The following is a 57671-nucleotide window of genomic DNA, read 5'->3' on the forward strand; positions in this document are numbered from 1 at the left end:
TCGGCGAGCTGCATCCGCGCTGGCTGCAGAAATATGACCTGCCGCAAGCGCCGGTACTGTTCGAGGTCGATGCGGCCGCCCTGTGCGAGCGCGTGGTCCCGCGTTACACCGAGATCTCGAAGTTCCCGGGCGCCACGCGCGACCTGGCGCTGGTGGTCAAGCAAGACGTTCCGGCCCAGCGCGTGATCGATGCGTTCAATGCCGAGATTGCCGCCAATCCTGCAGGCAAGATCGTGCAAGCCGTTGTTTTGTTTGATGAATATCGCGGCAAGGGCCTGGAGACGGATGAAAAAAGTCTTGCTTTCCGCTTTAGCTTGCAAGATACTCAATCGACGCTGCAGGACGAAGCGGTCGATGCCATCATGGCAGCGGTCGCCGAATCGGCGTCGACGAAACTGAACGCGCGGCTGCGCGCATGAGTAGCGAAACAAGCAGAGAAATCCGATAGCAGCTACAGTCCATGACGGGCAAGCCAGGCTTGTCCGTCATCCGAAACATCGTTCGACTTGAAGGCAGGGCTTCAAAATTAACAACAACGACCTTGATTCCGCCGTTTTCCAGGAGGCGCTGGCCGCCGACCTGGACCGCGCCATGCACGTGGCGCGGGTACGCAAGGAAGCTGAACAGTCATTGCCGACCTTGACCAAGGCCGAGCTGGCCGAGCTGCTGTTCGAGCAGGTTGGCCTGAACAAGCGCGAAGCCAAGGACATGGTCGAAACCTTTTTTGACGAAATCCGCAATGCGCTCGAGCGCGGCGAAGCGGTCAAGCTGTCCGGCTTCGGCAATTTCCAGTTGCGCGACAAGCCGCAGCGGCCCGGCCGCAATCCGAAAACGGGGGAAGAAATCCCCATCACGGCGCGCCGCGTCGTAACATTTCACGCCAGCCAGAAACTCAAGGGAATGGTCGAAGAGACCACACCAGGTAGTCCACCCGCGGGTTCCCTGGCGCGTGCAGCCTGAGGACACCCGATAAGCAATGAATGACCGACCGAACAAGATCGAACCGAACGTGCTGCCGCCAATTCCGGCCAAGCGATATTTCACGATTGGGGAAGTCAGTGACTTGTGCGGAGTCAAACCCCACGTTTTGCGCTACTGGGAGCAGGAATTTACTCAGCTTAAGCCGGTCAAACGTCGAGGAAACCGCCGATACTATCAGCACCACGAAGTCCTGCTGATCCGGCGCATCCGCGCGCTGCTGTACGAGCAGGGCTTTACCATCAGCGGCGCACGTAACCGCCTCGACGGTCGCGCCAGCGCGGCGGCCGAGTTCGAGCTGGACCTGCCCGACAGCCCGCCAGCGATCGACTGCGACAAGCTGCGCGCCGATCTGCTGGACATTCTCGACTTGCTTAAAAACGGCGCGCGGCCGGCGTAAAGCCCTGGGTTTTCCATCCGGCGTCGGCAGGGCCAGTCGTGATCAATGTGCCGCCCAGGATCTCGCGTTCGCCCGCCGCCGGGTCGTCCCCGGTTCAGTTGCCGGTGTTGCGCTGGTCAGAAGTCGGTCGCACGCGGCTTATGTATACTCAAGCATTCGTGCACCTGTTGAACGCGGCCCTCTGAGTGTTAAAATGTCACCCGCGCATATGCTGAATCTAACGCATGTAAACCGGGCGGTTCAGACCCGGCACTTTCCTGCGCAAGGAAAATTTAAGGGAAGACAATGATACGCGTTGCCATTTGTGACGATCACCAGATAGTTAGAGCAGGATTCAAGCAGATTTTCTCGTCGTCGGGCGATTTCGAAGTCGTCGCCGAAGGCGCCACCGGCCGCGAGGCCCTCGATATCGCACGCCGCGAGATCTGCGACGTGCTGCTGCTGGATATCGCGATGCCCGACCAGAGCGGCATCGACATCCTGCGCACCATCCGCCAGGGCCAGCCCAATCTGCCGGTGCTGATCCTGTCCGGCTACCCGGCGCAGCAGTATGCGCTCAACCTGTTCAAGATGGGCGCCAACGGCTATCTGAACAAGGAGTGCGAAGCCGACGAACTCAAGACCGCCGTGCGCACCGTCTATCAGGGCCGCCGCTATGTGTCGTCCACGGTCGGCGAACTGCTGGCCCAGAGTTTCGACCGCGACCCCAATACGGCGCTGCACACCGAGCTGTCCGATCGCGAGTTCCAGGTCTTCCTGCGCCTGGCGAAGGGCGCGACCGTGTCCGACATTGGCAACGCGCTGTCGCTGTCGATCAAGACGGTGTCCACCTACCGTACCCGCATCATGGAAAAAATGGGCCTGCAGTCGAATTCCGACCTGACCTATTACGCCATGAAGAACAATCTGCTCGATTAATCCTCTGCTGATTTTTTAGACAGATTCATCCGACAACGCGCCCACCAGGGCGCGTTCTCACGTCCGGACAGGTGTGTCACATCCTCAAGCGCAAATGCAACAAAAGGTTACGGCAGAGAATATCGCAGTGCAACATTGCGTCCATACGCCTATAATGAAGGGCCACATTCCTTGCGCGAAAGGAAGCCTGGATGTACTTTACTACCGCTGCGGACGAGAAAGCCATCCGTAGTCTCCCCCTTCACAAGACCCTGCTGTGCCTGATGTGCGTGGTGCTGCTGGTCGTCAATGGTGTGTTCCTGACGCGTAACCTCGACGATTTGCGGGCGGCCAACGCGCTGCAAGCGCAGACGGCCCAGGTGTCGGACGAGCTGCAATACCTGAACCTGATCATCACCGACGCGGAAAGCAGCCTGCGCGGCTACTTCCTGTCGGGCGACGAGGTGTACCTCGGCCCGCTGCGCAGCGCCTCGCAGCAGGTCGACAAGCAGATGGGGTCGCTGGGCGATCTGCTGCGCGACAATCCTTCCCAGGCAAAGAACTTGCAGCAGCTGCGCACGCTGGTCGACAAGAAATTTGGTCTGCTTCGGCAGTCGCTTGAGGTCTACCGCGAAGGCGGGCTGAACGATATCGTGGCGATCGCCGCCTCGCCCGACGACCGGGCGCAGATGGACGAGATCCGGCTGCAGGTCGTGATCATGACGCGCGAGCAGAACGAACTGCTCGCCACCCGCACCGCCGAGTTCTACCAGCAATACCGCCACGCCGTGGTATTTGGCGTTGGCATCAATGCCGCCGCCATCTTCGTGCTGCTGCTGTTCTACAAGATGATCAAGCGCGCCTTCCGCTTGCGCCTGTTGGCCGAGCGCGCCCTGCAACGGTCGAATGATGGCCTGGAAGAAGTCGTGGCCGAGCGCACCGCCCAGTTGTCGGTGCTGTCGCGCCACCTGATCAAGGTGTCGGAAGAAGAAAAATCGCGCCTGGCGCGCGAACTGCACGACGAGATGGGGGCCAACCTGACGGCGATCGGCATGGACCTGTCCACGGTCGGCGAACACCTGCGCGCCAGCCATCCGGAACTGGCGTCGAAGCTGGCACGCGCCAAGCGCACCCTGGTCGACACCGTGCAGCTGAAGCGCCGCATCATCGAGAATTTACGGCCGAGCCTGCTCGACAATATGGGGCTGTCGGCCGCGCTGCAAAGCTATTGCGCCGATTACGCACGCGTCACGTCGCTCGATTGCGATGCCCTGATCGATGCCGAGGCCGACGCCGCCGGCCCGATGCAGGCGATCGCACTGTTCCGTATCACGCAAGAGGCGTTGAACAATATTGCCAAGTACGCCAAGGCGAGCAACGTCATCGTCAACCTGACGCGCGAGCCCGACGGCTGGGGCCTCGAGATCACCGACGACGGCATCGGCATTCCGCTTGACGCCATGGCCAGGTCGAAATCGCATGGCTTGCTCGGCATGCGCGAACGCGCCTTGCTGCTGGGCGGTACGCTGGTGGTGGAGCGTGGTGTGAATGGGGTGGGAACTTGCGTGCGCGCCATGATTCCGGCGGCGGCCCCGGGGGGCAATGAGGAGGCGGGTGCTGCAGGGGGGATGACTGCCGCTGCGGTCGCCTTGTCGTACGTACAGGCCGAAGCGGTCTTGCTGGATCCGCCGGCCCCGGACGGGGCGGAGGCGAATCCGGTGTCACGTCATCTCAACGCGCCACATCCATGAGCAGGCGGTCGTATTCCGATTTCGCGACCTTGTAGCATTCGCCCGCATATTCTTCCAGGCCGGCGCGGTCCAGCACGGTGATGTTGCCGCGGCGGTACTGGATCAGGCCTTCGTCCTGCAGCTTGCCGGCGGCGGCGGTGATGCTTTCGCGGCGCACGCCCAGCATGATCGAGATCAGTTCTTGCGTCACTTTCAGCTCGTTGCTCGCCGAGCGGTCCAGGCGGTCGAGCAGCCAGCGGCACAGCTTCTGCTCGATCGAGCTGTGACGGCCGCCGACGGCGTTCTGGGCCATCTGAGCGAACAGCGCATTGGTGTAGCGCATCAGGAGCTGGGGCAGGGCGCCGCCGCGGTTGAAGGCGTCGCGCAGGTATTGGGTCTTGAGGCGGTAGCCGTAGCCGGCGCTCTGGACCACGGCGCTGCAGGTGGCGCGTTCGCCCATGAACAGCGACACGCCGACCGCGCCTTCGTGGCCGACCACGGCGATCTCGGTGGTGGCGCCGTCTTCCATCACGTACAGCAGCGACACGATTGCGGTGGTCGGGAAATACACGTATTCCAGTTTGCTGCCATACTCGAACAACTCTTTACCGAACGGCATCGGGACCAGTTCGAGATGGTCGAACATCTCTTCCAGGTCGGTACGGGGCAGGGCGGCCAGCAGTTCGTTCTGCTGGGTGCCGCTGTAGCTCACGACCGGTTTCGACGCGGACTTCATTGCCTCACTCGTGGCAGGGATCTGGTTCTTGGCTTTTTGGGTGAGACCACCAAACTGAGTGTTGTTCATCTTATGTCCTCTTATGTCTATCGTGCGTCGGGGGCGATGTCAGGAGGCTTGTCTTTCTTACCTCATCGCGATGGGTGTACTTTAAGGCTACGGTCTGTTGCCGCACATAAGACGAGTATCCGCCCCCATGTAGGCTCCAAGCATGATGTCGTGTCAGCCCAGTCCTACTGGGGAAGACAGTGCGCTGGCGCACCTTCCGCGCCAAAGTTTCGTTGAAGAACGCCGAAATGCCGCATAATTCGCCGGCGCGACCATAACGGGCGCATCACGGGACTGAGGATATGGGGTTGCGGGTATTGCTGGTGGAAGACGATGCGGTGCTGGCCGACGGCCTGCTGCGCGCGCTGCAGGCGCAGGACATGACGGTCACCCAGGTGGCCGACGGGCTGGCCGCCGACCGCGCGCTGCAGGAGTCCGGGACCGAGGTGGCGGTGCTCGACATCGGCCTGCCCGGCATCGACGGCTTCGAGGTGGTGCGCCGCCTGCGCGCGCGCGGCGCGGCCACGCCGGTGCTGCTGCTGACGGCGCGCGACGCGGTCGAAGACCGGGTGCGCGGCCTGGAGACCGGCGCCGACGACTACCTCGTGAAGCCCTTCGCCACCGCCGAACTGGTGGCCCGCATCCGCGCGCTGGCGCGGCGCCACGCCCCGGTCTCCACCCTGATGTCGCTCGCCGGGCTGTCGCTGGACCGCGCCACCCGCCGCGCCCGCGTCGCCGGCCATCCCATCGAGCTGTCGGTGCGCGAGTGGGGCGTGCTCGAATACCTGCTGCAGCATGCCGGGCGGGTGGTGTCCAAGCAGCAGATCATCGACGCCATCCTGCCCTGGGGCGAAGACGTGACCCAGAACGCGGTCGAGGTCTATGTGTCGCGCCTGCGCCTGAAACTCGACGGATCGGGCGTCGCGATCCGCACCATCCGCGGCTTCGGCTACCTGCTGGAGGCGGCCGAATGACGGTTGGCGTCATGCTGCGCGCCGCATGAGCAGCATCCGCCTGCGCCTGCTCAAGTGGCTGCTGGGCCCGATCCTGCTGGTCAACCTGGTGCTGGCCGCGCTGGTGGCCGGCCTGGCCTGGACCCCGGCCCAGGTCGCCTTCGACGCCGGCTTGCTGGACACCGCCAACGGCCTGGCCGCGCGGCTGGCCGCGGGCGCCACGCCGCAATTGCCGCCCGGCGCGCCGGATGCCGACCGCAACTGGTTCGTGGTGCGCGACGGGCATGGCCGCCATCTGGCTGGCGCCGCCGCCTTCCCGGCCTTGCGCCCCGGCGCCGCGCCGTATGACGCCGAGGTCGATGGCGAGCCGGTGCGGGTGGTCGCATTGGCGCTGGCGACGCCCGCCGGCGAGCGCCACCTGGGCGTGGCGCGCACCCTGCGCCAGCGCCTCGAGGTGCGTTCGGCCATCGTGCGCTCGCTGGTGGTGCTGGTCTCGACCGTGACCCTGACCCTGGCCGGCGTGGTCTGGCTGTCGGTCAGCAACGGCCTGCGCCCGCTGGCGCGCATCCGCGCCGAGCTGGCCGCGCGCGGGCCCGGCGACCTGGCGCCGATCCCGCAAGCCAGCGTGCCTTACGAGATCGCGCCGGTGGTCACTGGCTTCAACGAATTGCTCGACAAGGTCGAAGCCGGCGCGCGCGCCCAGCGCGACTTCCTGGCCGACATGGCGCACCAGCTGCGCACGCCGCTGGCCGGCATGCAGCTGCAGCTCGAGTGGCTGCGCGCGCGCCATGCGCGCGACCCAGACACCGTGCGTTCGCTGGGCATGATGGAACTGGCCAACGAGCGCATGATCCGCCAGGTCAACCAGCTGCTGGCGCTGGCGCGCGCCAGGGAAGGGCGGCCGGACGACCAGCACGCCGCGCTCGACCTGGCCCGGCTCGTGCAGGAAACCATCCAGTTCTTCGTCGGGCAGGCGGCCGCCAAGGACATCGACCTTGGCTTCGAGCTGGCGCCGGCGCTGGTCGAAGGGGACGCGTTCCAGCTGCGCGACCTGGTCGACAACCTGGTCGACAATGCCCTGCGCTACACGCCGGCCGGCGGGCGGGTGACCGTCGGCTGCGCGCGCGAGGGCGATGCCGTCCTGTTTACCGTGGAAGATTCCGGCCCCGGCATCCCGCCCGCGCGGCGCGCCGCCGTGTTCGAACGGTATGTGCGCCTGGACCACAAGACCACCGGCAGCGGCCTGGGGCTGGCCATCGTGCGCGATATCGCGCTGGCGCATGGCGCCACCGTGGTGCTGGACGACGCCGACGGCGGCGGCACCCGCGTGACGGTGCGTTTTGCTGCGGCTCCGACAAGATAGGGGCTTGCCGGCGTCGTATTTGCGTCGCTGTCAGGACTTTGTCAGCTTTTCCTCAGGGAAATGACAGGTTCCTGGGATATCATTCTCCATGGCAACATTATTGGCGGAGTCCGTCCGCCTTCAGGAGAATCCCATGCAGCAGCGCCAGTCCGGCTTCACGCTCGTCGAGCTCATGATCGTGGTCGCGATTATCGGCATCCTCAGCGCGATCGCCGTGCCTTCGTACAATAGCTACGTCATGCGCGCGCGCCTGGTCGAGGCGCATGGCGTGCTCGCGTCCACCCAGAACAAGCTGGAACAGTACTGGACCAACAACCACAAATACGAAGGTTTCGACGCGGAAGGCGCCGGCCTCATGCCCGAGCCCGGCCTGAATTTCGACTACAGCCTGGACGACGCCACCGTCTCGGCCTATACCTTGACCGCCACCGGCAAGAACGCCGCCGCCGGATTCGTGTATACCATCGACCAGTCCGGGCAGCGCGCCACCACCGGGGTGCCGGATGGCTGGCTCGACAACGATAGTTGCTGGGTCGACCGCAAGGAGGGCACGTGCTCCCAGTAGTTCGCCCAGCAGTTCGCCTAGTAATGCTGCCAGCAAGCGCGGCCCGCCAGAACGGCTTCACGGCGCTCGAGGCGCTGGTCGTGGTGGCGATCCTCGGCATCCTGCTGGCGGTCGGCATTCCCGGCATGCGCGGCTGGCTGGGCGGCACCACGGCCACCGGCGCGGCCGAGTTCTACGCCGAAGGTTTTCGCCTGGCGCGCAGCCAGGCGCGGGCCAACAACAGCCGCAGCCGCCTGGTGTTCACCGAGAACGCCGGCAGCGGTCAGCTGGACTGGCAGGTCGACGTCTGCTTCCCGGTCCCGGACGATGGCTGCGGCGCCGACAGCGAGCGCTGGTCGACCGTGGACGAGCCGGCCCCCGGTCCGGAAGACGGCAACGTCGAGACCAGTTCGGTGTTTCGCAGCGCCGCCGCGCTGCCGCGCACCACGGCCTTGAGCGTCGCGCCCGATTCCGAAGCGCGCTCGGTCTATTTCACCGAGCTGGGCTGGGTCGACGGCGGCAAACCGGCGCTGATGCGCTTCGACCTCGGGCCCGGCAGCGCCGACGCCGAGAACGTCTTCACCCCGACCGCCGTGGTGCTGACCCTGGCCGGGGCCGTGGTGACCTGCCGTCCCGACCTGATCGGCGCCGCCGCGGCGGGCGACGCGCGCAGGTGCCCATGATGCGTCGCCGCTTTTCTCCGCTCCGCCAGGCCCAGCGCGGCGTCGCGCTGCTCGAAGCGCTGATCGCCGTCCTGCTGCTGGGGATCGGCCTGATCGGCACCCTGGCCCTGCAGGTCAATTCCCAGGCCGCCCTGTCCGAGGCGGCCATGCGCGCCGAGGCGACCATCGCCGCCAACGAATTGATCGGCGTGATGAGCACCGACCTCGACCACCTGGACGAGTATGCGCTGGCCAGGGACGCGGAGCCGGGCGAGCGCCTCGAGACCTGGCATGCCGCGCTGGCCGGCCACCTGCCCAATGCGGCGGTCGAGATCAGCGTCACGCCGGCGGCGGACACCGAGCGCACCGCCGTCGTGATCGTCATCGGCTGGCGCCGCAGCGACGCGGCGCAGCAGAACACGCACCGCATCGTCACCTACATGGCGAGGTCGGCATGAGTTCCCGGGCGCAGGCGCGGCGCATGGCCGGCTTTTCGCTGGTCGAGCTGATGGTCAGCATCGTGATCGGCCTGCTGGCGGTGCTGTTCGCCACCCGCATGATGACCGATTCCGAAACCACCAAGCGCGGCGCGCTGGGCGGCTCGGATTCGATGCAGAACGGGATGATGGCGATGTTCTCGATCAGCGGCGACGCCGAGCAGGCCGGCTATGGCCTGAACGATCCGATCCTGAACGGCTGCGACACGCTGTTCACGGACAACAGCGGCTACGCGCTGGCTTCGGCCAGCCGCGACGGCGTCGGCGTGACGCCGCTGGCCGCCGCCGTGATCGTGCCGGGGGCCGACGGCAAGCCGGACCAGCTGACCATGTACGCGGGCAGCGCGCCGGGCGGCACCGGCACCACGCGCCTGCTCACCAACTACATCGGCGGCAACCAGCTGGTGGTCGACCGGCCGTTGTACGGCTTCGCGGTCGGCGACGTGATCGTGGTCGCGCCCGAGAACGGCGAAGGCAAGTGCGCGCTGGCCCAGGTCGCGGCGCTGACGGGCCAGGGCGCGGCGCCGGCGATCTCGATCGGCGACGTGCGCTACCGCTACAACGCCGGCGCCCTGGCGCGCAATTTCGACGGCAGCGCGAGCCGCATCTTCAACCTCGGAGGCGAAGCGAACCTGTCGTTCCACACCTGGCTGGTGCGGGACGGGGTGCTGCGCCTGCGCGCCACCAACCTCGGCGCGGATGGCGAGGCCGCGCATGCGGTGGCCGACAACATCGTCTCGCTCAAGGCGCAATACGGCTTCGACAAGCGCGCCGCCGCCGACTTCGATCCGGAACTGGGGATGCAGGTGGGCGAATGGTCGAGCGCGATGATCGACGCCGACGACGATGGCGTGACCGGCGGCCCGGGCGACTACCAGCGCGTCGCCGCGCTGCGCATCGCGGTCGTGGCGCGCGCCAAGACGCCCGAGCGGCCCGGCTCCGACGGCGTGTGCACGGCGCAGCCGCAGGCCATCAAGGTGTTCGGCAGCGCCCAGCCGCAGGGCGTCGACCCGGTGGAGGTCGAACTCGACGTGCGCGTGGCGGACGACCCGGTCGACTGGCGCTGCTACCGCTACCGCACTTTCGAGACCATCGTCCCGCTGCGCAATGCGGGCTGGAGGCCCACTGCATGACCCATCCACCGACAAGCACCCGCAGCCAGGACGGGGTCGCCTTGCCCGTCATGCTGATCATGATGCTGGTGATGCTGGTGACCAGCATCTACCTGCTGCGCTCCAGCAATTCGGCCACCCTGGCGGCCTCGAACCTGGCCTATGACGCCACCCTGAGCCGGGCGGTCGACCTGGGCCTGCACACGGGCTTCCAGTGGCTGAGCGACGCCGCGTCGGCCGACAAGGCCAGCCTCAACCAGGATGACCTCGCGCGCGGCTACCACGCCAGCCTCGATACCACGCTGACGCCGAAGGACAAGGCGTTCTGGGCCGACAGCTTTGCGGTGGAAGACGCCGACGGCAACCGGATCCAGTATGTCATCCACCGCATGTGCCGCAACCCGGGAAGCTTCAGCAGCGAAAACCAGGAGTGCGTGCTGACCTCCGCCAACACGGTCAAGATCGGCAACCGGGTGGCGATCGGCGAGAGCCTGGCGTCGGACGCGCCGGCCTACGCCAGCTCGCCCCAGATTCACTACGTGATCACGGCCCGCATCGACGGCGCGCGCGGCGGCAACGTGATCAACCAGATGGCTGTCCTGATCGGCGCCTGACGCCGGCCGGCACGAATGGAATGCGCATGAATTTTTCTCTCCTTACCACGCTGGCGCTGGCGCTGGCCATGACCCTGGCGTCGACGCCGGCCTGGGCCGGTCCGACCGGCCTGGCCTCGCTGCCCCTGATGAGCATCACCGGCAGCGGCACCGTCAAGCCGAACCTGATGCTGCTGTACGACGATTCCGGCTCGATGGCCTGGAACCATACGCCGGACTACGTCGACGACAACACCACCTGCCGCGCCAGCACGACGCTCGCGGCGCGCAACCCGCGCGGCTGCGTGATCGGCGATCCGCCCTATGCGGCGCCGCTGTTCAACCGCCAGTACTACGACCCGAAGGTGCGCTACCAGCCGCCGGTCCGGGCCGACCAGACCTCGTATCCGAGCCAGACCTCCAGCCAGACCGACGGCTGGAAGTCCGTGACCACCGACGGCTTCGGCATCGACAAGCGGAACATGCGCAATGCGAACGAGGAAACCACCAATCTGCTGACCGGCTACCCGGACCTGCAGTGGTGCAACAGCGACGGCGAGTGCCGCCGCAACATCGGCGGCTACGCCTATCCGAGCCTGACCTACAACAGCGCCGAGGCGGTCGGCGCCAATCCTTATTACTACACGATCAACGTCGCCGAATACTGCACCGACGCCAGCCTGAAGCGATGCGTGAGCACCGCGGTCAATGCCCCGGCGCCGCAGGGGTATCCGGTGCCGGCCCCGGTGCGCTGGTGCAACAGCACGGCGCTGACCGATTGCCAGGCCAAGTACGTCGGCAACTACAAGTACCCGCGCTACGGCGACCCGAACCGCTCGGCCAACTGGTACTCGACCATCACCATCAACGATTCGGGCGCCGCCAGCGCGGTCTCGATCACCGCCGTGCGCGCGGTCGGGGTGTCCGGCACCCAGACCATCACCCGCGACGCGGCCACGGCCTCGGGCGGCACCAACACCGCGGCCAAGCGCACCGCGCTGGCCACCGCGCTGGCGGCCTCGATCGTCAACAAGGCGGTATCGGACCGTCCGTTCACCGCCTGCGTGCCCCAGGCCAGCGCCGTGGTGCGCGCCTGTTCCGACTTCGGCATCACGCTCGAGTCGAGCGACATGCTGGCGGTGATCCCGATCAGCTGCGGCCGCAACGTCACCAACAAGAACAACTGCACGGTGGTGAGGGAGGGCGAGCGCACCGGCGACGAGATCGTGGTCGATTCCGGCACCGCCGCCACCGCGCTGCTGCAAGTGGGCGGACGCGCCGCCAACAGCAGCAACACCAACGGCCGCAGCCGCCTGGTCGGCCTGAAGCTGGGCAATACCACGCTGATCGACTCGCTGCGCTTCGGCCAGAACTACACGGCGGCCCAGGTCGCCTCGCAAATCGCCAGCGAGATCGGCACCCGCGGCACGATCAAGGCCTATGTGGGTCCGAACAACGTGACGCCGCAGTGCGCCGCGGCCACCAGTTCGATGGTGTGCATCGTGGCGCCGCTGAGCATGGCCGGCGCCAACCTGAGCTATACCCGGGTCGACAATCCCGCCAGCCTGAGCTGGGGAGGCGCGCCGGCGACCAGCGACGGCGCGCCGACCTCGGTCTCGGGTTTCGATACCGGCGTGTTCATCCGCACCGACATCGTACCGGCGCGCGACAACTACCCGAAATCGGCGCAGCGCACCGATTGCCAGGGCGCGGCCTGCACCTACGCCGAGGAGATGACCAACTTCGCCAACTGGTACGCCTACTACAAGACGCGCAACCAGATGATGAAGACGTCCGTCGGCCTGGCCTTCCAGCCGCTGGGCGAAGCCTACAAGGTCGGCCTGGTGGGCCTGCAGGATGCGGCCGCGGAAGGAACGATGAGCCGTCCGAAGCCGTTCACCGGCCAGAACCGGATCGACTGGTACGACGCGCTGTACGCGATGAACAGCGCGGGCGGCACCCCGGTGCGCCTGGCGCTGCACGCGATCGGCAAGATGTTCGCCAACCAGGCGCCCTACAGGCAGGAAGCGGGCTCGGAGACGGTGGAGTATGCGTGCCAGCAGAACTTCACGTTCGTGACCACCGACGGCTACTGGAACGGCAACAGCCCCAAGACGCTGGTCAAGGCGGCGACCCGCAATTCGCCCGCCGAATACGAGGAAACCGTCGTCAACAACGACAACACCGTCAACCCGGCGCGCTTCTGCACGCGCGAGAAGGGCTGCCTCGACACCCGCGCGCAAACGCTGCCGTCGCTGGCCGACGTCGCGCTGTACTGGTACAACGGCGGCTCGAGCACCGGCACCGTGTCGCTGCGTCCCGAGATCGACGACATGTCGAAGACCGGCCAGGTGCCGGGCGCCGGCAACAACCACCTGCACATGCGCACCTATGCCCTGGGCCTGGGCGTGGACGGCATCATGACCTATGAGCCTGACTACGACACCAAGCCGGTGGTCGGCGGCGACTTCTACAACCTGATCAACGGCGTACAGACCGGTTGCCCGTGGAACAACAACGGCGCCTACGTCTGGCCCGATCCGAACACCGGCACCACCGACCTGTCGACCGCGCTGCAGTCGCGCGTGGACGACCTGTGGCACGCCGCCATCAACGGCGGCGGCAAATATTTCCCGGCCTCCGATCCGCTGCAGGTGGTCGACAGCCTGAACCGGGTCCTGAACGACATCCAGGTCGCCACCGGCGCGGCCGCCGCGGCCGCCACCTCGACCCCCAACGTGGCGCAGGAAGACCGCGACATCTTCTCGGCCACCTTCACCACCGTGAAGTGGACCGGCAACCTCTCCAAGCGCGTGATCGACATCGTCACGGGCGAGGTCAGCCAGGACGTCGACTGGAAGACGTCCTGGAGCATGGGCCAGAAGGTGGGCGCCGACGCCGACACTCGCAGCATCTGGTGGCGCAACCCGGCCACCGGCGCGCGCGCCGACTTCGCCTACGACCAGTTGGGCGCCGACCAGGCCTGGTTCTCGAACAAGTGCGCGGCGCTGCCGCAATGCGCGCGCCTGTCGGCCGACCAGCGCGCCGTCGTCAACGACGGCCGGACCATCGTCGGCTGGCTGCGCGGCCAGCAACAGCATGCCGACAACGTCCTGCTGCGCGCCTACACCACCACCGGGCCGGAAGACACCGGCCCGAACGGCGCGCAGCTGGAGATCCTGGGCGACGTGGCGTCGTCCAAGCCGGCCTACCTGCGCGAACCGCGCAAGGCCTACGGCAGCGCCGACTATGCGGCCTTCCGCAGCGAGAACGCGAGCCGCGACCCGGTCGTCTTCATCGCCGCCAACGACGGCATGCTGCACGCCTTCGAAGCCGAGAAGGGGACCGAGCTGTGGGCCTACATGCCGCGCATCACGATGAAGAAGCTGTACCGCCAGGCCAGCGTCAACTACGCGTCGAGCCACCAGTTCAGCACCGACGGTTCGCCCGAGCTGGCGGACGTCAAGATCGGCGGCGAATGGCGCACGGTGCTGGTCGCCGGCCTGAACGCCGGCGGGCGCGGCTACTATGCGCTGGACGTCACCGATCCGGCCGATCCCAAGCCCTTGTGGGAAATCTGCGCCGACAGCACGGTGTGCGGCGGCGTGCACCACCAGCCCGACATGGGCTTCACCTTCGGCAATCCCCAGTTCGGCACCATCCGGGTGGGCGGCGCGGAGCGCTGGGTGGTGTTCCTGACCTCGGGCTACAACAATATTCCCGGCGCCGACGACATCCAGTCGGGCAGCGGCAAGGGCTACCTGTTCGTGATCGACGTCGCCACCGGCGAGGCGATCGCCAACCTGGGCGCCGGCGACGTGCTGGACAAGGGCATGCTCACCACCGGCAGCGGCGACGCCACGACGCCGTCCGGCCTGGCGAAGATCACGGCGATCACGGCCAACCCGAACACCGATCCGCTGGTGACCTACGTCTACGGCGGCGACAACCAGGGCCAGATGTGGCGCTTCGACTTCACCGGCGAGCGCGTCCAGCGGCTGCTGATGGCCAATGCCGGCCCCGACCAGCCGATCACCACCCGTCCCGACGTCGCCGTCTGCCAGGTCGGCTCTACCGGCGAGGGGACGGACGCCGCGCCGACCAGGCGCGTGGTGGCCTTCGGCACCGGTCGCATGCTCGACTTGCCGGACATTCAAAACACCAAGGTGCAAAGCGCCTACGTGCTCAAGGACGATGGCGCCGCCTTCGACGCCGCTGCCTGGCGCGACGACGAAACCTATGCCGAACGTACGCTGACCGAGACCCGGCCCTACGATGACGCCGCGCCCGACGTGCCGCGCTCGAACCAGTTCACGATCGGCGGGACGATCGCCGACCTGGGGCGCCAGCGCGGCTGGTTCGTCGACTTCGACAAGAACGCCGGCGAGCGGGTCAACCTGGATCCGAAGATCGTGGCCGGCACCCTGACCGTGGTGTCCAACCTGCCGCAATCCTCGACCGCCTGCGCGGTGGGCGGCATCAGCTACGCCTATTTCGTCGACGTGTGCAGCGGCGCCGCGGTCTCGAACGACATCGCCGGCGTGCTGCTGTCGGGCGACGCGGCGGCGGTGGGCACGACCATCGTGCGCCTGCCGTCGGGCGCGCTCAAGCTGATCACCACCACCGCCAAGGGCAACACCATCACCACCGAGGTGGCGCCGGCCAAGACCCAGGACGCGCGCCGCACCGGCTGGCGCCGGGTGCGCGACTAGGCGATGCACGCGCCGGGGGCGCCGTTTAGTTCACACGGCGCGCCCCGGAAACGGTAAAATCGAGGGTTTTCCGACAAGGGTCGCCCGCGGCCCGACAACAGGGCTCGATCCATGGCCAACGACACCGATATTTCCAGCGACGACCTCGACGTCGCCGCCCCCCGCCAGGCCGGCGCGATCGCGCGCGAAGTCGCGCGCCGCCGCACCTTCGGCATCATTTCCCACCCCGACGCGGGTAAAACCACGCTGACCGAGAAGCTGCTGCTGTTCTCGGGCGCGATCCAGCTGGCCGGCACCGTCAAGGGCCGCAAGAGCGGCCGCCACGCGACCTCGGACTGGATGGACATCGAGAAGCAGCGCGGCATCTCGGTCGCGTCCTCGGTGATGCAGTTCGAGTTCCGCGAGCACGTGATCAACCTGCTCGACACCCCGGGCCACCAGGACTTCTCGGAAGACACCTATCGCGTGCTGACCGCGGTCGACTCGGCGCTGATGGTGATCGACGCCGCCAAGGGCGTCGAGGAACAGACCATCAAGCTGCTCGACGTGTGCCGCATGCGCGACACCCCGATCGTCACCTTCATGAACAAGATGGACCGCGAGACCCGCGATCCGCTGGAGCTGCTCGACGAGGTCGAGTCGGTGCTCAAGATCGAGTGCGCGCCGGTGACCTGGCCGATCGGCATGGGCAAGAACTTCCGCGGCGTGTACCACCTGCTGCGCGACGAGATCATGCTGTTCAAGGCCGGCGAAGAGAAGGCCGACGGCGCCTTCGAGATCGTCAAGGGCATCGACAATCCGAAGCTGGCCGAGATGTTCCCGCTCGAGATCGAGCAACTCAAGATGGAAGTGGAACTGGTGCACGGCGCTTCGCACGTGTTCGACCTCGAGCGCTTCCTGTCGGGCGTGCAGACCCCGGTGTTCTTCGGCTCGGCGATCAACAACTTCGGCGTGCGCGAGATCCTGTCGGCCCTGGTCGACTGGGCCCCGGCGCCGCGCGAACGCGACGCCACCGTGCGCGCGGTCGCGCCGGTCGAACCCAAGTTCTCGGGCTTCGTGTTCAAGATCCAGGCCAATATGGACCCGGCCCACCGCGACCGCATCGCCTTCCTGCGCGTGTGCTCGGGACGCTTCGAGAAGGGCATGAAGGTCAAGCACCTGCGCCTCGGACGCGAAGTGAAGCTGTCGTCGGTCGTGACCTTCATGGCCTCGAGCCGCGAACAGGTCGAAGAAGCCTATGCCGGCGACATCATCGGCCTGCCGAACCACGGCAACATGCAGATCGGCGACAGCTTCTCGGAAGGCGAGATGCTGACCTTCACCGGCATTCCGTATTTTGCCCCGGACCTGTTCCGCACGGTGCGGATTCGCAACCCATTGAAAGTGAAGCAGCTGCACAAGGGCTTGCAGCAGCTGGGCGAAGAGGGCGCGGTGCAGGTGTTCAAGCCGGTGCTGGGCTCGGACCTGATCCTGGGCGCGGTCGGCGTGCTGCAGTTCGAGGTCGTGGCCAGCCGCCTGCTCAACGAGTACGGCGTGGATGCGGTGTTCGAGAGCAGCAGCATCAGCAGCGCGCGCTGGATTTCGAGCGACGACAAGAAATCCCTTGCCGACTTCGAGAACCAGCTCGGCCACCAGGTCGCCTACGACGCCGCCGGCAATATGGCCTTCCTGGCGACGTCGGGCGTGAACCTGCGCCTGACCCAGGAGCGCTGGCCCAAGCTGGTGTTCCACGCGACCCGCGAGCACGCGGCCAAGCTGGCCTGACGCAGCCCCCGCATCAAGGCCCGGCCGCGCTCTCGATCTCCATGTCGATCTCGAGCGCGTCCAGGGTCTGGGTGCGCACCGCGCCGTCGGGCAAGGTCAGGCGCAGCTGCACCGGCAGCCAGGCCTGGCCTGGCGCCAGCCACACTTCCAGCCGCGGCGCCCCCTCGGGCGCCAGCTGCGCCAGGCGCAGCGCTTTCACGGCGCCGATCCCGGTGTCGACCGTCTCCATTTCCATCACCTCGTAGCGCTCCTGGCGCGCCCCGCCAGCGGCGCCGATCCAGAACGCCAGCACGCCGCGCAGCTGGTCCGGATTGGCGCGTCCCATGCCCGCCAGCTGCAGCAGCAGCGAGGCGCGGTCCTGGGCGCCGCCCGCCAGCTGGTCGCGGCGCGCGCCGAGGTGCGAGACGATCACCCCGCGCGCGCGATCGAATTCGGTGCTCGCCCGGCCCAGGCCCGCCGGCTCGCTGGCGCGCAGCGGCGCCAGGCCGCCGTCGTCCAGGCCGCCCTCGCTGTCCAGCGCGCCCAGGACGCCGTCGAGCGCGAGCCGGTAGCTGCTGCCGTCGGTGCGCCATTCGAGGCGCGCCGCGCCCCCGCCGCTGACGCGGTAGTCGAGGCGCGCCGGCGGCGCCGGCGAGACGCGGAACTGGCCCGGCATCGCGCCCGGCAGCACCTCGCCTTGCCCGGCCGCCTGGAGCGGGGCGAGCGCCGGCAGCGGGGGCGATATGGCTTCCGGCCCGGCTTCCGGCGCGGCAGCGGGTGCCGGCGCGGGCTGCGGGGCGGATTCAGGGGCGGATTCGGGGGCGGGCCTGGAGGCGGGCGGCGGGCCGGGCGCCGGCCGGGGCGTTGCGCGCTCGGTCCCGGCGCGCGCGATGCGCAGCGTCAGCGGCGCAGGCTCGCGCACGCCCGGCGCGCGCTGGGCGGGGAATTCGAGCCAGGCAAGGGCGGCCAGGTGCAGCAACAGCGATGCCAGGCCGACGCCGAGCAGACGCCGGTGGCGCGCCAGGAAAGCGGGAAATCTCATGGGCGCTAGTGTAGCGCGCCCGTCCGCGAACGGGAGATCAGAAGCCGACGTTCAGGTTGGCCCTGACCCTGCTGCTGGAATTGCTCGCATTCTCGAAACGTTCGGCCGCGTGGCCGTGATTCTCGAAGGAACCGTCGAGCGTGACCCGTTCGCTCACCTTGTATTGCGCGCCGACGCCGGTGTACAGGCCGGTATCGATGCCCCTGCGTACGCCGCGGCGGTTCTGGCTGTGCGCCACGCCCAGCTTGCCGTAGGCCGACAGGCGTTCGCCGAGCGGTTGCGTGACCTTGACGGCCGCGTGCAGGTTGAAGCCGCGCAGGCCGATCGCGCCGGTCGTGTCTTCGGGATCGCGCTCGTTCAGCGGGCGAAAACCCTGGTCGAGCAGGTTGACGTAGCCGGCCTCGAAAGCCAGCCCCGGCGTCGTCGCGACGCCCATCAGCAGCCTGGGGTCGGTCTTGAACAGGCCGGCAAACAGGCGGTCGTTGGGGTTGACGTTCAGGTTCCCGCCATAGACCCGGGGGAAGGTCTGGAAACGGGGATCGCGCGGGGCCGAGAACACGCTGCGCGGACGGGTGTCGGCCAGCGCCACCGGCGCGGAGGCCTGTTCCACCAGTTGCGCCTGCGCCGGAGCGCCGGCGGCGACGGCCGCCGCCAGGATCAAGGCCGGTTGTTTCATGTCGCGTCCTTTCAGAAGCCCATCTTGAGGTTGCCCTTGACGCCGTCGCGCACGCGGTCGAATTTCTTCGCCGCGTCGCCGTGGCGCACGAAGTCGCCGCTCACCGTGGTGCGTTTGTCGACCTTGTAGCTGGCGCCGGCGCCGGTGTACAGGCCGGTATCGGACCCGGCCACGCCTTGTTCCTTCTTTTTTTCGGTATAGGCGATGCCGGCCTTGCCGTAGGCCGACAGCCGGTCGCCGGCCGGCAGCGAATATTTGGCGGCCAGGTGGTTGCTGGAACCTTTTTCGCCCAGCGGGATCGAGGCGTCGGCGGGCTTGCCCGGCTCGACCTTGTGCAAGTCTTTGTCCGGCAGATTGAGGTAACCGCCCTCGATGGCGACGTTGGGGGCCACCTCGACGCCGCCGATCAGGCGCGGATCGCGCCGCATGCCGGTGAACACGTGGTCGTTCGGCTGGGCCGCCACGTTGCCGCCATACACGCGCGGATAGGGCTGGTGGCTGCCGGCGAACGGGTCGGGCCTGGCGGCTGCGTTCCGCTCGAGCTGCGCCGGCTGGCGCGAGGACGGGTCGGGCAGCAGCTGGGCCTGGGCGGCGCAGGCCGCCAGCCATCCGAGCGTCAATACGAAGGCGCGTGCTTTCATTGGAGCTCCTCGAGCGGGGGATTTGGCAAGCATAGCGCGTTTAAGGGCGCTGTGCTCATGCGCGGCGCATGCCTTGGTAAGCGGTTGTTACCGGTATGCATACATTGACGATCGTGCCGGCCGGCGTGCTGTCGATGTCCAGGACGCCGCCGGCCAAGCGCGCCCGCTCGCGCATGCCGGGCAGGCCCCAGTGGCCTTCGCGCGCGCCGCTGGTCAGGATGTCGGCGGCGATGCCGTGGCCGTCGTCGCTGACCGCCAGGCGCAGGCGGTCGGCGCCGTAGTCGAGCGCCAGCGCGACCCGGGTCGCCCGCGCATGGTGGAAGGCGTTGGACAGCGCTTCGCGCCCGATGGTGAACAGCTCGTCCTCGATCTCCGGGTCGAGGGCGCGCGCGGCGCCCGTGACTTGCTGGGTAAAGGCCACGCCGGACGCCGCCGCCATGTCGCGCCCGGCGTCGGCCAGCGCCTGCAGCAGGCAGCCGTGGCGCACGCCCGGCACGCGCAGCTGGCGCACCCGCTGGCGGCCTTCCTCGATCACGTCCTCGGCGCGCGCCAGCACCTCCCCGACTTCGGCCCGCATCCCGCTATCCGCCGGCAGCCTGCCCATCAGCACGTGCATGCGCAGCACCAGCGCCTGCACGCTCTGCAGGAAGGTATCGTGGAGGGCACGCGCGATGCGCTCGCGTTCGCGGGTACGCACCAGCATCTTCTCGCGCAGGCCCGCCGCCACGCGCGCCAGGCGCCAGCGGTGCAGCAGCCAGGCTGCGGCCAGCAGGCCCAGCGCGCACGCCAGCCGGAACCACAGGGTCTGGGTCCAGGCGGCCTCGATGCGCAGCGCCGCCCGCGCCGGCTGCGGGCTCCAGACGCCATCCTCGTTGGCGGCGCCGACCTCGAACAGGTAGTCGCCCGGCGCGAGGTTGGTGTACACCGCCTGGCGCGGCCCGCTCGCCTCGCGCCAGTGCGCATCCTGGCCGACGAGGCGGTAACGGAAGCGCACGCGTTCCGGCATCGACAGCGCGGTGGCGGTGAAGTCGATCTCGAGCCGGGTGGTGCGCGCCGGCAGCACCAGGCCGGGCGCGGGCGCATGGCTGCCCCCGTCGGTGCGGATGGCGGTCACCATGACCGTCGGCGGGCGCGGATTGCGCACGATCCTGGCGGGATCGACGTGGCCCACGATGCTGGACGTGGCGAACCACAGGCGGCCGTCGCCGGCCTGGACCAGTGAGGGCAAGGGCTGCATCTGGGCCGGCATGCCGCGGTGGCCGTCCAGGTGGTCGAAGCGCTCGGCCGCCACGCCGGCGCCCGGCGCTTCCAGCGCCCGCGCCAGGTCGGCGGCCGTGACGCGCGCCAGGCCGCCGGTGTCGTGCAGCCACAGCTCGCCGTCGGCGCGCTCGACGATGCCGGAGACGCCGCGGAATCCCCGGCCGCCGCGCTCGTCGAGCGCCACGAAGCGCTCGCCGTCGAACCAGGCCAGGCCGCGGTCGCCGCCGATCCAGACCCCGGCGCGGCCGGGCACGATGGCCAGCGTGTTGCCGATCGCCAGACCCTGGCGCGGACCGTAGTGGCGCAGCGTGTCCCCATCGAGGATGGCGATATGGTTATCGGTGTAGCCGAACCAGGTCCGGCCCTGGCGGTCGGTCGCCAGGGTGACCGCGGTCGGACCGGCCAGCGCCGCGCGCCCGCCACCCTTGCTCCAGGCGCCGTCGCGAAAGGCATGCACGCCGTGGCCGATCACCGACACCCACAGCGCGCCGTCGGCGCCGGTCGTCATCGCCTGCACGCTGCGTCCCGCCAGCGCGGGCGGCAGCGGCCAGCGCCGGGTGGCCCCGTCGCGCACCCGCCACAGGCTGGCGTTGTTGCCGAACCACAGGGTGCCGTCGGGCGCGCGGTGGCTGGCGCTGACGTCCGTGATCGCCGTGGTGCGGCGGCGGCCGTCCGGCGCGAGCACGAAGCTGGCGAAATCGAAGGCGCCGGTGCGGTCGGTGTTGCCGATCCAGACCGCGCCGCTGTCGCCCGGCGTGACGCTCAGCGCGGGAACGAAGCCCGGCGGCAGCGCGACGGTCGACAGGCGGGCCTGGCGCACCCGGTCGACGCCGTTCGCCGTGGTGAACCAGAGATTGCCTTCGCGGTCGTGGAGGGTGGCGTTGACGATGCCGTCGGTGAAGCCGGCGGCCGTCGAGAACAGGCGCACCACCTTGCCTTGGCCATCGAGCAGTTGCACCGCATCGCCGGTGGAGACCCACAAGCCGCCGCGCGCGTCGCCTTCGTAGCCGAGCAGCGGGGCGCCGCCGTTGTGCAGCGCCAGCGGCGCCGCCCTGCCGCTGGCCGGGTCGAACAGCCGCAGGCCGCGCGCCCGGGGCTTGATCACGACCTTGCCGTCGGGACGTGGGTAGCCGTTTCCCAGCAGCGGCTGGTCGAGCACCTTGACGAAGCGGCGCCCGCCGGCGTCCGAAGCGGGCGCGCCGCGGTAGATCCCGTCGGCGCAGTAGACCAGCAGGCTGCCGTCGGCCAGCACGCTGAAGCCGTGGGGCCGGCCGTTCGGCAGCCCGGCGGACGGTCCCACGTCAACCCAGCGCTTGCCCTCGAGCCGGTGCATGCCGGTGCCGCTCGAGGCCCACATGACGCCGTCGGGCGTGCGCCCGAAGCGAAGCACCGTGGTGGGCGGGGAATCCGCGCCGACGTAGTGATGGACGGCGCCGCGTTCGAAGCGGCTGACGTCGCCAAACTGGTAGCTGACCCAGATGGCGTCGCCATCGGCGGCCACGGCCATCGTCAGCGGCGAGCGCAGCTTGTGGCCGAAGACCTCGTCGTTACGCACGAAGCGCACGCCGTCGAAGCTGTACAGGCCGTCGTTGGCGGCGAACCACAGCATGCCGGCGGCATCCTGGGTCATCGAATACACCGCGGACGGGGCGCCGTCCTCGCGCGTCCATGAGGTGTGCTGCAGGTCGCCGGTCCAGGGCGGCAGCGGGGCGGCGCCGGCCCGGCCGCACAGGGCGAGCGCCAGTATGGCGAGCAGGAGGCAATGCGAAAGGCGTGCACATGGCAGGCGCATGGGGAGTTTTCCGTGTGGCTCATTATTCTTGGGTAGAAGGATTCTTGCCCGAAATTCCCCTGCGCGGCAAGTCGCCGCCGCCGCCGCGGACGGACATGGGTCTTGCGCCGTGACAAGTGCGATGTCCGTCTCCGGCGTACATTGTTGTATGCGCTGAGGAAATAATGCACCAAGACGAGAGGACGTCATGACCACGCCGCCCGCCGACCGCGTTCCCGGGTTCTCCATGCTGTCCCGCCTGCTGTCCCGGTTGAAAATCGGTCCCAAGCTGCTGCTCGCTCCGGGCGCCGTGCTGGCCCTGCTGCTCGTGCTGTCCTGGGTCGCCTATTACGCGATGGTGCGCCAGAACGACTCGCTCGAATCGATCGTGGGCCAGCGCGCGGCCAGCATGCGCGCCGCCAGCAGCCTGGCGGCGCAGACGCAGAAGGCGCATGCCGACATCTACCGCCTGCTGAGCTGGATGGGCGGCAGCTTCCCGCTGGCGCGCACCGAGCCGCTGCGCCAGGACATCCTGGCCCAGCACCGGCGCATCGCGGCCGGCCTGGCTGCCCTGGGCAAGGCGACCCTGACCGAGGCCGAAGACCGCCACGTGCAGCAGGCCGCAGCGGCGCAGCTGCGCTACGCCGAGGCGGTGCGCGAGGTGATCGAGCTGGCGCCGCTGGACGGCTCGATCAGCGCGAATGCCATGCAGAAGGCCGAAAGCGCCTTCGCGCTGGTGGCGCAGCGCCTGGCCGACCTGGGCGCGCTCGAAGAAGCGCTGGCGCGCGAAGCCTCCGCCAGCGCGGAGGCCGACTTTCGCATGATCTCGGTGCTGATGCCGGCAGTGGTGCTGCTGGCAATCGGGCTGTCGCTGGCGATCACCTTCGCCGTGCGCCGCATCCTGCTGGACGAGATCCGCGGCATCGGGCTGGCCGCCAGCGGCCTGGCCAGCGGCGACCTGACGGCGCGCCCGCATCTCGACCACGACTATGGCGGCGACGAGATCGCCGACACGTCGCGCCAGCTGGACGCCAGCATCCGCAACCTGAACGGCACCCTGCGTTCGATCCTGGACTCGGCGCGCCTGATCGGCGCCGCCTCGCGCGACATCAAGCTCGGCAGCCTGAGCCTGGGCAGCCGCGCCGTGTTCCGCGCCAGCGCGCTGGCCCATACCGAAGGTGCGCTGCGCGAGCTGGCGGCCGACGTCAAGCTGGGCGCCGACCAGGCGCGCATCGCCCACCGGCTGGCCGCCGGCGCCGGCGAGGTGGCGCACGAAGGCAGCGACCTGGTCGAACGGCTGGTGGCGACGCTCGAGGGCAGCCGCCGCGGCGCGCAGCGGGTGGTCGAGATCGTCGACGGGCTCGACCTGGCGGCGAGCGAGACCGGCACGCTGGCGCTGAACGCGGCGCTGGACGCGGCGCGCACGCACCCGGACGCCGACATGGACGCCGGCGCGCAGTCGCCGGCGATGGCCGCGGTGGCCGGCGAGGTGCGGGCGCTGGCGCGCCGGGTGGCCGCCGCCAGCCGCGAGATCCGGACCGTGGCGGCGCAGTCGCTGGCCGAGATCGACGGCGGCGCGGCCTGGGCCCTGCACGCCGGCAGCAGCATGGAGCGGATCGCCGGCACAGTGCGCGAGGTGGAAGACCTGGCCGGGCGCATCGGTGCGGCTGGCGAAGGCCAGGCCACGCAACTGGCCGACGTGGGCCAGGCGATCGTGCAGATGGACCAGGTGACGCGCCAGAACTGCACGCTGGTGGAAGAAGCGGCGAGCGCGGCGCGCACCCTGCAGATGCAGGCGCTGGCGCTGTCGCGCACAGTGGCGGGGTTCAGGCTGGAAGAAGAGGGGGCGCGGGAGACGGCCCCGCAGGCGCAGGACGCCGGCCGCAAGGACGACGGCGGCGCTTCCTGGTCGAAGCCCTTCGATCCGGCGCGCGAACGCCGGGGAGGCACCAGGGAACGCCGCCGTCACCAGGCGTCGCACCTGCGGCTCGCCTCGAGCCGCAAGTGACGATCCCGGTCAGTGCGTCAACCGATCACTCGTAATCGCTGATCGGCGCGCAGCCGCAGAACAGGTTGCGGTCGCCGTACACATTGTCGGCGCGGCCGACCGGCGGCCAGTACTTCTTCTTGCGCAGGCCGGCGACCGGGAAGGCCGCCACTTCACGGGTGTAGCCGTGCTGCCAATCGTCGGAAGTCACGACTTCGGCGGTGTGCGGCGCGCCCTTGAGCGGGTTGTCCATGCGGTCGTACTCGCCGCGCTCGACCTTGACGATCTCGGCGTGGATGGTGATCATCGCCTCGATGAAGCGGTCGATCTCGGCCTTCGATTCCGACTCGGTCGGCTCGATCATCAGGGTGCCCGGCACCGGGAAGCTCATGGTCGGGGCGTGGAAGCCGAAGTCCATCAGGCGCTTGGCCACGTCTTCGTTGCTGATGCCGGTCTTGTCCTGCAGTGGACGCAGGTCGATGATGCACTCGTGCGCGACCAGGCCGTCGTGGCCGGCGTACAGCACCGGATAGTGCGGGGCCAGGCGGCGCGCGATGTAGTTGGCGTTCAGGATCGCCACTTCGGTGGCCGAAGTGAGGCCTGCGGCGCCCATCATCGCGATGTACATCCACGAGATCGGCAGGATCGAGGCCGAGCCGAAGGCGGCGGCGCTGACCGCGCCGATGCCGTTTTCGTCCCGCACATAGCCGGTCGACAGCTGGTTCGGCAGGAATTTCGCCAGGTGGGCGCCGACGCCGATCGGGCCGACGCCGGGGCCGCCGCCGCCGTGCGGGATGCAGAAGGTCTTGTGCAGGTTCAGGTGGCTGACGTCGCCGCCGAAGGCGCCCGGCGCGGCCAGGCCGACCAGCGCGTTCATGTTGGCGCCGTCGACGTAGACCTGGCCGCCGTGCGCGTGCACGATCTCGCACAGTTCCTTGATGCCTTCCTCGAACACGCCGTGGGTCGACGGGTAGGTGACCATCACGCAGGCCAGATCCTTGCTATATTGCTCGGCCTTGGCCTTCAGGTCGCTGAGATCGACGTTGCCGTTGTCGTCGCAGGCGGTGACCACGACCTTCATGCCGACCATGCTGGCCGAGGCCGGGTTGGTGCCGTGGGCCGACGACGGAATCAGGCACACGTTGCGGTGGCCTTCGCCGCGCGATTCATGGTATTTCTGGATCACCAGGAGGCCCGCGTACTCGCCCTGCGAGCCGGCGTTCGGCTGCAGCGAGATGGCGGCGTAGCCGGTGGCGGCGCACAGCATGGCTTCCAGCTGGGCGATCATCTCGCGGTAGCCGATGGTCTGCTCGTTCGGCGCCAGCGGGTGGACGTTCGAGAATTCGGGCCAGGTGACCGGCACCATCTCGGCGGTGGCGTTGAGCTTCATGGTGCACGAGCCGAGCGGGATCATGGTGCGGTCCAGCGCCAGGTCCTTGTCGGCCAGCGCGCGCAGGTAGCGCAGCATCTCGTGCTCGGCGTGGTAGCGGTTGAAGGTCGGGTGGGTCAGGTAGGCGCTGGTGCGGGCGAGGGCGGCCGGGAAGGCATCGGCGACGCCGGCGTCCAGCTGGTCCAGGTCAACCGTCTTGCCATTGCCGAACACCGCGAACAGGTTGGCCAGGTCGTCGCGGGTGACCGTTTCGTCGAGCGAGACGCCGACGCTGGTGGCGTCGATCTGGCGCAGGTTCAGGCCGCGCGCGGTGGCCTGCTGGTGGATCGCGCCGGCGTCCTGCACGCGCACGGTCAGGGTGTCGAAGAAGGTCTTGTTGGCCAGCTCGAAGCCCAGCTGCTGCAGGCCGGCGGCCAGGATGGTGGTCTGGCGGTGCACGCGGCGCGCGATGCGGGCCAGGCCTTGCGGGCCGTGGTAGACCGCGTACATGCCGGCCATCACGGCCAGCAGCACCTGCGCGGTGCAGATGTTCGAGGTCGCCTTTTCGCGGCGGATGTGCTGTTCGCGGGTCTGCAGCGCCAGGCGGTAGGCCGGGTTGCCCTGGGCGTCGACGGTGACTCCGACCAGGCGGCCCGACATGCTGCGCTTGAATTCGTCGCGGGTGGCGAGGTAGCCGGCGTGCGGGCCGCCGAAACCGAGCGGCACGCCGAAGCGCTGGCTGTTGCCGACCACGACGTCCGCGCCCCATTCGCCCGGCGGGGTCAGGACCGTGAGCGCCAGCAGGTCGGCGGCCACGATCACCATCGCGCCCGCGGCATGCAGGTGTTCACAAGCAGCGCGGTAATCGCGCACTTCGCCGTCGACGCCCGGGTATTGCAGCAGCACGCCGAAGCAGGTTTCTTCGAGTTTTTCGATGTCGGCCGGGGCGATGGTGCGCACTTCGACGCCGATCGGTTCGGCGCGGGTCTGGATGATCTCGCGGGTCTGCGGCAGCACGTCGTCGGCCACGTAGAACACCTTCGAGGCCGACTTGCCGACGCGCTGGATCAGGGTCATGGCTTCGGCGGCGGCGGTGCCCTCGTCCAGCATCGACGAGTTGGCGATGCCCATGCCGGTCAGGTCGGTGATCGCCTGCTGGAAGTTCAGGATGGCTTCCAGGCGGCCCTGCGAGATCTCGGGCTGGTAAGGGGTATAGGCGGTGTACCAGGCCGGGTTTTCGAAGATGTTGCGCAGGATGACCTTCGGCGTGTGGGTGCCGTAGTAGCCCTGGCCGATCAGCGACTTCAGCACCTTGTTCTTCGACGCCAGGCCCTTGAGCAGCGCCAGCGCTTCTTCTTCGGTGCGCGGTTCGGCGAACTGGCCCAGGTCCAGCTTGTCCTTGCGGCGGATGTTGGCCGGGACCACGGCGTCGATCAGGGCGGCGCGGGTGGCGTAGCCGAGGGTCGACAGCATGGCTGCCTGTTCGGATTCGGACGGGCCGATGTGGCGCGGGATGAACGAATCGCGTGCTTCAAGTTGGGTGAGGCTGGAGCGGGTCATGATAAGAAAAGAGTCCGGAAGGGTCTGGCGCCGATGCTGGCTGGATCAAGAAGGGGATGCGCAGGGCGGTGCGCCCGGGGACGGGCGCACCTTGGACCGTCAGTGGTCGGTGGTCTTGCCGTAGGCGTCGGCGTCGAGCAGCTTGTCGTAGGCGCCAGCGTCGCTGGGAGCCAGCTTGAACAGCCAGGCGCCGTAGGCATCCTGGTTGATCGAGTCGGGCGCGTCGGCGACCGGCTGGTTGACGGCGGTGACGGCGCCCGAGACCGGCGCGTAGATGTCGCTGGCGGCCTTGACCGATTCCACCACGGCGGCGTCGTCCCCCGCGGTGAATGCCTTGCCGACCTGCGGCAGTTCGACGAACACGATGTCGCCCAGCGCGTCCTGCGCGTATTCGGTGATGCCCACGGTCAGGCTGCCGTCTTCTTCGCGGCGCACCCATTCATGGGATTCGGTGTATTTCAGGTCGGTAGGGATGTTCATGGAAACTCCTGAGGATGGTGGGGTTATTAGTATAGGTGTTTGTTATCCGGTGCGGCGATTCAGGCGGCCAGCACTTTGCCGTTGCGCACGAACGGCAGCTTGACCACGCTGGCGGCCAGGTGCTTGTCGCGGATCGCGACCTGCACGGTGTCGCCGACCGCGACGTCCATCGGCACGCGCGCCAGGGCGATCGCCTGCTGCATGCTGGGGCTGAAGGTGCCGCTGGTGATCTCGCCGACATTGCCGGACGCGGCGATCACGCGCTGATGGGCGCGCAGGATGCCGCCTTTCTCGCGCAGGATCAGGCCGACGAACTGCGCCTGCTGGCCCTTGGCCTGCAGCGCGGCCTTGCCGATGAAGTCGCGTTCGGAGACCAGGTCGATGGTCCAGGCCAGGCCGGCGTCGAGCGGGTTGGTGGTTTCGTCCATGTCCTGGCCGTACAGGTTCATGCCGGCTTCCAGGCGCAGGGTGTCGCGCGCGCCGAGGCCGGCCGGCTTGACGCCGGCGGCGAGCAGGGCATTCCACAGCGCTTCGGCCTGGCTTGCCGGCACGCCGATCTCGAAGCCGTCTTCGCCGGTGTAGCCGGTGCGGGCGACCATGGCTTCGCCGAAGGCGGTGTCGCCGACGATGGCGGCGTTGAACGGCTTGAGGTTTTCGGTGGCGGCCTGGGTGGTCGGCAGCACCTGCCACACCTTGGCGCGGGCGTTCGGGCCCTGGACGGCGACGAGGGCGATCGGGTCGTTGCCGTCGCGGCGCTGGGTGATGCTCACGCCGCTGCTGGTGGCGGCATTCTGCCCGTTCATCCAGGCCACGTCCTTGTCGGCGGTGCCGGCGTTGACGACGATGCGGAACCAGTCCTCGGACAGAAAATAGACGATCAGGTCGTCGATGACGCCGCCTTCCGGATTGAGCATGCACGAGTACAGGGCCTTGCCCGGCGTTTGCAGCTTGTCGACGTTATTGGCCAGCAGGCCGCGCAGGAAGGCGCGGGCGTTGGCGCCCTTGACGTCCACGACGCACATATGGGACACGTCGAACATGCCGGCGTCGCTGCGTACCGCGTTGTGCTCTTCGATCTGGGAGCCGTAGTTGACCGGCATGTCCCAGCCGCCGAAATCGACCATCTTGGCGCCAAGGGCACGGTGAGCGGAATTGAGCGGGGTCGCTTTGAGCGTCATGGAATCCTCGGGCATGAATAGGGTGTCGGCACGATCGTCGTGCGCTATCGACCCCTCTGTCCTTGGTACCTGAGAGATAGCGGCTGGCGCCGCTTGCCCCTTCGGTGGACCGCATCGCGGCCGCTCTCCAGAGTTGACCGGCCGCGCCGTGCGCCGCCGTCCCTTGACCGGTCCTTTTGCCTGAGAGTTTATGGGTGAGTGCCCCTTCGGCGGCAGCGTCGCTGCGCTCTCCCGATCAAGACTGCGGAGGATATGCCAGCCCGCCAACCCTGTCAACCACGCAAGCCCCACATTAATTGCCATTGCCCCCTTACCCAATAAATAGGGTCAGAGTCGAATTCTTTGACAACTTTCGAAGTTGCTCGTTAATGCTACTCTGACCCTAATTAATTTGTGACTGCCGGGGAAACAAAAAGCATTCATCTGGAAAACTATTTGACGCTGAGAATCTAACGTCGATTTTGATAGCGCTAAGCGGTCCAAAATTAATGAGGGTCGGAGTTGAATTGTTTGATAACTTTGAGGAATTGCCCAATAAATCTACTCTGACCCTCATTGTAGAGTTCCATCGCAGAACTGCTTGAAAGCATTGCTGCGCACTATTGGTGCACGGGGTGTTTGTCGTGATTTGCTACACTTGTTCCACTTACTTTGTAGGCGGGAACAGACTATGAACGACGAAAAAACTTTGCAGGAGAAAGAGGGTTGGTACACGCTGTCGGGCGACGTCAACAGCGATATGGTGCACCGGATGTTCGATGCGGTGGCGGCGATGACCGAGGACGGGATCGATACCGCCCACGTGCTGCTGCAGTCGAATGGCGGCTATGTCAGCGATGGCTTGTGCCTGTATAACTTCATGGCCAGCTCGCCGATCAGGTTCGTGATGTATAACGCCGGGGCGGTGGCCTCGATCGCGGTGGTGCTGTACCTGGCCGGCTCGCGCCGCTACGCCAGCGAGACCGCGCGCTTCATGATCCACAAGTCGCATGCGACCGCCTCGCCCGGTTCGCGGCCGGATGCGCTCAACATCATCGTCGAAGGCCTGCGCGCCGACGATGCGCGCACCGAGGCCATCCTGCGCAAGGAAATCGAACTCTCGCCCGAGCAGTGGAGCGTGCACCAGTACGGCGACCTGCACCTGACCGCGCGCGACGCCAAGAAGGCGAAGATGATCCACGAGGTGCTGGACTTCGCGCCGCCGAAAGGCGCCATCCTGCGCAATATCTGAACCGGGACGTTCCGTTGGCCGTCGCGCCGGCGGCCGATGGCGCCCCGGCCGGGATGTGTTTGGTCATTGCTGAGAGGTAAGAATATGGCAGAATAGGGGCTTGCCTCACTTCGCCGAACCGTCATGGCCACCCCATCCGCCCAGACCTTTGCCGCGCGCAAGGCCGCACCCGCCCAGCAGGCGGCGCTGGCCGAGCTGGTCGACATTGCGCGCAGCCATGCCGAGTCCGGCCTGGCGGACATGGCGCGGCGCATGGTGTCGGCGCTGCTCGACCTGACTGCGGCCGGGCTCGACCCCGGCACCGTCATGCGGCGCGTCAAATCCGGCAATCTTCTCAAGGACAACGGTTACGCCTTCACCCACCTGGCGACGAGCGAGATCGAGGCGGCCCTGCGCCGGGAAGTCGCGCGCCTGCTCCCGCACGCCGCCAACGCCCCGGCCGAAGCCGCGTCCGCCCCGGTCGAACTGAGCCTGGTCCCGCTGGAACAGATCGACCAGCAGATGGCGCTGGGCGCCGTCAGCCGGCCCTTCGACCTGCAGCATTCCGAAGGCCTGGCCACGCTGGGCGTGCGTCTTGGCCTGCTGCTCGGGCGCGACCTGGTGCGCGCCGCCCACAACCCCTTCCGGCCCGACGTCTTCCTGGCCGCCGTGGACGCGGCCTGGCGCCAGTTCGAGCCCGATCCCGACGCCCACGGCCTGGTGGCGCCGCTGCTGCGTCCCGGCCTGATGTTCGATCTCGGGCCGCTGTACGACGCCCTGGTCGCCAAGCTCAAGTCGCGCAAGGGCGGCGACGCCGACACCCGCTTCAGCAAGACCGACGACCGCGCGTCGCGCCAGTCCGAACGTGCCCGGCGCGACGCCGCGCTGGCCCAGCAGCTGCGCCAGCTGTTCGACCCGGCCCTGGCCGTCCCTGAGATCCCGGACCTGCCGCAGGGCAGCGGCGGCTGGCGTCCGAGCGCGGCGTCCGGCTTCGCGGTGGCGCCGCTGGCGCCACCCATGCCTGCGGCGGGCGCGCTCCCGTCCGGCGCCGCGGCGGGCCCTGGCGCCCATCCCGGCCCTGTCTACGCGTCGGGTGGCGCCGGCAGCGCCGCATCGCCGGTGGCGTCCGTTCAACCCTTGATCGACCTGCTGGCGCGCGCCGGCGCCGCCGGCCCGGACGCCGCGCCCGGCGTGCCGGTCCTGCCAGGCCTGCGCGCCAGCCTGCCGCAGGGCGCCCTGTCGCGCGGCGACGAAACGACGCTCGACCTGCTGTCGCGCGTGTTCGGCAGCGTGCTGCAGGACGACGGCGTCGCCCCCGAGACGCGCGAACTGATCGGCCACCTGCAGCTGCCGGTCTTGCGCACCGCGTTGCGCGACCGCAGCTTCTTCTTTCAGGAGGCCCATCCGGCGCGGCGCCTGCTCGACCTGCTGTCGCAGGCCGGCTGGGAGCGTCCCCTGGACGCGGACGACCCGGTCTACCGCGCCATGCGTCGCAGCGTCGAGCGCGTGCGCGACCAGGTCGACCCCGAGTTCGCCGCGGCCGTGGCCGACATCGAGGCCGGCCTGGCCGCCCGCGACAGGGTGGAAGAGGCGGCCATGGCGGCGCCCATCGCCCAGGCCATGCGCAATGAGAAGCGCGCCGCCGCCGAACGTTCGGCCCGGCGCGCGGTGGCGCTGCGTCTGGCCGGGGAACGCTTGACCCCGGCCGTCACCGGTTTTCTCGAAGGCCGCTGGAGCGCCGCGCTGGCGCTGGCCTACACGATCGAGGACCGCCGTCCGGGCGCCATCGACAATGCCACGCGCACGATGGACGACCTGATCTGGAGCGTCAAGCCGAAGGCGACCCAGGAGCAGAGGAAGGCCCTGATCGCGCGCCTGCCGGCGCTGCTGGCAAGCCTGAACAACTGGCTCGACGCCACCCGCTGGCAGGACGCCGAGCGCCTGCAGTTCTTCGCCGAGCTGGCCGAATGCCACGCCTCGATCGTGCGCGCGCCGATCGAGCTGCCGCCCGAGCGCCAGCTCGAGCTGGCGCTCGAGGCGGCCCAGCAGGATGCGCTGCGCCGAGTCGCATACGAGCAGGCGCAGGAGCAGGAAGAGGAGCGGGAGCAGGCCCGCATCCAGGCCGAGGAAGCGCAGGCCGCGGCAAGCGATCCGGCGGCGGCCATCCTGGCCGGCCTGGAGCGCGGCATGCGGCTCGAGCTGCACGAGGCGCACATCGTGCGCCGGGTGCGCCTGGCCTGGGTCAGCCCGCTGCGCACGCTGTACATCTTCTCGGGCGCCGGACGCCAGGAAGCGTTTTCGCTGCCGGCCGCGCGCCTGATCGATCTGCTGCGCGAAGGCGCGCTGCGGGTGGTGGCGCCCGAAGGCGTGGTCGGCCGCATCCTGAGCGCTGCGGTCAAGCCCATGCCCGCAATGGTATGATGCGCGCTTTACCTCTACAGCAATAGCCGATCCACGTGCGCCTCTCTTCCATCAAATTGTCGGGATTTAAGTCGTTCGTCGATCCCACCAATTTCCAGGTGCCGGGTCAGCTGGTCGGCGTGGTCGGCCCCAACGGCTGCGGCAAATCCAATATCATCGACGCGGTGCGCTGGGTGCTGGGCGAGTCGAAAGCCTCCGAACTGCGCGGCGAGTCGATGCAGGACGTGATCTTCAACGGTTCCACCCACCGCAAGAGCGCCGGGCGCGCCTCGGTCGAACTGGTGTTCGACAACAGCGCCGGCAAGGCCGCCGGCCAGTGGGGCCAGTACGCCGAGATCGCGGTCAAGCGCACGCTCACGCGCGACGGCACGTCCACCTATTACATCAACGGCCAGCCGGTGCGCCGGCGCGACATCCAGGACATCTTCCTCGGCACCGGCCTCGGTCCGCGCGCCTACGCCATCATCGGCCAGGGCATGATCGCGCGCATCATCGAATCGCGCCCGGAAGAACTGCGGGTCTTCCTCGAAGAAGCGGCCGGCGTCTCGAAGTACAAGGAACGGCGCCGCGAGACCGAGAACCGCCTGTCGGATACGCGCGAAAACCTGCTGCGGGTCGAGGACATCCTGCGTGAACTTAACGCCAACCTCGAAAAACTCGAAGCCCAGGCGGCGGTCGCCAACCGCTTCCGCCAGCTGCAGGCCGACCAGGAAGAAAAGCAGAAGCTGCTCTGGCTGATGCGCAAGAACGAGGCCAAGGCCGAACAGGTGAAGTTCTTCCGCGAGATGGAAGAAGCGCAGACCAGCCTGGAAGCGCAGACCGCCAGGCTGCGCAACGTCGAGGTCGACCTCGAACACCTGCGCCAGGCCCACTTCGCCGCCGGCGACCGCCTGCACACGGCCCAGGGCGCCCTGTACCAGATCAATTCCGAGATCGGCAGCCTGGAGGCGCAGATCAAGTTCGTGGTCGAGTCGCGCACCCGCCTGCAGAACCAGATCGTCACGCTCACCGCGCAGCGAGACGGATGGCTGGCGCAGGAACAGGAACACCGCGAGGGCCAGGAAGAAGCCGAGATGCAGCTGGAGGAACTGGCCGCGCGCGCCGAAGGCGCCCAGATCGCGGTCGAGGTCCACCACGAGCGCCTGCCCGAGCTGGAAGCGGCCTGGCGCGCCGGCCAGGAACGCCAGGCCGCCTCGCGCGCGCGCGCCATGCAGGTCCAGCAGCGCATCGAGCTGGCATCGGCCCACGGCCGCAACGCCGCCGGCATCCTGGGCAACCTGGCGGCGCGGCGCGAACGCCTGCAGCAGGAGAGGAACGGCCTCAACCTGCCCGACAGCGCGACCCTCGACAACCTGCGCCTGCAGCTCGAAGAACAGCAGCAGTCGCTGGAAGAACAGACCATGCTGCTCGAGGAAGCGACCGGACGGCAAGAGGCGGTCGAACTCGAGCGCAAGGAAGCGCATGCGCAGGTGCAGGTCGAGAGCGCCGCCAACGCCCAGTTGGAGGCGCGCCTGAATGCGCTGCGCCAGATGCAGGAGCGCGTGCAGACCCAGGGCAAGGTCCAGCCCTGGCTCGAGAAGCACGAGCTGGCCGGCTTGCCGCGCCTGTGGCAAAAGCTGGACGTCGAAGCGGGCTGGGAGGCCGCGCTCGAAGCCGTGCTGCGCGAGCGCTCCGGCGCGCTGGAGGTGTCGAACATCGACTGGGCCAAGGCCTTCGTGCTTGACGCGCCGCCGGCCCGCCTGGCGCTGTACGCGCCGCAGGCGGGCGGCCACGCGGCGCCGCCCGACGGCTTGAAGCCGTTCTCCAGCCTGCTGCGCGTGAACGACGCCGGCGTGCGCGGCGTGCTCGAGGACTGGCTGCACGGCGTGTACGTGGCCGGTGACGCGGCCCAGGCCTTCGCCGAGCGCGCGCGCCTGCCGCAGGGCGCCGCCTTCGTCACGCGCGAGGGCCACATGGTGACCCGCTCCAGCGTGCGCTTCCACGCGCCGGACGCCGAGCAGGACGGCATGCTGGCGCGCCAGCACGAGATCGAGAACATCGGTAAACAGCTCAAGGCCCAGGCCTTGCTGGCCGACGAGGCGCGTGCGCGCGCCGTGCGCGCCGACGCCGCCGTGACCGACCTGGCGCGCCGGCTGCAGGATGCGCGCGGCCGCGTGGCCACCTTGCAGCGCGAGGCGCACGCGCTGCAGATCGAGGTGCTCAAGCAGAGCGAGATCGAGGCCCGCTTCAACCAGCGCAGCGGCCAGATCGCGGCCGACCTGTCCGAGATCGCGGCCCAGGAGGCCGAGCAGCGCCAGGCCCAGGCGGAAAGCGAACAGGAATTCGAGCAGCTCGACCTGGAACTGGCCGAGCTGCAGGAGGCGCACGAAAACGGCCAGACCGCCTTCCTCGAGCAGGAGCAGGCGCTTGGCCGCGCGCGCGAGCACCTGCGCGAACTGGAACGCAGCGCGCAAGAGGCGCAGTTCGCCGAACGCGCCCAGCGCAGCCGCATCGACGAATTGCGCCGCACGATGGCGACCGCCGCCACCCAGGCCGAGCAGGTCGGCGCCAGCCTGGCCCAGGCGCGCCTGGAGCTGGAAGCCCTCGAGAGCGGCACCGCCCACGAGGGCTTGCAAGAGCTGCTGGACCGCCGCACGAAGCAAGAGGTAGCGCTGTCCGACGCCCGCCACGAGCTGGACCAGGTCGCCCAGCAGCTGCGCGCGGCGGAAGAGTCCCGCATGCAGTCCGAGCGCAGCCTGCAGCCGCAACGCGACCGCATCACCGAGATGCAGTTGAAGGAGCAGGCCGCGCGCCTGAACCAGGAACAGTTCGCCGAGGCGCTGGCCGCCACCGGCGCCGACGAGGCGGCGCTGTCCGAGAAGCTCGACCCCGAACTCAAGCCCCAGTACCTGCAGGGCGAAGTCACCCGACTGACGAACGCCATCAACGGCCTGGGCGCGGTCAACCTGGCGGCGGTCGACGAGCTGGCCCAGGCCACCGAGCGCAAGCGCTTCCTGGATTCGCAGAACGCCGACCTGGACGAGGCCATCACCACGCTCGAAGACGCGATCGGCCGCATCGACCGCGAGACGCGCGACCTGTTGCAGGACACCTTCGACCGCGTCAACGGCCACTTCTCGGAACTGTTCCCGATCCTGTTCGGCGGCGGCAACGCCAGGCTGGTCATGACCGGCGACGAGATCCTGGACGCCGGCGTGCAGGTCATGGCCCAGCCGCCGGGCAAGAAGAACGCCACCATCCACCTGCTGTCGGGCGGCGAGAAGGCGCTGACCGCGACCGCGCTGGTGTTCTCGATGTTCCGCCTGAACCCGGCGCCATTCTGCCTGCTGGACGAGGTCGACGCGCCGCTGGACGACGCCAATACCGAGCGCTTCTGCCGCATGGTCAAGCGCATGTCGGACCACACCCAGTTCCTGTTCATCTCGCACAACAAGATCGCGATGGAGATGGCCAGCCAGCTGATCGGGGTGACGATGCAGGAGCAGGGCGTCTCGCGCATCGTGGCGGTGGACATGGAGTCGGCCGCCGACCTGGCCGCCGCCTGAACGGACGCGGCCTTCGCGGGCCGCCGTGCTACACTGGCCCGGCTCTGCCAGGGCGCGTCCCACCGTACGATTGCTTGCAATGACCGACTACTCCAGATCACCGCAGCCCGCCCCCATCCCTTCAGCACTGGAGCAGGGCGTGCGGCTGATCGGCGCGTCGCCGGCGCCGATGTTCATCGTGCGCCGCGACAGCCGGATTGGCGGCGTCATGGCCGCAGCCAATCCGGCCTTCACGGCGCTGCTGGAAGGCGCTCGGACCGCATCTCCCGATGCCTGGACGCCGCTCGCGGCGCTGCTGCCGGGCGCCATCGATCCGGTTGCGCGCATCCTCGACGGCAGCCTGGCCCAGGCCGGCGCCGAGCTGGAACTGCCCACGCGGGTCAAGCTCGCTCTGTCGCCGGTGTGCGAAGCCGATGGCGCCATTGTGGGCGTGCTGGGCGTGGCCGCGGCGCTGCCGCCGCAAGTCGACCAGGCCGCGCGCGAACTGGGGCGGCTGGTCGAACTCAGTCCGGTCGGCGTGGTGCGCTACACCGTCGACGGCGAGATCCTCGACTGCAACGACGCGTTTCTCTCCATGCTGGGACTGAGCCAGGAAGACCGCCGCCGCGGCCTGTCCTGGCGCGCGCTGACGCCGCCCGAGTGGCGCGAGGTCGACGACGCCGGCCTTGCGCGCCTGCAGGCGCACGGGGTGATGCCGCTGATCGAGAAGGAATTCCTGCACCGCGACGGCCGCCGCATTCCGGTGCTGGTCGGCGCCGGCAACCTGCTGGCCGATGGCCGCCAGGGCTTCGGCGTGGTGATCGACATCTCGGCGACCCGCGCCGCCGAACGCGCGCTGGCCGAGAGCGAGGCGCGCTTTCGCGCGATCACGAACGCGATGCCGCAGATGGTGTGGTCGACCCTTCCCGACGGCTTCCACGATTACTACAACGACCAGTGGTACGCCTTCACCGGCGTGCCGCCCGGCTCGACCGACGGCGAGGCCTGGAACGGCATGTTCCATCCGGACGACCAGGACGTCGCCTGGGCCAGGTGGCGCCATTCGCTGGCCACCGGCGAACCCTACGAGATCGAATACCGGCTGCGCCACCATAGCGGCGCCTACCGCTGGGTGCTGGGCCGCGCCTTGCCGGTGCACGACGCGCGAGGGGTGATACAGCGCTGGATGGGCACCTGCACCGACATCCACGAACACAAGCTGACCGAGGATGCGCTGCGCGAGGCCGACCAGCGCAAGGACGAGTTCCTCGCCATGCTCGGCCACGAGCTGCGCAATCCGCTGGCGCCGATCCGCAGCGCGGCGGCGCTGCTGCCCCTGGCCAAGGCCGATGCGGCCAAGGTCGAGCACATCGGCCAGGTGATCGCGCGCCAGGTCACCCACATGACCGGCCTGATCGACGACCTGCTGGACGTGTCGCGCGTGACGCGCGGACTGATCGCGCTGGTCCAGGAAGACGTGGCGGCGCGCCTGCTGGTCGACGAGGCCGTCGAGCAGGCGCGCCCCCTCATCGAGGCGCGCGCGCACGCGCTGTCGGTGGCCGACCACGCCGGCGGGGCCTGCATCCATGGCGACCGCAAGCGCCTGGTCCAGGTGCTGGCGAACCTGTTGTCGAACGCGGCCAAGTACACGCCGCCGGGCGGGCGCATCGTCGTCGCGCTGGCGCGGGTGGACGGCATGGTCGAGATCGCGGTCAGCGACAACGGCATCGGCATGGCGCCGGAGCTGGTCGACGGCGTGTTCGAACTGTTCCGCCAGGGGCAGCGCACCCCGGACCGCTCGCAGGGCGGCCTGGGCATCGGGCTGGCCCTGGTCAAGCGGCTGGTGCACCTGCATGGCGGCCGGGTCGGCGCGTCGAGCCCGGGAGAGGGGCAGGGCAGCGAAGTCGTGGTCGCCCTGCCGGCCTGCCGTGCGCCGGACGCGCCGGCGCCCGCATGATGATCGCGGTGGCGCGCCGGCTATCCATGGCGTCCGCGCGGGGGAGTTGGTATGATTGCACGAATTTCCGTGGGGAGAGCGCCCGCACGGATGCATTTCGATCGAATTAACCATTTCGCAGAACAACAGGACCGCGTGGCCCGCAAGGCTGGCGGATTCGGCGCGAATTTCGCTATTGAGGCACAAGCAGCATGACTGATTTCCAAATGAGCCTGATCGCAGCCGGCGGCGTCTTCGTCGTCGGCGTCATCACCTACAACAAGTGGCAGGAATACAAGGCCAGGAAGAGCGTCGAACGCGCCTTCGCCTCCGACCACGACGACGTCCTGATGCGCGACGGCGAGCAGGTGCCGGCCGTGGACCGTCACGAGCCGGTGCTCGAGGCCGGCCTCGACGACAAGGCGCCGGTGCTCGCCAAGGAACCGGTGCTCGACGCCGACGCCTTCGCGCCGGCCGACGTCAAGCCCGAGCCGCAGCTGGACACGCCGACGCCGGCCGCCGCGCCAGCCCCGGCCCCGGCCCCGGCCCCTGCGGCGCCGGTCACGCCGCCCGCCACCAGCTACCGCGCCGCCGGCGCCAGCGCCGCCCAGGATGCGGTGGCCGCCTCGCTGCCCGGCACCCGCCCGGGAATGCCGGCCGCCGAACTGGCCGAATGCCTGGTCGATCCGCTGATCGACTGCCTGATCCCCCTCTCGCTCGAAACGCCTGTGCGCGGCGACAAGATCTTGCCGGCCCTGCAAACGCTGCGCCGCGTCGGCAACAAGCCGATCCACTACATCGGCTTCGCCGTCAGCGGCGAATGGGAGCCGATCGTCCATGGCGGCGTGTACACCAAGCTGCAGGCCGGCGTGCAGATGGCGACCCGCACCACGGCGCTGAACGAACTCGAATACTCCGAGCTGGTCACCCGCCTGCGCGCGGTGGCCGACGAGATCGGGGCCGAGCCGGAAGTGCCGGACATGATCGAGGTGATGGCCGAGGCGCGCATCCTGCACCGCTTCGTGGCCGGCCACGACGCCCAGCTGGGCGTCAACCTGGCCGCGAATGGCGCGCCATGGGCGATGTCGACCCTGATCGGCGCCCTCGAGAACGCCGGCTTCGACGTGCGTCCGGACGGCCGCTTCGCGATGCCGGACAAGGAAAGCGCGGGCGGCGGCGTGCTGTTCACGCTGTCGACCAACGTCACCCTGGGCGCCGACACCACCTCGCGCCTGACCCTCCTGCTGGACGTGCCGTGCGTCGCCCCCGCGCGCGACGGCTTCGGCCGCATGGTCGAGACCGCGCGCGGCCTGACCCAGCGCCTGGACGCGACCATCGTCGACGATTTCGACCAGCCGCTGGTGGACGAGGCCCTCGACGAGATCAAGAGCCAGGTGGGCGAGTTCTACCAGGAGATGGACGCGGCCGACATCCCGGCCGGCTCGACCCGCGCGCTGCGCCTGTTCAGCTGAGGATTCCCGGTGACCGAGCAAGAGCTACAGAACGACCGCCAGCGGCGCATTGAACGAATGCGTTGGCTGGTCGCGGAACTGAACCGCGCCAGCTACAACTACCATGTGCTGGACGCGCCGACGATTCCCGACGCCGAGTACGACAAGCTGTACCACGAGCTGCTGGCGCTGGAGACCAGCCACCCGGAGGCCGTCGACCCCGACTCGCCGACCCGGCGGGTGGGCGACGCGCCTATTCCCGAGTTCGGCCAGGTCAACCATGCGGTGCCGATGCTGTCGCTGAACAACGGCTTCACCGACGACGACATCGACAATTTCGACCGCAAGGCGCGCGAGGGGCTGGAAGTGCGCCAGGTCGTCTACAACGCCGAACTGAAGTTCGACGGCCTGGCCATCAGCCTGCGCTACGAGGATGGGCGCCTGGTGCAGGCGGCGACCCGCGGCGACGGCTACACGGGCGAGGACGTCACCGCCAATATCCGCACCGTGCGCGTGATCCCGATGCGGCTGCATGGCGGCGACGTGCCGGCGGTGCTCGAGGTGCGCGGCGAAGTGCTGATGTTCAAGCGCGACTTCGAGGCCCTGAACGAGCGCCAGCGCGCCGGCGGCCAGAAGGAATTCGCCAACCCGCGCAATGCCGCCGCCGGCAGCCTGCGCCAGCTGGACGCGCGCATCACCAATGAGCGCAGGCTGCGCTTCTTCGCCTATGGCGTGGGCCAGGTGGAAGGCGCCGACTTGCCCGACACCCATTCCGGATTGCTCGACTGGTTCGAGGCGCTCGGGCTGCCGGTGGCGAAGGAACGCAAGGTGGTCGCGGGCCGCGACGGCCTGCTCGACTTCTACCGCGACGTCGGCGAACGCCGCAAGTCGCTCCCTTACGAAATCGACGGCGTGGTGTACAAGGTCGACCGCATCGAGGACCAGCGCGCGCTGGGCTTCGTCTCGCGCGCGCCGCGTTTCGCGCTGGCCCATAAATTCCCGGCCGAGGAAGCGCTGACCACGGTCCAGGCGATCGAGGTGCAGGTCGGCCGCACCGGCGCCATCACGCCGGTGGCGCGCCTGGTGCCGGTCTCGGTCGGCGGCGTCACCGTCACCAACGCGACCCTGCACAACGAGGACGAAGTGCGGCGCAAGGACGTGCGCGTGGGGGACACCGTGATCGTGCGCCGCGCCGGCGACGTGATCCCCGAGGTGCTGGCGGTGGTGCTGGAGCGCCGCCCGAGCCCGGAACCGGCCATCTATGAACTGCCGAAGCAGTGCCCGGTGTGCGGCTCGCACGTGGTGCGCGAAGCAGACGAAGCGGTCGCGCGCTGCTCCGGCGGGCTGACCTGCGCGGCCCAGCGCAAGGAAGCGATCCGCCACTTCGCCGGCCGCCGCATGATGGACATCGAAGGCCTGGGCGACCGCTACATCGACAGCCTGGTGGAGGCGAACCTGGTCAAGGGCGTGGCGGATCTCTACAAGCTCACGCTCGACGACCTGCTCAAGATGAAGCGCCTGGCCGACGAGCGCGACGGCACGACCCCGGAAACCGTCAAGCAGGGCAAGGTCGCGACCAAGTGGGCCGACAACCTGCTGGCCGCGATCGCCGCCAGCAGGCAGCCGCCGCTGGAGCGCCTGCTGTTCGCGCTCGGCATCCGCCACGTGGGCGAGTCGACCGCCAAGACGCTGGCCGACTGGCTCGGCAGCCTGGCCCTGGTGCGGCGCGCGCCGGCCGCGCTGCTGCGCGTGCTGCCCGACATCGGCGGCACGGTGGCCGAGTCGATCGCCGAATTCTTCGCCGAAGAAAAGAACCAGATCGCCCTGAACGCCTTGCTGGACGCCGGCGTGGCGCCGAAGGGCGAGCATGCGCCGAAGGCGCAGCTGCGCGAAAAGCTCGACGAGATCAAGCTGCTGGCCGCGCTCGACATCCCGAAACTGACCGAGCCGCGCGCGCGCCAGGTGGTGGGCGCCGGCCAGACGCTGGAAGACATCGGCGTGCGCACCGACTTCGGCATCTTCGGCCTGCCGGCAACGGTCGCGGCCGCGCTCGAGGAATGGATGGCGGTGCGCGCGAACCGCGAACTAGTGCAGTCGCTGGCGGCCCTGCGCCGCTCGCTGCTGGAATCCCTGCCCGAAGCATCGGCCGCCGCCGCGCCCGAGGGACCGCTGGCCGGCAAGACCTTCGTCCTGACCGGCACCTTGCCGACCCTGAGCCGCGACGCGGCCGGCGCGCTGATCGAGGAGGCCGGCGGCAAGGTGTCGGGCTCGGTGTCGAAGAAGACGTCCTACGTGGTGGCCGGCGCCGAAGCAGGCAGCAAGCTGGCCAAGGCCGAGGAACTCGGCGTCACGATCCTGGACGAGGCGGCGCTGCTGGCGCTGCTGGCGCAGTCATAACAATGCAATAACAACCCTCCATACTGGAACACATGAACCTGATCCGCAAAGCCGTATTCCCCGTCGCCGGCCTGGGCAGCCGCTTCCTGCCGGCGACCAAGGCGCAGCCGAAAGAGATGCTGCCGATCGTCGACAAGCCGCTGATCCAGTACGCGGTCGAAGAGGCGGTGGCCGCCGGCGTCACCGAACTGATCTTCATCACGGGCCGCAACAAGCGCGCCATCGAAGACCATTTCGACAAGGCCTACGAGCTCGAATCCGAACTCGAGGCGGCCGGCAAGCAGGCCCTGCTCGAGACCGTGCGCGGGGTGATCCCGAAGAACGTCAACTGCATCTACATCCGCCAGTCCTCGCCCCTGGGCCTGGGCCATGCGGTGCTGTGCGCGCGGCCGGTGGTGGGTATTGAACCCTTCGCCGTGCTGCTGGCGGACGATTTCATGGACACCGCCGACGGCCAGAAACCGGTGCTGGCCCAGATGGCCGACGTCTACGCCTATGAGCGCAGCAGCATCCTGGCGGTGCAGGACGTGCCGCGCGAGCACACCCGCCAGTACGGCATCGTCAGCGCCTCGGCCTACCGCCAGGACCTCGAGCTGGTGTCCGGCATCGTCGAGAAGCCGCAGCCCGCGGACGCGCCCTCGACCCTGGCCGTGGTCGGCCGCTACGTGCTGTCGCCGTCGATCTTCGACTACCTGGAAAACATCGGCAAGGGCGCCGGCGGCGAGATCCAGCTCACCGACGGCATCGCGGCCCTGATGCGCGACGAGCGCGTGCTGGCCTACCGCTACGCCGGCCAGCGCTACGATTGCGGCTCCAAGCTGGGGTATCTGCAGGCCACCGCCGCGATCGGCCTGAAGCACCCGGAAACGGCCGAGGGCTTCCGTGCCTCGCTGGCCGGTTTGCTGGAAGGAAGAGGCCCGGCATGACGGTGCGCGAGATCCTCAGGATGGGCGACCCGCGCCTGCTGCGGGTCGCGCAGCCGGTCACCGAGTTCGATACGCCCGGGCTGCACGCCCTGATCGCCGACATGTTCGAGACCATGCATGCCGCCAACGGCGCCGGCCTGGCCGCGCCGCAGATCGGCGTCGACCTGCAGCTGGTGATCTTCGGCTTTGGCAGCAACCAGCGCTATCCCGACGCGCCGCCGGTGCCCGAGACGGTGCTGATCAATCCCGTGCTCACGCCCTTGTCCGACGAGATGGAAGAGGGCGTCGAGGGCTGCCTGTCGGTGCCCGGCCTGCGCGGCAGCGTGCCGCGCTACACGCGCCTGCACTACGAGGGCTTCGACCAGTTCGGCAAGCGCATCGTGCGTGACGCGGAAGGTTTCCACGCGCGCGTGGTGCAGCATGAAGTGGATCACCTGCTGGGCATCCTGTATCCGATGCGGATCCGCGACTTTTCCCGCTTCGGCTTCACCGAAGTCATGTTTCCCCACCTCGATCCCGGAGCCGACGATTGAGCCGCGCCGTATATTCCCTGGCGCTGCTGGGCGCCGCCTGTCTTGCCGCACCCGCGGCACTCGCCGCCGACTTCTTCACGAAGATCGACCCGTCGCCGACCAGCGAACTGTGGATCGACACCGGCTTCTACACCGCCCACTTCGATGGCGACAAGGACCTGAACGACAACAACAAGGGCCTGGCTTTGGAGTACCGCTTCAAGGGCACGATGACGGCCACCGCCGGACGCTTCTACAACAGCGACCGCGCCTGGTCGAACTACGCGGGCGTGATCTGGCAGCCGTATGCGGTCGGCCCGGTGCGCGTGGGCCTGGCGCTGGCCGCCTTCGACGGCTATCCGAAGACGCGCGACGGTGGCTGGTTCCCGGGCGCGATCCCGACCCTGACCTATGAATACAAGCGCGTCGGCGTGAACGTCGGGATCATCCCGAACTACAAGGACCGGCTGTATGGGGGCATTTCGTTCCAGCTGAAGTTCAAGCTGTTCGACCGATGAAAAAAGGGCCGCGCGATGCGGCCCTTTTGTCATGAAACGATCAGCTTTCTTTCGGATACGGACTCGGTCCGCCATCCGCGATGAACTGGTCGATGCGCTGCTGCAGCACCGGCAGCGGCACCGAACCGACCTGCAGCACGGTGTCGTGGAAGTGGCGGATGTCGAACTTCGACCCGAGCGCCTTCTCGGCGCGGGCGCGCGCTTCCTGGATCGCCATCTGGCCCAGGTAGTACGACAGCGCCTGGCCCGGCCACGAGATGTAGCGGTCCACCTCGGTCTCGACCTCGTGCCTCGACAGCGCGGTGTTCTGCAGCAGGTAGTTCTGGGCCTGCTCGCGGGTCCAGCCCTTGGCGTGGATGCCGGTGTCGACCACCAGGCGCGAGGCGCGCCAGGCCTGGTAGCTCAGCATGCCGAACACCTCGTACGGGGTCTCGTAGATGTCCATCTCGGTGCCCAGGCGCTCGGTGTACAGCGCCCAGCCCTCGCCATAGGCCGAGATGTAGGCGCGGCGGAACGGCGGCACGCCTTGCTGTTCCTGCGCCAGCGGGATCTGGAAGGCGTGGCCCGGCGCCGACTCGTGCAGGGTCAGGGCCGGCAGGCTGTAGAGCGGACGGGCCGGCAGGTTATAGGTATTGACCCAGTAGGTGCCGGGGCCGCCGCGGCCCGCGGTCCAGAACGGCGCCTGGTCGTCCGGCACCGGCACGATCGCGAAGCGGCGGCGCGGCAGGTGGCCGAAGAACTGGTCGGCCTTGGCGTCGAACTTCTTGGACGTCCAGGCCGCGCTCTTGAGCAGCTCTTGCGGCGTCTTGGCATAGAACTGCGGATCGGTGCGCAGGAAGTGCAGGAAGGCCTGCAAGTCGCCCTTGAACCCGACCTGCTTCATGATGTCGTGCATCTCGGCGCGGATCTTGGCCATCTCGGCCAGGCCGATCGCGTGGATCTGGTCGGCCGTCATGTCGGTCGTGGTGAATTCCACGATCTTCGACTGGTAGTATTCCTTCCCGCCCGGCATGTCCTGGGCCGCCAGCGTGGTGCGCGCCTTCGGCACGTACTCGTCGCGGAAATAGGCCAGGGCCTTGGCGTAGGCGGGGCGTATCTTGCCCTGGATGAGCGCCACCGCCTGCGCGCGCAGCGCCTCCTGCTCGGCGGCCGGCATCGCGGCCGGCATCTGCTTGAACGGGTTGTAGAACACCACGTCCTGCGGCGTCTTCGCATCGAGCACCGAGCTCAAGGTGCCTTCGCGGCCGGCCAGCGTGACCTTCGGCGGGGTGAAGCCGCGCGCCAGGCCGGCGCGCATATTGTCCAGTTCCTGGTCGAAGTAGGCGGGCAGGCCCTCCAGCAGGCGCAGATAGTTGCGGTATTCGTCGGCGCTCTTGAGCGGGCGGCGCGCGGCATACGCGACGTCGGACCAGAAGGCGGTGTCGGCGTTGACCGGCTGTTCGTATTCGCGGAAGCGCTGGGCGTCATGCAGGGCGGCGATCTGGGCGCGGTAGACCGCGAAGTTGATGCGTTCGGCGGGCGAGAGCGCGCCTGGCGGGATCGCGTCGAGTTCCTTCAGGATGGCGGCCCAGTAGACGCGGCGCGCTTCCTGGGCGGCGGCGTCGACCCGCGCATAACCCGGGTTCGCGTTGGGCGCGTTCTCGTCGCGCGCCAGGCGCTCGGCGATGCGCCACTTCCACTCCTTGGTGTAGATGTCCTTGAACCGCGCGTCGGCGGCGGTCGCAGTCGTATTCACCGCGGCTGCGCTCGTTGCGGCCACGGCCGCCGGTGCGAATGCCAGACCCATCACGACGGCGGCCGTCGAGACGGCGGCGCCCAGCTTGCTTATTTTCATTGATCCCCTGCTTGATAAAGAGCATTATTGCTCGGCGATACACATCTTAGCGGGGAAACAGGTGGATGCCTACCGCATGTTTGTATCGTCAATACGCGCATCGGCGCATCGTGCGCGGCAACTTTAATCGCCCGATCTCCGGAGAATGGCAGGAAGCCAAGATATAATGTTCGTCAACCTATCGCCGGGCGAGCGCACGACGATTCCGCGCGAGAGTGTGCATGGACCTTTCATGAAGATAACGGCAGCAATTGCTATTCAACCTAGACATGATGACGAGTAAGGGCGGCCCCGGACGTTCTGAAGAGCATATCCAGCTCATCCAATCCTGGCGGCGCCTGGCCGACCAGTTGGGCCCGCTCATCGGTGACAGCGGCTTTTGCGCGCTGTATGGACGGGCATGCCGTCTGGTCGGTCCCGAATTCAAATGGCTGGCCGAGACGCCGCCATGCAAGACCCGCGACTCCCAAATCACCACGCTGGACGAGCTGCTCGCCAGTGTGGCACCCGACCACGCAAAAGCCGCGCATGCGGCGCTGCTCCAGACGTTTACCGAGTTGCTGGCGTCCCTCATCGGCCAGGCGCTCGCACGGCGCCTGCTCGATGCCGCCGCGCGTGACGGGGAAGAGAAGAATGCACAGGAGCACAAGTAATGAGCGATAAAGTATCCCTTGGAAAGCTGAGCACTGGCGTGCAGGGGCTCGATGTTCTCCTGGGGGGAGGGCTGAGCGAATTTTCCTTCAACCTGATCGCCGGGCCGCCGGGGTCGGGCAAGACCACGCTCGCCCACCAGATCATGTTTTCGCTGGCCAGCAACGAGCGCCGCGCCCTGTTCTTCACGGTGCTGGGCGAACCGCCCCTCAAGATGCTGCGTTACCAGCAACAGTACAGCTTCTTCGACATGGACATGGTCGGCACCTGCGTGCGCTACGTCAACCTGGCCGAAGACCTGCGCGCGGGCGACTTCAGCGGCGTGCTGGCGCGCCTGATGAAGGAGGTCGAGGATTTCTCGCCGAGCCTGGTGTTCGTCGACTCCTTCCGCTCGGTGGCGCAGACGGCGCGCGCCGGCAACGAGGGCGTGGCCGACCTGCAGCACTTCATCCAGGATCTCGGCACCCGCATGACGAGCTGGCAGGCCACCACCTTCCTGATCGGCGAATACCTGCACGGCGACGCCGAGGCGAGCCCGATCATGACGGTCGCCGACGGCATGATTTCGCTGACCCCGGTGCACGAGGATAACTCGGTGGTGCGCAAGATGCGGGTGGTCAAGATGCGCGGCCAGGCCCACCTGGGCGGCTCGCACACCTTCCGCATCACCGACGATGGCATCCGTGTGTATCCGCGCATCCTGCCGCCGCTGGCGGCCGACCATCACCAAGGGGCGCGGGTCGACCGCGATGCGGCGCGCATCCCCACCGGCACGCCCGATCTCGACGGGCTGCTCCACGGCGGCCTGCCGCAAGGTCACTCGCTGCTGGTATCGGGCCCGAGCGGCTGCGGCAAGACCATCCTCGGCACCCGCTTCCTGCAAGCGGGCGCCCGGCTGGGCGAGAAGGGCGTGGCGGTCTCGTTCGAGAAGGGCGCCTCGCGCCTGCGCAACGCCGAGCTGGCGGCGCTGGTCGCGAACGGCGACGTGCAGATGGTCGAAAGCCGCAAGATCGACCTCACGGTCGACGAGCTGCTCGACGAGATGAACGATGCGATCGACCGCACCGGCGCGCGCCGCGTGGTGGTCGATTCGCTGTCCGAGCTGGCGCTGTACCTGGCGCCGGAAGGCCGCAACCAGCTGCGCTCGACCGTGTTCCAGATGCTGTCCTCGCTGGCCAAGCGCGGCGTGAGCGTGCTGGTCACGATGGGCGTGGACGACGACTTCACGCAGCTCAAGTTCAGCCAGGCCGACATCGCCTACCTGACCGATGCGATCGTGATCATGCGCTTCGGCGAGAGTGGCGGCCGGATCCGCCGCTTCATCTCGGTGGTCAAGGTGCGCGGCAGCGCCCACAGCACCGACCTGCGCGAATTCCACATCGGCGACGACGGGATCAATATCGAGCCGGTGGCGACCGAATACGAGGGCGTGCTGCACGGCTTGCCCATCGCGCGCGGGACACCCTGAATGAATCTCATGGCGGCGACACCAGGCAACGACGACGGCACCCTGGCGCTCCGCCTGGCCGCGCTGGAACTCGAGGCAGAGCAGCTGCGCGGCGATCTCGCGGCCAGCCTCGCGCTGACCGCGAGCCTGCGCGAAGCGAACGAGCACCTGGTGCTGGCCGCGGTCGACGCCCAGACCTCGCGCGACGACGCCGAGGAAACCAACCGCCGCCAGAACGAATTCCTCGCCATGCTGGCGCACGAGCTGCGCAACCCCCTGGTGCCGATCAGCGTCTCGGCCAGCCTGCTCGAACGCTCGCCGGTGAATACCGCCGCACTGGCCCGCCTGACCGGCGTGATCCAGCGCCAGGTGGGCCATATGGCGCACTTGCTGGATGACTTGCTCGACGCCGCCCGCCTGAGCAGCGGCAAGATCACGCTGGCGGTCGAGCCGCTGCGGCTGGCCGAATTGATCGAGCACGCGGCGGAGACCGTCATGCCGCGCGTGCGCGAGCGCGGCCAGGAGCTGGCGATCGCGCAGGCGGCGGATACCCTGGTGGTCGAAGGGGACCGGGTGCGCCTGACCCAGGTGTTCACCAACCTGCTCAACAATGCCTCGAAATACACGCAGGACGGCGGCCGCATCGCGGTCGCGGCCCGGGTCGGCGCCGACGGCCTCGTTGCGGTCACCATCGACGACAACGGTTCCGGCATGTCCATCGAGACCATCGGCCGCGCCTTCGACCTGTTCACGCAGGGGCCGCGCACGCTGGCGCGCTCGGAGGGCGGGCTCGGGGTTGGCTTGAACGTGGTGCGCAATCTGGTCACCATGCACGGCGGCAGCGTCGGCGCCGCCAGCCCGGGGCTGGGGCGGGGCAGCACCTTCACGGTCTCGCTGCCGCTGTCGAGCGCCGCGGCGCCCAGCGGGGTCGCCGATGGCGCCGCGCCGGTTGGCGGCGGCATCAGGCGCCGGATCCTGATCGTGGAAGACAATGCCGACGCCTCGGACGTGCTGCGCATGCTGCTCGAAGTCGAAGGGCACCAGGTGGAAATCGCCGGCGACGGCCATGCCGGCCTGGCGCTGGCGCTGGAAGGCCGCTTCGACGCGATCGTGTGCGACATCGGACTGCCGGGCCTGGACGGCCTGGAACTGATGGCGCGCCTGCGCGCCGCTGGCGCGGACGCGGGCACGGACAACAACCGGCCGCTGACGATCGCCCTGTCGGGCTATGGCCAGCCGCAAGACCGCGAACGCGCGCTGGCGGCCGGCTTCGACCGCTACCTGGTCAAGCCGGTGGCGCCCGGCGTGCTGATCGGGGCGCTGGCGGGCGTGGCGCCTTGAGGTCGGCGGCTACGCCACCGACCTCACACGAACAGGCGCCGCAGCCGCGCCACCGCTTCCTCGATCCGCTCGTACTTCGTCGCATACGAAAAGCGCACGTGGCGCTGCGGCGCCGCCACCCCGAAATCGTCGCCCGGCACGATCGCCACATGGGCATCCCGCAGCACCGCCATGCTGAACGCCGCGCTGTCGCCGTGCAGCGGGTGCGCCACGCGGTCGAGGTCGGCGTACACATAGAAGGCGCCGTCAGGCATCACCGGCACCCCGAAGCCGAGCTCGCGCAGCGCCGGCACCAGGTAGTCGCGGCGGCGCTGGAATTCGCGCCGGCGTTCCTCGAAGATCGCCAGCGCCTCGGGCTGGAAGCAGGCCAGGGCCGCGTGCTGGGCCACGGTCGGGGCGCAGATGAACAGGTTCTGGGCCAGCTTCTCGAAGGTCGGCACCAGGCTGTCCGGCACCACCAGCCAGCCCAGGCGCCAGCCGGTCATGTTGAAATACTTGGAGAAACTGTTCACCGTGATGACGTCGGGGTCGAGCGCCAGCGCGCTCAGGGGCTGGCGGTCGTAGGACAGGCCCTGGTAGATCTCGTCGACGATCGCGAAGCCGCCGCGCGCGCGCACCGCCGCCAGCATGGCGCGCAGCTGCTCCGGCGTCATGGAGGTGCCGGTCGGGTTCGACGGCGAGGCCACCAGCACGCCGCGCGTGCGCTCGGTCCAGCGCTCGGCCACGTGGTGGGCGCCGAGCTGGTAGCGGTCCTCGTGCGAGGACGGCACCAGCACCGGCCGGCCCCCGAAGCTGGCCACGAAATGGCGGTTGCATGGGTAGGACGGGTCGGGCATCAGGACTTCGTCGTCCTCGGACACCAGCGCGGCGCAGGCCAGCAGCAGGCCGGCCGAGGCGCCCGCGGTGATCACGATGCGGCGCGGGTCGATGTCCAGGGCCTGGGTCGCGGCGTAGTGGCCCGAGATCGCCTGGCGCAGCTCGAGGAGGCCGAGCGACTCGGTGTACTGGGTGACGCCGCCGCGGATCGCTTCCATCGCGGCGCTGGCGACGATGTCGGGCGCGGTGAAATCGGGCTCGCCGACGCTCATGCTGATGACGTCGTGGCCGGCGCGTTTCAGTTCGCCGGCGGCCTTGACCATTTCCATGACGCGAAACGGTTCGATCGCGTGCACGCGCTGGGCGACCTGGAGCTGGCGGTTGGGGGTAATGAGAGACATGCTGGATGGCAGGGAGTGAAAATCCCTGCCATCTTACTGGAAGCCGCGCTTACGCGTGGGCGTGGTGCGCGGCGGTCAGGCGCCGCATCAAGGGCAGGGCGGCCAGCGCGATGAAGGTGCAGGCGATCGCCGCCAGCCCCAGCTTGTTGAACAGGCTCGTATAGATCGGCAGCGTCTGCAGCGGATCAAGCATGCCTTCCGGTACGCTGGCCATGGTGGCCACCAGGCCGCCCAGGTATTGCGAGATGCCGACCGCGACGAAGTATGCCCCCATCATGAAGCCGCCCATGCGCGCCGGCACGTAGCGCGCGATCATCGCCAGCCCCAGGCCGCTCACCAGCAGCTCGCCCAGCGAATACAGGCCGTAGCCCGCGATCATGATCCACGACGAGGTCAGGCCGTTCACGGCGAAGGCGCCGGCGAAACCGTAGGTGAAGAAGCCGGCGGCCACCACCGCGAAGCCGAGCGCGAACTTGGCGGCGATCGACAGGTCGAGGCGGCTGCCGCTGGAGCGCGTGTAGATCCACGCCAGCACCGGGGAGAGGACCATGATCCAGATCGCGTTGAGCGCCTGGAACTGGGCCGGCGACCAGGTGAACAGGTGGCTGCCGAACAGGCTGAAATCGAGGTCGACGTTGCGCAGGGCGAACAGCGACAGCGAGGTCGACATCTGCTGGTAGAAGATGAAGAAGAACACCGTCTGCAGGGTCAATACCAGCGCCGCCGCCAGGCCGGCGCGCTCGCTGGCCTGGCTGGTGCGGATCAGGTGGATGAAGATGCCCAGCACCACCAGTCCGGCGACGTAGACGAACAGGCGCGCCAGCCACTGGTATTCGAGGATGAAGGTCGAGGCGATCACGGTGAGCACGCCGCCGGCCAGCACCAGGACCAGCTTGCGCCAGTCGAGCGGCAGCGCGTCCGGCGGCGAGCCGATATGGTTGACGGTGCGGCGCAGCACGCCGACCGTCAGCAGGCCGACCCACAGGCCGACGCTACACACGGCGAACGCCATGTGCCAGCCCAGGTCACCGCCCGAGGTGGCGTTGAAATGGTCCTTGATCGCCGGCGTGGCCAGCATCGAGACCGTGGAGCCGACGTTGACCGCCATGTAGTAGATGGTGAAGGCGCTGTCGATCTTGGCGTCGTCGCCCTCGTAGATCTTGCGCACCAGGTTGGCGGTGTTGGGCTTGAACAGGCCGTTGCCGACCACGATCACGCCCAGCGCCACGAAGGTGAGCCAGGTGCCGCTGACCGGGATCCCCATCAGGGCGTAGCCCAGCGACAGGATGATGGCGCCGATGATCATGCAGCGGCGGGTGCCGAGCACCTTGTCGCCGATCCAGCCGCCGATGGCCGGGGCCACGTAGATCAGGGCGGCGGCGGCGCCCCACACCAGGGTGGCGCGGGTATCGTCGAAGCCCAGGCGCTGCACCATGAAGTAGACGATCAGCGCCTGCATGCCGTAGTAGCCGAAGCGTTCCCACAATTCGATCAGGGCGATGGTCAGGAAGGAGCGGGTCTGGGTGACGGGCGGGTCGGCTGGGAGCCCGGCGCCGAGGTTCGGCTGGTGCGGCTGCTGCATGTGATTCCTTTGATAACGGCGCCGGGCGAGGCCGGCGCAAATCCGATGATTCTATGCCATCCGCATCGAATCCGCAGCCTTGACAGCGGGTGGTGACATTGCGCTAACATGGGCCGGATTTCAGACAACGAGGTTCGCATGAGGCGATTGAGCATCACCACCGGCGCCATGTTCTGCGCCGCCATGGCGGTGGCGGCATCCGGTCCGGCCCGGGCCGGCGAGGGCACCGCGCCGGCGCGCCTGGCGCCCGCGGCCGACCACCACCAGCACCTGTTCAGCCCCGCGGCGGCGGCCTGGATGTCGTCCTCGATTGCGCTGGCGCCGGTCGACGCCGACGAACTGGTGGCGCGGCTGGACGCGGCCGGCGTCAAGCGCGCGGCGGTGCTGTCGGCGGCCTATGCCTATGGCCTGCCGGCGCGCACCATCGACCATGAATACGCCCGCGTGCGCGCCGAGAACGACTGGGTGGCGGCCCAGGCCGCGCGCCATCCGGAGCGCCTGGTGGCCCTGTGCAGCTTCAATCCGCTCAAGGACTATGCGCTGCTCGAACTGGGGCGCTGCGCCACCAGCCCCGGCTTCGGGCGCGGCATCAAGCTCGACTTCGCCGCCTCCGACGTCCAGCTCGACCAGCCCGGCCACGTCGAGCGCCTGCGCCAGGTGTTCCGCGCCGCCAATGCGCGCGGCATGGCGATCGTGATGGACATGCGCGCCTCGCGCGCCCTCGGGCGGCCGTACGGCGCCGCGCAGGCGCGCGTGCTGCTCGAGCAGGTGCTGCCGTATGCGCCCGACGTGCCGGTGCAGGTGTCGCACCTGGCCGGCAACGGCCCCGGCTTCGGCGACACGGCGGCGCGCGAAGCGCTGGCCGTGCTGGCCGAGGCGGCCGCGCGCCACGATCCGCGCATGCGCCAGGTCTGGTTCGACGTGGCGACGGTGGCGCAGGCCGACCTGCCGGCCGACGCGGCGCGGCGCCTGGTGCGGCGACTGCGCCAGCTCGGCCTGGACCGGGTGCTGTACGGTTCGGACCCGCGCGGCGACACCGGGTCGCCGGACGGCTGGGAGGCCTTCCTGCGCCTGCCGCTGGACGACGCCGAAACCGCGCGCGTGGCGCGCAACGTGGTGCCGTACCTGCGTTGACCGGCCTGGCGACGGCCAGGGCCAGCTGATGCAGCCGAGCCTGGGCGGCTGAGGCGCGCTTACACAATCATGACATTCTGCCGACAATAATCCTCCAAACGCCGCCAGTGCCTTGCCTAGAATCCCAGTCTCCGGAACGAGGGCCGCAAGCGGCCGTCGGTCCATTCACCTGATTGGGATTCGCATGCACCGACACCTTACCTCCACCGTCATGGGCGCGGCCTGCGCGCTGCTGCTGGCCGCCTGCGGCGGCTCGGGCAACGACTACCAGGCGCCGCCGCCGCCCGTCGCCGTCGAGCCGGTGGCGACCAGGCTCGATCCGCTCTCGAGCACCGCGCGCGCGATGGACAGCGTGGTCTTCTACGGCGGCAGCGCCTACCTGTCGCTGGCCAACAGCGCGACCGAGGGCTCGGCGGTCCTGAGCGCGAAGCTGCCGCTGTCGGCGAGCTCCACCTGGAGCCCGGTGGGCCTGGGCGCCTGCGCCATGGGCCCGGTCGGCGACTTCATCATGCGTTCGCCGAAGCTCAAGATGGTGGACGGCGACATGTGGCTGATGCAGCCATGGGCCGACACGCTTGAGGCCAGCAACGGCCATTCGACCTGCACCCTGGTGGCCAATAGCGCCAGCTTCGTGCCGCGCGACGGCGACCTGCGCACCTGCAATCCCTACTTCTGCGAGACCCTGTCGATGCAGGACATCAAGGGCGCCAACAACCGCCTGTACAGCAATGCCGGCGCCGGCAACAACCTCCTGACCTCGAAGGACAAGGGCAACACCTGGCAGGTGATCCGCGGCTCGAAGGATTCGCAGATGTGCTATCCGTCCAAGTTCCACGTGCTGGGCGACCGCGTGCTGGTCGGCGGCGAATGCCCGCTCGACTTCGCTTTCGTGGAAGCCTATCGCCTGACGGGCGACGGCGGCGCGCTGGCCGGCGAGGACAAGCTGCCGATCGCCCTGCCCGAGATGGAGAACCGCAACGTCCAGTTCATCGAATCGGTGCCGGGCACGCAGATGGTGTTCGTCGGCGTCGAGGGCGGCCTGCTGCGCAGCGTCGACAACGGCAACAGCTTCAAGTTCGTGATCCACGAACCGCTATCAGGCGGCAAGGGCTATCCCTACATCGGCGCCTTCCTGCCGCTCAAGGGCAAGCCGGACACCCTGGTGGTCGGCGGCTTCGACAAGATGCACGGCCGGCCTTATCTGGCGTGGTCGCAGGACAGCGGCAATTCGTGGACCGATATCTCGGCGCTGGTGCCGGGCTACCAGCGCGCGACCGACGACGAGTACAGCACGCCGTCGGTGTCCGCGCTCGCCCAGGATCCGGACGGCCGCATCATCGTGGTGACCAACGAGCGCGCCGACGGCCAGGGCCGCCTGATGCAGCTGACACTCGGCGCCAACTGAGGAGACGAACCGCGGGAGCGAGCGCAGCTTCAGATTGGCTTCAGCGCCCCGCGCCTGCCCATGGCAGCGCGGGGCGTTTCGTTTGCGTCAAGACTGTCTGTGAGGGCGGAATTCTGTCATGCTCTCGCCTGCATCTCACCACAACGATAATGAAGACATGACCAAAGCCTTGACGACCCGCCTGGCGCTCAGCCTTGCCGCCATCCCGCTCGCCGCCAGCCCGCTCGCGTTCGCCCAGAACGCCGAACGCCAGCTGGCCGGCGTGACGCGCAACCAGAATACCCTCGAGATCGCGACCAACGACGGCCGCTACCTGATCAAGCCGTATTCGAGCACGATCGTCGAGACCACCTTCATCCCCAAGGGCGAGCGCTTCGATCCGGCTTCGCACGCGGTGATCCTGGCGCCGGTGCAGGTGCAGGCCACGCTCAGGGACGAGGGCGGCCGCCTCACCTACGCCGTCGACGGCGGCATCAGCGTCACGGTCGACAAGCGGCCGTTCCGTATCAGCTATGCCTACAAGGGCAAGCCGCTGGTGGCCGAGAAGCGTGGCTTCGGGCGCGCCGACGGCATGGATGCGATCGAATTCGCGCTGGAAGACGGCGAGGCCCTGTACGGCGCCGGCGCGCGCGCGGTCGGCATGAACCGCCGCGGCCACCGCTTCCAGCTCTACAACAAGGCGCATTACGGCTATGCCGAGCGTTCCGAGCTGCTCAACTACACGATTCCGGTGGCGCTGTCGTCCAAAAAATATGCGATCCACTTCGACAATCCGCAGACCGGCTGGCTCGATTTCGACAGCCGCAAGGACGGCACTTTGCGCTACGAAGTGATCGGCGGACGCAAGACCTACCAGGTCGTGGCCGGCGACAGCTGGGACCATTTGATGGCCGGCTACACCGGCCTGACCGGCCGCCAGCCGCTGCCGCCGCGCTGGGCCTTCGGCAACTTCGCCAGCCGCTTCGGCTACAAGACCGAGGCCGAGACGCGCGCCGTGGTCGACAAGTTCGCGCAAGAGAAAATCCCGCTCGACGCCGTCATCCTCGACCTCTACTGGTTCGGCAAGACGGTGCAGGGCACGATGGGCAACCTGGCCTGGGACCGCGACACCTTCCCCAACGCCGAGAAAATGATGGCCGACTTCAAGGCCAGGGGCGTCAAGACGGTGGTGGTCACCGAACCGTTCGTGCTGACCACGTCGAAGCGCTGGGACGAGGCGGTGGACAAGAAGGTCCTCGCCACCGACAAGGCTGGCAAGCCCTACACCTACGATTTCTATTTCGGGAACACGGGCCTGATCGACATCTACAAGAAGGAGGGGCGCGACTGGTGGTGGAGCATCTACCGCGACCTCAAGAAGGGCGGCGTCACCGGCTGGTGGGGCGACCTGGGCGAGCCCGAGGTGCATCCATCCGATCTGCAGCATGCCGCCGGTTCGGCCAACCAGGTGCACAATGTGTACGGTCACGACTGGGCGCGCCTGATTGCCGAGGGCTACAAGCGGGAATTCCCGGCCGAGCGCCCCTTCATCCTGATGCGCGCCGGCTACTCGGGTTCGCAGCGCTTCGGCATGATCCCGTGGTCGGGCGACGTCGCGCGCAGCTGGGGCGGCCTGCAGTCGCAGATGGAGATCTCGCTGCAGATGGGCATGCAGGGCCTGGCCTATATGCACTCCGACCTGGGCGGCTTCGCCGGCGCCGTGCTGGACGACGAGCTGTATGTGCGCTGGCTGCAGTATGGCGTGTTCCAGCCGATCTTCCGTCCGCATGCGCAAGAGGCGGTGGCGTCCGAGCCGGTGTTCCGCTCCGATGCTACCCGCGTGCTGGCGCGCGAAGCGGTGTGGCTGCGCTATGCGATGCTGCCGTATAACTACACGATCGCCTTCGACAACGAGCAGACCGGCATGCCGCTGATGCGTCCCCTGATGTTCGTCGAGCCGGACCCGGCCCAGCCGGCCGAGCGTTCGACCACCTATCTGTGGGGCCCGGACTTCCTGGTCACGCCGATCGTGCAGCCGGGCGCCACCCGCGCCGAGGTCTATTTCCCGAACAGCGGCAGCGTATGGTTCGACTTCCATACCGGCCAGGCGCACAAGGGCGGCATCCTCGAGACCGTGAAGCCGGTCGAAGCCAACATCCCGGTCTACGTGCGCGCCGGCGCCTTCGTGCCGATGGCGAAGGTGGTGCAGACCACGCGCGACTACACCGGGCGCGAGATCGACCTGCACTATTATCACGATGCGTCGGTGAGCGCCTCCAGCGGCAAGATGTATGACGACGACGGCGAGACCGCGGGCGCTTATGAGCAGGGCAAGTACGAGATCGTGCGCTTCGACAGCAAGTATACGGAAATGAGCGCCGGCAAGCGGCTCGAGATCGGCTTCAAGACCGAGACCGGCAAGGCGATGCAGGCGAAGGAACGGGTCTTCTCGCTCAAGGTGCACAATGTGCGGGCGAAGCCGCGTGGCGCGACGGTCGATGGCCGCGCAGCGCGCTTCGTCTTCAACGCCCAGCAGCACCTGCTCGAAGTGCAGGTCCCGGCGCGCAGGGGCCAGGCGGCGCAGGTCGCCATCGAGCTGTAAGGTCGAACGGCGCGGTTCATCGAACCGCGCTTTTTTTAGCGCGCCACGATCAGGCGCAATCCCAATCCGATGAACACCGCCCCCGCGATCCGGTCCAGCCACATGCCGGCCGTGGGCGTGCGGTTGAGCCACTGGCCGATCGTCCCCGAAAAATAGCCGAGCGCGCCGAAGATGACGGCGGCCTGCAGGGTGAACACGATGCCCAGCAGGCCGATCTGCAGGTTGGCGTCGCCGCGCGCGGCGACCACGAACTGGGGTAGAAAGGACAGGAAGAACAGCACCACCTTGGGATTGATGGCCGCGGCCACCAGCCCCTTGACGAACAGCCGTCCGGCCGGTTCGTCGGATGCGCCGGCAGTGGTCACGCGCGCGCCGCCGCGACTCTTGACCGCGCCCCAACCCATCCAGATCAGGTACAGGCCGCCCGCCACCTTGAGCGCGGTGAAGGCCGCCGGCGAGGCCGCGATCAGCGCGCTGACGCCGATCACGGCCAGCACCGTATGGCTGATGCAGCCGAAGGCGCATCCGAGCCCGAAGGCGATGCCGCGCAGGCGGCCCTTGGCAATGCCGGTGCTGAGCACCATCAGGTTGTCGGGACCGGGGGAGAGGGTGATCAGGACGGCGGCGGCGAGAAAGCCGAAGAGTTGTTCGG

42 protein-coding genes and 2 riboswitches (2 of these 44 only partly in view) are annotated in these 57671 nt (G+C 68.4%); of the genes, 30 read left to right on the forward strand and 12 right to left on the reverse strand.

Annotation, left to right across the window (positions count from 1 at the left end):
• The 5 genes from pheT to LO55_RS17490 form a co-directional block, all read left to right on the forward strand.
• Positions 1 to 419 carry the final stretch of a phenylalanine--tRNA ligase subunit beta gene (gene pheT / locus LO55_RS17470; RefSeq protein ID WP_071362435.1) on the forward strand. 2008 nt of this gene lie to the left of the window's left edge, so the window shows 419 of its 2427 coding nt (coding positions 2009-2427); its start codon lies off the left edge, out of view; its stop codon occupies positions 417 to 419.
• Between the two features lie 172 nt (positions 420 to 591).
• Positions 592 to 960 (forward strand): integration host factor subunit alpha, encoded by a 369-nt coding sequence (locus LO55_RS17475; RefSeq protein ID WP_071362436.1) that lies wholly within the window; start codon positions 592 to 594, stop codon positions 958 to 960.
• Positions 961 to 976: 16 nt separating this feature from the next.
• A complete protein-coding gene (locus LO55_RS17480) occupies positions 977 to 1378 on the forward strand; it encodes a MerR family transcriptional regulator (protein WP_071362437.1) in 402 nt (133 codons plus the stop codon).
• A 285-nt stretch (positions 1379 to 1663) separates the two neighbouring features.
• On the forward strand, positions 1664 to 2296 hold the full coding sequence (locus tag LO55_RS17485) for a response regulator (protein ID WP_005667428.1): 633 nt from the start codon (positions 1664 to 1666) through the stop codon (positions 2294 to 2296).
• Positions 2297 to 2487: 191 nt separating this feature from the next.
• Positions 2488 to 4026, forward strand: a complete 1539-nt coding sequence (locus LO55_RS17490; protein WP_071362438.1) for a CHASE3 domain-containing protein — start codon at positions 2488 to 2490, stop codon at positions 4024 to 4026.
• On the opposite strand, the gene LO55_RS17495 is transcribed toward LO55_RS17490, so the two are convergent.
• The gene (locus LO55_RS17495; protein ID WP_143054549.1) at positions 4007 to 4741 is read right to left on the reverse strand and encodes a Crp/Fnr family transcriptional regulator; all 735 of its coding nucleotides are present in this window, start codon (positions 4739 to 4741) and stop codon (positions 4007 to 4009) included. The genes LO55_RS17490 and LO55_RS17495 overlap by 20 nt on opposite strands.
• A 350-nt stretch (positions 4742 to 5091) precedes the next feature.
• Between LO55_RS17495 and LO55_RS17500 the strand changes: the two genes are divergently transcribed.
• The 9 genes from LO55_RS17500 to LO55_RS17540 all read left to right on the forward strand — a co-directional run bounded on the left by LO55_RS17500 (position 5092) and on the right by LO55_RS17540 (position 16989).
• Positions 5092 to 5763, forward strand: coding sequence for a response regulator transcription factor (locus tag LO55_RS17500; protein WP_005667433.1), 672 nt, complete (start codon positions 5092 to 5094; stop codon positions 5761 to 5763).
• Positions 5764 to 5788: 25 nt separating this feature from the next.
• Positions 5789 to 7105, forward strand: a complete 1317-nt coding sequence (locus LO55_RS17505) for a sensor histidine kinase (RefSeq protein WP_071362439.1) — start codon at positions 5789 to 5791, stop codon at positions 7103 to 7105.
• Positions 7106 to 7238: 133 nt separating this feature from the next.
• Positions 7239 to 7670 (forward strand): type IV pilin protein, encoded by a 432-nt coding sequence (locus LO55_RS17510; protein WP_071362440.1) that lies wholly within the window; start codon positions 7239 to 7241, stop codon positions 7668 to 7670.
• 23 nt (positions 7671 to 7693) lie between these two features.
• On the forward strand, positions 7694 to 8332 hold the full coding sequence (locus LO55_RS17515; protein ID WP_071362441.1) for a pilus assembly FimT family protein: 639 nt from the start codon (positions 7694 to 7696) through the stop codon (positions 8330 to 8332).
• Positions 8329 to 8769 (forward strand): type IV pilus modification PilV family protein, encoded by a 441-nt coding sequence (locus LO55_RS17520; RefSeq protein ID WP_071362442.1) that lies wholly within the window; start codon positions 8329 to 8331, stop codon positions 8767 to 8769. Before LO55_RS17515 ends, LO55_RS17520 begins: the two co-directional genes overlap by 4 nt.
• Entirely contained in the window at positions 8766 to 9941 is a 1176-nt protein-coding gene (locus LO55_RS17525; protein WP_071362443.1) for a PilW family protein, read from the forward strand. Before LO55_RS17520 ends, LO55_RS17525 begins: the two co-directional genes overlap by 4 nt.
• Positions 9938 to 10534 carry a pilus assembly PilX family protein gene (locus tag LO55_RS17530; RefSeq protein WP_071362444.1) on the forward strand — a complete coding sequence of 199 codons (597 nt, stop codon included), beginning with the start codon at positions 9938 to 9940 and terminating at the stop codon, positions 10532 to 10534. The genes LO55_RS17525 and LO55_RS17530 overlap by 4 nt, the downstream gene beginning before the upstream one ends.
• A 26-nt stretch (positions 10535 to 10560) precedes the next feature.
• A complete protein-coding gene (locus tag LO55_RS17535) occupies positions 10561 to 15225 on the forward strand; it encodes a pilus assembly protein (protein ID WP_071362445.1) in 4665 nt (1554 codons plus the stop codon).
• 111 nt (positions 15226 to 15336) lie between these two features.
• Positions 15337 to 16989: a peptide chain release factor 3 gene (locus LO55_RS17540; RefSeq protein ID WP_005667447.1), complete on the forward strand. Its 1653-nt coding sequence runs from the start codon at positions 15337 to 15339 to the stop codon at positions 16987 to 16989.
• 13 nt (positions 16990 to 17002) lie between these two features.
• Here LO55_RS17540 and LO55_RS17545 read toward each other — a convergent pair whose 3' ends face one another.
• From LO55_RS17545 to LO55_RS17560, 4 genes are read right to left on the reverse strand one after another with little or no spacing between them, the layout of a single operon-like run.
• Positions 17003 to 18010: a DUF3108 domain-containing protein gene (locus tag LO55_RS17545; protein WP_071362446.1), complete on the reverse strand. Its 1008-nt coding sequence runs from the start codon at positions 18008 to 18010 to the stop codon at positions 17003 to 17005.
• Between the two features lie 37 nt (positions 18011 to 18047).
• Positions 18048 to 18686, reverse strand: a complete 639-nt coding sequence (locus LO55_RS17550; RefSeq protein WP_071362447.1) for a putative outer membrane beta-barrel protein — start codon at positions 18684 to 18686, stop codon at positions 18048 to 18050.
• A gap of 11 nt (positions 18687 to 18697) precedes the next feature.
• Positions 18698 to 19327, reverse strand: coding sequence for an outer membrane beta-barrel protein (locus LO55_RS17555; protein ID WP_071362448.1), 630 nt, complete (start codon positions 19325 to 19327; stop codon positions 18698 to 18700).
• A gap of 55 nt (positions 19328 to 19382) precedes the next feature.
• Positions 19383 to 22379 (reverse strand): sensor histidine kinase, encoded by a 2997-nt coding sequence (locus LO55_RS17560; RefSeq protein ID WP_071362449.1) that lies wholly within the window; start codon positions 22377 to 22379, stop codon positions 19383 to 19385.
• 187 nt (positions 22380 to 22566) lie between these two features.
• On the opposite strand from LO55_RS17560, the gene LO55_RS17565 reads away from it, so the two are divergent.
• Positions 22567 to 24366 carry a methyl-accepting chemotaxis protein gene (locus tag LO55_RS17565; RefSeq protein WP_229410167.1) on the forward strand — a complete coding sequence of 600 codons (1800 nt, stop codon included), beginning with the start codon at positions 22567 to 22569 and terminating at the stop codon, positions 24364 to 24366.
• A 25-nt stretch (positions 24367 to 24391) separates the two neighbouring features.
• Here LO55_RS17565 and gcvP read toward each other — a convergent pair whose 3' ends face one another.
• The 3 genes from gcvP to gcvT form a co-directional block, all read right to left on the reverse strand.
• Complete coding sequence (gene gcvP, locus LO55_RS17570) at positions 24392 to 27274, reverse strand: aminomethyl-transferring glycine dehydrogenase (RefSeq protein WP_005667457.1); 2883 nt, start codon at positions 27272 to 27274, stop codon at positions 24392 to 24394.
• 99 nt (positions 27275 to 27373) lie between these two features.
• A complete protein-coding gene (gene gcvH / locus LO55_RS17575; RefSeq protein WP_071362450.1) occupies positions 27374 to 27754 on the reverse strand; it encodes a glycine cleavage system protein GcvH in 381 nt (126 codons plus the stop codon).
• A 59-nt stretch (positions 27755 to 27813) separates the two neighbouring features.
• Positions 27814 to 28932, reverse strand: coding sequence for a glycine cleavage system aminomethyltransferase GcvT (gene gcvT / locus LO55_RS17580; RefSeq protein ID WP_071362451.1), 1119 nt, complete (start codon positions 28930 to 28932; stop codon positions 27814 to 27816).
• Between the two features lie 46 nt (positions 28933 to 28978).
• Positions 28979 to 29073, reverse strand: a riboswitch (glycine riboswitch).
• A 17-nt stretch (positions 29074 to 29090) separates the two neighbouring features.
• A riboswitch (glycine riboswitch) is annotated at positions 29091 to 29176 on the reverse strand.
• A gap of 426 nt (positions 29177 to 29602) precedes the next feature.
• Between gcvT and LO55_RS17585 the strand changes: the two genes are divergently transcribed.
• The 9 genes from LO55_RS17585 (at position 29603) to LO55_RS17625 (ending at position 43827) form a co-directional block, all read left to right on the forward strand.
• Positions 29603 to 30163 carry an ATP-dependent Clp protease proteolytic subunit gene (locus tag LO55_RS17585; protein WP_071362452.1) on the forward strand — a complete coding sequence of 187 codons (561 nt, stop codon included), beginning with the start codon at positions 29603 to 29605 and terminating at the stop codon, positions 30161 to 30163.
• Between the two features lie 123 nt (positions 30164 to 30286).
• Complete coding sequence (locus LO55_RS17590; RefSeq protein WP_071362453.1) at positions 30287 to 32563, forward strand: DUF1631 family protein; 2277 nt, start codon at positions 30287 to 30289, stop codon at positions 32561 to 32563.
• A 35-nt stretch (positions 32564 to 32598) separates the two neighbouring features.
• On the forward strand, positions 32599 to 36108 hold the full coding sequence (smc, locus tag LO55_RS17595; protein ID WP_083415401.1) for a chromosome segregation protein SMC: 3510 nt from the start codon (positions 32599 to 32601) through the stop codon (positions 36106 to 36108).
• A 79-nt stretch (positions 36109 to 36187) separates the two neighbouring features.
• Positions 36188 to 38044 carry a sensor histidine kinase gene (locus LO55_RS17600; protein WP_083415402.1) on the forward strand — a complete coding sequence of 619 codons (1857 nt, stop codon included), beginning with the start codon at positions 36188 to 36190 and terminating at the stop codon, positions 38042 to 38044.
• 191 nt (positions 38045 to 38235) lie between these two features.
• A complete protein-coding gene (locus LO55_RS17605) occupies positions 38236 to 39495 on the forward strand; it encodes a cell division protein ZipA C-terminal FtsZ-binding domain-containing protein (RefSeq protein WP_071362455.1) in 1260 nt (419 codons plus the stop codon).
• A gap of 57 nt (positions 39496 to 39552) precedes the next feature.
• A complete protein-coding gene (gene ligA, locus LO55_RS17610; RefSeq protein ID WP_071362456.1) occupies positions 39553 to 41871 on the forward strand; it encodes an NAD-dependent DNA ligase LigA in 2319 nt (772 codons plus the stop codon).
• A 32-nt stretch (positions 41872 to 41903) separates the two neighbouring features.
• Entirely contained in the window at positions 41904 to 42797 is an 894-nt protein-coding gene (gene galU / locus LO55_RS17615) for a UTP--glucose-1-phosphate uridylyltransferase GalU (protein ID WP_005667471.1), read from the forward strand.
• Positions 42794 to 43330 carry a peptide deformylase gene (gene def, locus LO55_RS17620; protein WP_071362457.1) on the forward strand — a complete coding sequence of 179 codons (537 nt, stop codon included), beginning with the start codon at positions 42794 to 42796 and terminating at the stop codon, positions 43328 to 43330. The genes galU and def overlap by 4 nt, the downstream gene beginning before the upstream one ends.
• Complete coding sequence (locus LO55_RS17625; RefSeq protein ID WP_083415403.1) at positions 43327 to 43827, forward strand: hypothetical protein; 501 nt, start codon at positions 43327 to 43329, stop codon at positions 43825 to 43827. The genes def and LO55_RS17625 overlap by 4 nt, the downstream gene beginning before the upstream one ends.
• A 40-nt stretch (positions 43828 to 43867) precedes the next feature.
• Here the strand turns inward: LO55_RS17625 and LO55_RS17630 are convergent, their stop codons facing one another.
• Positions 43868 to 45661, reverse strand: coding sequence for a DUF885 domain-containing protein (locus LO55_RS17630; RefSeq protein ID WP_071362458.1), 1794 nt, complete (start codon positions 45659 to 45661; stop codon positions 43868 to 43870).
• A gap of 269 nt (positions 45662 to 45930) precedes the next feature.
• On the opposite strand from LO55_RS17630, the gene LO55_RS17635 reads away from it, so the two are divergent.
• From LO55_RS17635 to LO55_RS17645, 3 genes are read left to right on the forward strand one after another with little or no spacing between them, the layout of a single operon-like run.
• Positions 45931 to 46314, forward strand: coding sequence for a hypothetical protein (locus tag LO55_RS17635; protein ID WP_071362459.1), 384 nt, complete (start codon positions 45931 to 45933; stop codon positions 46312 to 46314).
• Complete coding sequence (locus tag LO55_RS17640; protein WP_071362460.1) at positions 46314 to 47780, forward strand: ATPase domain-containing protein; 1467 nt, start codon at positions 46314 to 46316, stop codon at positions 47778 to 47780. The genes LO55_RS17635 and LO55_RS17640 overlap by 1 nt, the downstream gene beginning before the upstream one ends.
• A gap of 9 nt (positions 47781 to 47789) precedes the next feature.
• Complete coding sequence (locus LO55_RS17645) at positions 47790 to 49100, forward strand: hybrid sensor histidine kinase/response regulator (RefSeq protein WP_229410168.1); 1311 nt, start codon at positions 47790 to 47792, stop codon at positions 49098 to 49100.
• 23 nt (positions 49101 to 49123) lie between these two features.
• Here the strand turns inward: LO55_RS17645 and LO55_RS17650 are convergent, their stop codons facing one another.
• Both LO55_RS17650 and LO55_RS17655 read right to left on the reverse strand, forming a co-directional pair.
• Positions 49124 to 50317, reverse strand: coding sequence for a pyridoxal phosphate-dependent aminotransferase (locus LO55_RS17650; RefSeq protein WP_071362462.1), 1194 nt, complete (start codon positions 50315 to 50317; stop codon positions 49124 to 49126).
• A gap of 49 nt (positions 50318 to 50366) precedes the next feature.
• The gene (locus LO55_RS17655) at positions 50367 to 51899 is read right to left on the reverse strand and encodes a peptide MFS transporter (RefSeq protein WP_071362463.1); all 1533 of its coding nucleotides are present in this window, start codon (positions 51897 to 51899) and stop codon (positions 50367 to 50369) included.
• 138 nt (positions 51900 to 52037) lie between these two features.
• Here LO55_RS17655 and LO55_RS17660 point away from each other — a divergent pair, with 138 nt between their 5' ends.
• From LO55_RS17660 to LO55_RS17670, 3 genes are all read left to right on the forward strand, one after another.
• A complete protein-coding gene (locus tag LO55_RS17660; protein WP_071362464.1) occupies positions 52038 to 53033 on the forward strand; it encodes an amidohydrolase family protein in 996 nt (331 codons plus the stop codon).
• Positions 53034 to 53217: 184 nt separating this feature from the next.
• Positions 53218 to 54438 (forward strand): hypothetical protein, encoded by a 1221-nt coding sequence (locus tag LO55_RS17665; RefSeq protein ID WP_229410169.1) that lies wholly within the window; start codon positions 53218 to 53220, stop codon positions 54436 to 54438.
• 157 nt (positions 54439 to 54595) lie between these two features.
• A complete protein-coding gene (locus LO55_RS17670; RefSeq protein WP_071362466.1) occupies positions 54596 to 57019 on the forward strand; it encodes a glycoside hydrolase family 31 protein in 2424 nt (807 codons plus the stop codon).
• Positions 57020 to 57054: 35 nt separating this feature from the next.
• On the opposite strand, the gene LO55_RS17675 is transcribed toward LO55_RS17670, so the two are convergent.
• A protein-coding gene (locus tag LO55_RS17675) for a LysE family translocator (RefSeq protein ID WP_071362467.1) crosses the window boundary here: on the reverse strand, positions 57055 to 57671 show its 3' portion. Its footprint extends 10 nt past the window's final position; 617 of the gene's 627 nt are visible here — the last part of the coding sequence; the start codon falls outside the window, past its right edge; its stop codon occupies positions 57055 to 57057.

The organism is Massilia timonae (assembly GCF_001866515.1).
Taxonomy (GTDB): domain Bacteria; phylum Pseudomonadota; class Gammaproteobacteria; order Burkholderiales; family Burkholderiaceae_D; genus Telluria; species Telluria timonae.

Bases quoted from the DNA above. Each gene is read 5' to 3' on its own strand.
- LO55_RS17475 (WP_071362436.1), top strand. From the start codon at position 592: ATGCACGTGGCGCGGGTACGCAAGGAAGCTGAACAGTCATTGCCGACC.
- LO55_RS17480 (WP_071362437.1), top strand. From the start codon at position 977: ATGAATGACCGACCGAACAAGATCGAACCGAACGTGCTGCCGCCAATT.
- LO55_RS17485 (WP_005667428.1), top strand. From the start codon at position 1,664: ATGATACGCGTTGCCATTTGTGACGATCACCAGATAGTTAGAGCAGGA.
- LO55_RS17490 (WP_071362438.1), top strand. From the start codon at position 2,488: ATGTACTTTACTACCGCTGCGGACGAGAAAGCCATCCGTAGTCTCCCC.
- LO55_RS17495 (WP_143054549.1), bottom strand. From the start codon at position 4,741: ATGAAGTCCGCGTCGAAACCGGTCGTGAGCTACAGCGGCACCCAGCAG.
- LO55_RS17500 (WP_005667433.1), top strand. From the start codon at position 5,092: ATGGGGTTGCGGGTATTGCTGGTGGAAGACGATGCGGTGCTGGCCGAC.
- LO55_RS17505 (WP_071362439.1), top strand. From the start codon at position 5,789: ATGAGCAGCATCCGCCTGCGCCTGCTCAAGTGGCTGCTGGGCCCGATC.
- LO55_RS17510 (WP_071362440.1), top strand. From the start codon at position 7,239: ATGCAGCAGCGCCAGTCCGGCTTCACGCTCGTCGAGCTCATGATCGTG.
- LO55_RS17515 (WP_071362441.1), top strand. From the start codon at position 7,694: ATGCTGCCAGCAAGCGCGGCCCGCCAGAACGGCTTCACGGCGCTCGAG.
- LO55_RS17520 (WP_071362442.1), top strand. From the start codon at position 8,329: ATGATGCGTCGCCGCTTTTCTCCGCTCCGCCAGGCCCAGCGCGGCGTC.
- LO55_RS17525 (WP_071362443.1), top strand. From the start codon at position 8,766: ATGAGTTCCCGGGCGCAGGCGCGGCGCATGGCCGGCTTTTCGCTGGTC.
- LO55_RS17530 (WP_071362444.1), top strand. From the start codon at position 9,938: ATGACCCATCCACCGACAAGCACCCGCAGCCAGGACGGGGTCGCCTTG.
- LO55_RS17535 (WP_071362445.1), top strand. From the start codon at position 10,561: ATGAATTTTTCTCTCCTTACCACGCTGGCGCTGGCGCTGGCCATGACC.
- LO55_RS17540 (WP_005667447.1), top strand. From the start codon at position 15,337: ATGGCCAACGACACCGATATTTCCAGCGACGACCTCGACGTCGCCGCC.
- LO55_RS17545 (WP_071362446.1), bottom strand. From the start codon at position 18,010: ATGAGATTTCCCGCTTTCCTGGCGCGCCACCGGCGTCTGCTCGGCGTC.
- LO55_RS17550 (WP_071362447.1), bottom strand. From the start codon at position 18,686: ATGAAACAACCGGCCTTGATCCTGGCGGCGGCCGTCGCCGCCGGCGCT.
- LO55_RS17555 (WP_071362448.1), bottom strand. From the start codon at position 19,327: ATGAAAGCACGCGCCTTCGTATTGACGCTCGGATGGCTGGCGGCCTGC.
- LO55_RS17560 (WP_071362449.1), bottom strand. From the start codon at position 22,379: ATGCGCCTGCCATGTGCACGCCTTTCGCATTGCCTCCTGCTCGCCATA.
- LO55_RS17565 (WP_229410167.1), top strand. From the start codon at position 22,567: ATGACCACGCCGCCCGCCGACCGCGTTCCCGGGTTCTCCATGCTGTCC.
- gcvP (WP_005667457.1), bottom strand. From the start codon at position 27,274: ATGACCCGCTCCAGCCTCACCCAACTTGAAGCACGCGATTCGTTCATC.
- gcvH (WP_071362450.1), bottom strand. From the start codon at position 27,754: ATGAACATCCCTACCGACCTGAAATACACCGAATCCCATGAATGGGTG.
- gcvT (WP_071362451.1), bottom strand. From the start codon at position 28,932: ATGACGCTCAAAGCGACCCCGCTCAATTCCGCTCACCGTGCCCTTGGC.
- LO55_RS17585 (WP_071362452.1), top strand. From the start codon at position 29,603: ATGAACGACGAAAAAACTTTGCAGGAGAAAGAGGGTTGGTACACGCTG.
- LO55_RS17590 (WP_071362453.1), top strand. From the start codon at position 30,287: ATGGCCACCCCATCCGCCCAGACCTTTGCCGCGCGCAAGGCCGCACCC.
- LO55_RS17600 (WP_083415402.1), top strand. From the start codon at position 36,188: ATGACCGACTACTCCAGATCACCGCAGCCCGCCCCCATCCCTTCAGCA.
- LO55_RS17605 (WP_071362455.1), top strand. From the start codon at position 38,236: ATGACTGATTTCCAAATGAGCCTGATCGCAGCCGGCGGCGTCTTCGTC.
- ligA (WP_071362456.1), top strand. From the start codon at position 39,553: ATGCGTTGGCTGGTCGCGGAACTGAACCGCGCCAGCTACAACTACCAT.
- galU (WP_005667471.1), top strand. From the start codon at position 41,904: ATGAACCTGATCCGCAAAGCCGTATTCCCCGTCGCCGGCCTGGGCAGC.
- def (WP_071362457.1), top strand. From the start codon at position 42,794: ATGACGGTGCGCGAGATCCTCAGGATGGGCGACCCGCGCCTGCTGCGG.
- LO55_RS17630 (WP_071362458.1), bottom strand. From the start codon at position 45,661: ATGAAAATAAGCAAGCTGGGCGCCGCCGTCTCGACGGCCGCCGTCGTG.
- LO55_RS17635 (WP_071362459.1), top strand. From the start codon at position 45,931: ATGATGACGAGTAAGGGCGGCCCCGGACGTTCTGAAGAGCATATCCAG.
- LO55_RS17640 (WP_071362460.1), top strand. From the start codon at position 46,314: ATGAGCGATAAAGTATCCCTTGGAAAGCTGAGCACTGGCGTGCAGGGG.
- LO55_RS17645 (WP_229410168.1), top strand. From the start codon at position 47,790: ATGGCGGCGACACCAGGCAACGACGACGGCACCCTGGCGCTCCGCCTG.
- LO55_RS17650 (WP_071362462.1), bottom strand. From the start codon at position 50,317: ATGTCTCTCATTACCCCCAACCGCCAGCTCCAGGTCGCCCAGCGCGTG.
- LO55_RS17655 (WP_071362463.1), bottom strand. From the start codon at position 51,899: ATGCAGCAGCCGCACCAGCCGAACCTCGGCGCCGGGCTCCCAGCCGAC.
- LO55_RS17660 (WP_071362464.1), top strand. From the start codon at position 52,038: ATGAGGCGATTGAGCATCACCACCGGCGCCATGTTCTGCGCCGCCATG.
- LO55_RS17665 (WP_229410169.1), top strand. From the start codon at position 53,218: ATGCACCGACACCTTACCTCCACCGTCATGGGCGCGGCCTGCGCGCTG.
- LO55_RS17670 (WP_071362466.1), top strand. From the start codon at position 54,596: ATGACCAAAGCCTTGACGACCCGCCTGGCGCTCAGCCTTGCCGCCATC.